Source organism: Streptomyces sp. NPDC045678 (genome assembly GCF_056432085.1).
Genome location: NZ_JBWKJS010000002.1, coordinates 678,880 through 724,263, shown reverse-complemented (window position 1 = coordinate 724,263; position 45,384 = coordinate 678,880). Strand labels below are relative to the sequence as shown.

The 45,384-nt window shown below is 72.5% G+C and carries 43 protein-coding genes and 1 pseudogene (1 of these 44 only partly in view); 26 read left to right on the top strand and 18 right to left on the bottom strand.

Annotated features, from left to right (window positions below; genetic code table 11):
• Positions 1-153: 153 nt before the first annotated feature.
• The 3 genes from AC07DO_RS09710 to AC07DO_RS09700 all read right to left on the bottom strand — a co-directional run bounded on the left by AC07DO_RS09710 (position 154) and on the right by AC07DO_RS09700 (position 2,651).
• Entirely contained in the window at positions 154-753 is a 600-nt protein-coding gene (locus AC07DO_RS09710) for a DUF3105 domain-containing protein (RefSeq protein WP_479058583.1), read from the bottom strand.
• A gap of 266 nt (positions 754-1,019) precedes the next feature.
• Entirely contained in the window at positions 1,020-1,442 is a 423-nt protein-coding gene (locus AC07DO_RS09705) for a hypothetical protein (protein ID WP_479058189.1), read from the bottom strand.
• Between the two features lie 336 nt (positions 1,443-1,778).
• Positions 1,779-2,651, bottom strand: coding sequence for a class I SAM-dependent methyltransferase (locus AC07DO_RS09700; RefSeq protein ID WP_479058187.1), 873 nt, complete (start codon positions 2,649-2,651; stop codon positions 1,779-1,781).
• A 214-nt stretch (positions 2,652-2,865) separates the two neighbouring features.
• On the opposite strand from AC07DO_RS09700, the gene AC07DO_RS09695 reads away from it, so the two are divergent.
• Positions 2,866-3,453 carry a TetR/AcrR family transcriptional regulator gene (locus tag AC07DO_RS09695; RefSeq protein ID WP_479058186.1) on the top strand — a complete coding sequence of 196 codons (588 nt, stop codon included), beginning with the start codon at positions 2,866-2,868 and terminating at the stop codon, positions 3,451-3,453.
• A gap of 36 nt (positions 3,454-3,489) precedes the next feature.
• Here AC07DO_RS09695 and AC07DO_RS09690 read toward each other — a convergent pair whose 3' ends face one another.
• Together AC07DO_RS09690 and AC07DO_RS09685 are read right to left on the bottom strand one after the other, a co-directional pair.
• Positions 3,490-4,683, bottom strand: a complete 1,194-nt coding sequence (locus tag AC07DO_RS09690; RefSeq protein ID WP_479058184.1) for an NAD(P)-binding domain-containing protein — start codon at positions 4,681-4,683, stop codon at positions 3,490-3,492.
• 156 nt (positions 4,684-4,839) lie between these two features.
• Entirely contained in the window at positions 4,840-5,517 is a 678-nt protein-coding gene (locus AC07DO_RS09685; protein WP_479058183.1) for a hypothetical protein, read from the bottom strand.
• Positions 5,518-5,644: 127 nt separating this feature from the next.
• On the opposite strand from AC07DO_RS09685, the pseudogene AC07DO_RS09680 reads away from it, so the two are divergent.
• From AC07DO_RS09680 to AC07DO_RS09665, 4 genes and pseudogenes are all read left to right on the top strand, one after another.
• Positions 5,645-6,019 (top strand): annotated as a pseudogene (locus AC07DO_RS09680) (serine hydrolase); the annotation flags it as partial.
• Between the two features lie 147 nt (positions 6,020-6,166).
• A complete protein-coding gene (locus tag AC07DO_RS09675) occupies positions 6,167-6,856 on the top strand; it encodes an ABC transporter permease (protein ID WP_479058581.1) in 690 nt (229 codons plus the stop codon).
• The gene (locus AC07DO_RS09670) at positions 6,853-7,533 is read left to right on the top strand and encodes an ABC transporter permease (protein WP_479058181.1); all 681 of its coding nucleotides are present in this window, start codon (positions 6,853-6,855) and stop codon (positions 7,531-7,533) included. Before AC07DO_RS09675 ends, AC07DO_RS09670 begins: the two co-directional genes overlap by 4 nt.
• Complete coding sequence (locus AC07DO_RS09665; RefSeq protein WP_479058179.1) at positions 7,530-8,471, top strand: ABC transporter substrate-binding protein; 942 nt, start codon at positions 7,530-7,532, stop codon at positions 8,469-8,471. The genes AC07DO_RS09670 and AC07DO_RS09665 overlap by 4 nt, the downstream gene beginning before the upstream one ends.
• 65 nt (positions 8,472-8,536) lie before the next feature.
• Here AC07DO_RS09665 and AC07DO_RS09660 read toward each other — a convergent pair whose 3' ends face one another.
• Genes AC07DO_RS09660 through AC07DO_RS09645 form a run of 4 tightly spaced genes read right to left on the bottom strand, consistent with a single transcriptional unit; the run spans position 8,537 to position 12,690 of the window.
• Positions 8,537-9,700 (bottom strand): ABC transporter ATP-binding protein, encoded by a 1,164-nt coding sequence (locus tag AC07DO_RS09660; protein ID WP_479058178.1) that lies wholly within the window; start codon positions 9,698-9,700, stop codon positions 8,537-8,539.
• 22 nt (positions 9,701-9,722) lie between these two features.
• On the bottom strand, positions 9,723-10,370 hold the full coding sequence (locus AC07DO_RS09655; RefSeq protein ID WP_479058176.1) for a LutC/YkgG family protein: 648 nt from the start codon (positions 10,368-10,370) through the stop codon (positions 9,723-9,725).
• Between the two features lie 14 nt (positions 10,371-10,384).
• Positions 10,385-11,890 carry a LutB/LldF family L-lactate oxidation iron-sulfur protein gene (locus tag AC07DO_RS09650; RefSeq protein WP_479058174.1) on the bottom strand — a complete coding sequence of 502 codons (1,506 nt, stop codon included), beginning with the start codon at positions 11,888-11,890 and terminating at the stop codon, positions 10,385-10,387.
• Complete coding sequence (locus AC07DO_RS09645) at positions 11,887-12,690, bottom strand: (Fe-S)-binding protein (RefSeq protein ID WP_479058173.1); 804 nt, start codon at positions 12,688-12,690, stop codon at positions 11,887-11,889. Before AC07DO_RS09645 ends, AC07DO_RS09650 begins: the two co-directional genes overlap by 4 nt.
• 120 nt (positions 12,691-12,810) lie before the next feature.
• Here AC07DO_RS09645 and AC07DO_RS09640 point away from each other — a divergent pair, with 120 nt between their 5' ends.
• From AC07DO_RS09640 to AC07DO_RS09630, 3 genes are all read left to right on the top strand, one after another.
• Positions 12,811-14,112 carry an alpha/beta fold hydrolase gene (locus tag AC07DO_RS09640; protein WP_479058171.1) on the top strand — a complete coding sequence of 434 codons (1,302 nt, stop codon included), beginning with the start codon at positions 12,811-12,813 and terminating at the stop codon, positions 14,110-14,112.
• 118 nt (positions 14,113-14,230) lie between these two features.
• Positions 14,231-14,944, top strand: coding sequence for a PIG-L deacetylase family protein (locus AC07DO_RS09635; RefSeq protein WP_479058170.1), 714 nt, complete (start codon positions 14,231-14,233; stop codon positions 14,942-14,944).
• Positions 14,945-14,982: 38 nt separating this feature from the next.
• Entirely contained in the window at positions 14,983-15,816 is an 834-nt protein-coding gene (locus AC07DO_RS09630) for an enoyl-CoA hydratase/isomerase family protein (RefSeq protein WP_479058168.1), read from the top strand.
• On the opposite strand, the gene AC07DO_RS09625 is transcribed toward AC07DO_RS09630, so the two are convergent.
• Positions 15,743-16,783 (bottom strand): SDR family oxidoreductase, encoded by a 1,041-nt coding sequence (locus AC07DO_RS09625; RefSeq protein ID WP_479058166.1) that lies wholly within the window; start codon positions 16,781-16,783, stop codon positions 15,743-15,745. The genes AC07DO_RS09630 and AC07DO_RS09625 overlap by 74 nt on opposite strands.
• 60 nt (positions 16,784-16,843) lie before the next feature.
• On the opposite strand from AC07DO_RS09625, the gene AC07DO_RS09620 reads away from it, so the two are divergent.
• On the top strand, positions 16,844-17,608 hold the full coding sequence (locus AC07DO_RS09620) for an NAD(P)-binding domain-containing protein (protein WP_479058164.1): 765 nt from the start codon (positions 16,844-16,846) through the stop codon (positions 17,606-17,608).
• Between the two features lie 8 nt (positions 17,609-17,616).
• On the opposite strand, the gene AC07DO_RS09615 is transcribed toward AC07DO_RS09620, so the two are convergent.
• The 4 genes from AC07DO_RS09615 to AC07DO_RS09600 form a co-directional block, all read right to left on the bottom strand.
• Positions 17,617-19,092, bottom strand: a complete 1,476-nt coding sequence (locus AC07DO_RS09615; RefSeq protein ID WP_479058163.1) for an APC family permease — start codon at positions 19,090-19,092, stop codon at positions 17,617-17,619.
• On the bottom strand, positions 19,089-20,657 hold the full coding sequence (locus AC07DO_RS09610) for a GMC family oxidoreductase (protein ID WP_479058162.1): 1,569 nt from the start codon (positions 20,655-20,657) through the stop codon (positions 19,089-19,091). Before AC07DO_RS09610 ends, AC07DO_RS09615 begins: the two co-directional genes overlap by 4 nt.
• Before the next feature lie 42 nt (positions 20,658-20,699).
• Entirely contained in the window at positions 20,700-22,166 is a 1,467-nt protein-coding gene (locus AC07DO_RS09605) for an aldehyde dehydrogenase family protein (RefSeq protein ID WP_479058161.1), read from the bottom strand.
• A 271-nt stretch (positions 22,167-22,437) separates the two neighbouring features.
• Positions 22,438-23,031 carry an MBL fold metallo-hydrolase gene (locus AC07DO_RS09600; RefSeq protein WP_479058159.1) on the bottom strand — a complete coding sequence of 198 codons (594 nt, stop codon included), beginning with the start codon at positions 23,029-23,031 and terminating at the stop codon, positions 22,438-22,440.
• Between the two features lie 256 nt (positions 23,032-23,287).
• Between AC07DO_RS09600 and AC07DO_RS09595 the strand changes: the two genes are divergently transcribed.
• Both AC07DO_RS09595 and AC07DO_RS09590 read left to right on the top strand, forming a co-directional pair.
• Entirely contained in the window at positions 23,288-24,196 is a 909-nt protein-coding gene (locus AC07DO_RS09595) for a GlxA family transcriptional regulator (protein ID WP_479058580.1), read from the top strand.
• A gap of 37 nt (positions 24,197-24,233) precedes the next feature.
• On the top strand, positions 24,234-24,821 hold the full coding sequence (locus AC07DO_RS09590) for a GNAT family N-acetyltransferase (protein ID WP_479058157.1): 588 nt from the start codon (positions 24,234-24,236) through the stop codon (positions 24,819-24,821).
• Here AC07DO_RS09590 and AC07DO_RS09585 read toward each other — a convergent pair.
• Positions 24,799-25,830 carry an NAD(P)/FAD-dependent oxidoreductase gene (locus AC07DO_RS09585; protein WP_479058578.1) on the bottom strand — a complete coding sequence of 344 codons (1,032 nt, stop codon included), beginning with the start codon at positions 25,828-25,830 and terminating at the stop codon, positions 24,799-24,801. The genes AC07DO_RS09590 and AC07DO_RS09585 overlap by 23 nt on opposite strands.
• 122 nt (positions 25,831-25,952) lie before the next feature.
• Here AC07DO_RS09585 and AC07DO_RS09580 point away from each other — a divergent pair, with 122 nt between their 5' ends.
• The 12 genes from AC07DO_RS09580 to AC07DO_RS09525 all read left to right on the top strand — a co-directional run bounded on the left by AC07DO_RS09580 (position 25,953) and on the right by AC07DO_RS09525 (position 38,422).
• Positions 25,953-26,591 (top strand): helix-turn-helix domain-containing protein, encoded by a 639-nt coding sequence (locus AC07DO_RS09580; RefSeq protein ID WP_479058156.1) that lies wholly within the window; start codon positions 25,953-25,955, stop codon positions 26,589-26,591.
• Positions 26,592-26,689: 98 nt separating this feature from the next.
• Positions 26,690-27,658, top strand: coding sequence for an NADPH:quinone oxidoreductase family protein (locus tag AC07DO_RS09575; protein WP_479058155.1), 969 nt, complete (start codon positions 26,690-26,692; stop codon positions 27,656-27,658).
• Positions 27,655-28,842, top strand: coding sequence for an acyl-CoA dehydrogenase family protein (locus AC07DO_RS09570; RefSeq protein WP_479058153.1), 1,188 nt, complete (start codon positions 27,655-27,657; stop codon positions 28,840-28,842). The genes AC07DO_RS09575 and AC07DO_RS09570 overlap by 4 nt, the downstream gene beginning before the upstream one ends.
• Positions 28,839-29,939: an acyl-CoA dehydrogenase family protein gene (locus AC07DO_RS09565; RefSeq protein WP_479058151.1), complete on the top strand. Its 1,101-nt coding sequence runs from the start codon at positions 28,839-28,841 to the stop codon at positions 29,937-29,939. Before AC07DO_RS09570 ends, AC07DO_RS09565 begins: the two co-directional genes overlap by 4 nt.
• A gap of 164 nt (positions 29,940-30,103) precedes the next feature.
• Complete coding sequence (locus AC07DO_RS09560; RefSeq protein ID WP_479058150.1) at positions 30,104-31,693, top strand: ABC transporter substrate-binding protein; 1,590 nt, start codon at positions 30,104-30,106, stop codon at positions 31,691-31,693.
• A 59-nt stretch (positions 31,694-31,752) separates the two neighbouring features.
• Positions 31,753-32,718: an ABC transporter permease gene (locus tag AC07DO_RS09555; protein ID WP_479058148.1), complete on the top strand. Its 966-nt coding sequence runs from the start codon at positions 31,753-31,755 to the stop codon at positions 32,716-32,718.
• Entirely contained in the window at positions 32,711-33,631 is a 921-nt protein-coding gene (locus tag AC07DO_RS09550; protein ID WP_479058147.1) for an ABC transporter permease, read from the top strand. Before AC07DO_RS09555 ends, AC07DO_RS09550 begins: the two co-directional genes overlap by 8 nt.
• 44 nt (positions 33,632-33,675) lie before the next feature.
• The gene (locus AC07DO_RS09545) at positions 33,676-34,605 is read left to right on the top strand and encodes an ABC transporter ATP-binding protein (protein ID WP_479058577.1); all 930 of its coding nucleotides are present in this window, start codon (positions 33,676-33,678) and stop codon (positions 34,603-34,605) included.
• Complete coding sequence (locus tag AC07DO_RS09540) at positions 34,598-35,266, top strand: ABC transporter ATP-binding protein (RefSeq protein WP_479058146.1); 669 nt, start codon at positions 34,598-34,600, stop codon at positions 35,264-35,266. Before AC07DO_RS09545 ends, AC07DO_RS09540 begins: the two co-directional genes overlap by 8 nt.
• Before the next feature lie 323 nt (positions 35,267-35,589).
• Positions 35,590-36,450: a phosphatidylinositol-specific phospholipase C/glycerophosphodiester phosphodiesterase family protein gene (locus tag AC07DO_RS09535; protein WP_479058144.1), complete on the top strand. Its 861-nt coding sequence runs from the start codon at positions 35,590-35,592 to the stop codon at positions 36,448-36,450.
• 129 nt (positions 36,451-36,579) lie between these two features.
• Positions 36,580-36,774, top strand: a complete 195-nt coding sequence (locus AC07DO_RS09530; RefSeq protein WP_150164565.1) for a hypothetical protein — start codon at positions 36,580-36,582, stop codon at positions 36,772-36,774.
• A gap of 79 nt (positions 36,775-36,853) precedes the next feature.
• Positions 36,854-38,422, top strand: a complete 1,569-nt coding sequence (locus tag AC07DO_RS09525) for a hypothetical protein (RefSeq protein WP_479058141.1) — start codon at positions 36,854-36,856, stop codon at positions 38,420-38,422.
• 24 nt (positions 38,423-38,446) lie between these two features.
• Here the strand turns inward: AC07DO_RS09525 and AC07DO_RS09520 are convergent, their stop codons facing one another.
• Both AC07DO_RS09520 and AC07DO_RS09515 read right to left on the bottom strand, forming a co-directional pair.
• Positions 38,447-39,718, bottom strand: a complete 1,272-nt coding sequence (locus tag AC07DO_RS09520) for a phosphodiester glycosidase family protein (protein ID WP_479058139.1) — start codon at positions 39,716-39,718, stop codon at positions 38,447-38,449.
• 73 nt (positions 39,719-39,791) lie between these two features.
• Complete coding sequence (locus AC07DO_RS09515) at positions 39,792-40,175, bottom strand: DUF779 domain-containing protein (RefSeq protein WP_479058138.1); 384 nt, start codon at positions 40,173-40,175, stop codon at positions 39,792-39,794.
• Between the two features lie 132 nt (positions 40,176-40,307).
• Between AC07DO_RS09515 and AC07DO_RS09510 the strand changes: the two genes are divergently transcribed.
• Positions 40,308-40,982, top strand: a complete 675-nt coding sequence (locus tag AC07DO_RS09510; RefSeq protein WP_479058137.1) for a L,D-transpeptidase — start codon at positions 40,308-40,310, stop codon at positions 40,980-40,982.
• A 35-nt stretch (positions 40,983-41,017) separates the two neighbouring features.
• Here the strand turns inward: AC07DO_RS09510 and AC07DO_RS09505 are convergent, their stop codons facing one another.
• The gene (locus AC07DO_RS09505; RefSeq protein WP_479058136.1) at positions 41,018-43,123 is read right to left on the bottom strand and encodes a choice-of-anchor A family protein; all 2,106 of its coding nucleotides are present in this window, start codon (positions 43,121-43,123) and stop codon (positions 41,018-41,020) included.
• Positions 43,124-43,339: 216 nt separating this feature from the next.
• On the opposite strand from AC07DO_RS09505, the gene AC07DO_RS09500 reads away from it, so the two are divergent.
• Together AC07DO_RS09500 and AC07DO_RS09495 are read left to right on the top strand one after the other, a co-directional pair.
• Complete coding sequence (locus tag AC07DO_RS09500) at positions 43,340-44,251, top strand: glycoside hydrolase family 16 protein (protein ID WP_479058135.1); 912 nt, start codon at positions 43,340-43,342, stop codon at positions 44,249-44,251.
• Positions 44,252-44,410: 159 nt separating this feature from the next.
• A protein-coding gene (locus AC07DO_RS09495) for an esterase (RefSeq protein ID WP_479058133.1) crosses the window boundary here: on the top strand, positions 44,411-45,384 show its 5' portion. The gene runs 505 nt beyond the window's last position; 974 of the gene's 1,479 nt are visible here — the first part of the coding sequence; it begins with the start codon at positions 44,411-44,413; its stop codon lies off the right edge, out of view.

Genomic DNA, 45,384 nt, shown 5'->3' with positions numbered 1-45,384 from the left:
CAGACGGCGTGCCGCAGCGGGAGCAGGGCCTGTCGAGCGGACTGCTACACACCACCTCACAGTTCGGACCCCCCCCCCCCCCCTCCTCCCCTCCCCCCCCCCCCCCCTCCCTCCCCCCCCCCCCCCCCCCCCCCCCCCCCCCCCCGGACCGGGTCACGCGGAGTCGACCCCTCCGGCGCACGCGGCGCCCGGCTCCGGGGTCTGCGGTCCCTGCACGTACTTGCTGAAGAACTCCCCGACCCGCGGGTCGGCGGCGCTGTCGACGGTCAGCTGGTGACCCCAGGCCGACAGCATGATCGGGCTCCGCTGCTTCTCGACCGGGCTCATGAGGCTGTACGAGGTCTTGGAGACCTTGTCGCCCAGCTTCTTGACGTCGGCGTCGGGGGCGTCGTCGTTGTACGTGACCCAGACGGCGCCGTGTTCCAGGGAGTGCGCGGCGTTCTCGTTCGGTATGGGCTTCTTGTAGACCTTGGCCTCACAGGTCATCCAGGCCTGGCTGTGGTCGCCGCCGACCGGCGGTGTCATCGGGTAGTCGACGGCCTTCTCGACGTGGTTGCGGCCCAGCTTCTTGGCGTCCCACGTCTTCTCGCCCCGCACGGGCTTCTTCGCGGCGGCGGTCTTCTGCTCCTCCTTGTCGTCGGCGCGGTCGACGGCGTACGCGCCGAAGCCGATCAGCGCGGCCACGATCACCGTGCTCACCGAGACGGTGATGATGCGGTTCCGCCGCTCGCGCGCCTGCTCGGCGCGCTGCATCGCCTCGACACGGGCTCTGCGCTCCGCGGCGACCGCCTTCTTGCTCGGCTTGTTGGGATGGTTGGGCCTATCGGGCTTGTTGGAGCTGCCCGGGTTACTGGGCTTGTTCGGTCCGTTCGGTCTGTTCGGCTTGCCGGCCTTGGCCTTGGCCATGGGGGTTCCTTGTCCTCGCCGCAGGGAGCGCGGCGGTGGTGGCGGAGTCTGGGTCGGTGGATGCCGTGTCAGCGGGGCAGGCCGCATGCGCGGGCCGCCCTGCCGGGGTCCGCCTAGGTCCGCTGCACCTGGAGCATGTGGAGGTCGGGAGAGCCGCGGTTCGATGGCTTTTCCGGCGTGAGGCCGGGCGCCGACTGCGCCTGGGGCCAGTGCACTTGCCGGTGGATGTCCGAGAGCGCCGGTCCGGCGGGGGCGGGTGTCGCGCGGACGCCGTGGGCGGAGGGCGCGCAGCAGTGTTCGCCGTCCGGGCAGTCGGAGCCTTCGACGGCTGACACGCGGTGGTCGAAGGGGGCGGAGGACGGTGCATGGGTGACGGCGACGGCGGTGGCGTGCCCCGTACCTTCGTGGCCTCCGTCGGGCGCGACGGGGCCGAGGCACATGAACAACGTGGTGACGAGGGAGAGGAGCGCAGCGGCCGACGCGACGCGGCACCAAGTGTGCCGGGCGGCGCGCCGAATCCACTGCGACTGTCTCATCGCAGCGCATCGTAGCGACCGCCGGTCACGCGGCGAACGCGAGCCCCACGTCGCCCGTTTCGCGTGCACCCCCAACTTGCCGTCCAACTCCGGCTCCCCGCCAAGCTTCCACGGTGCCGTGGGAGGCCTGCCCACCCGGCCGAGTGCGGCACCGCTCCCGACGGCAACCCCGCCCAGGCGAGGTCCACCGCCCCCTCCCGTCGCCTTCAGGGCTCCCTGCCGAGGGGCGAGTGCGCCACCGCCTCCGATATCGGCCTCGGCCCCGACTCTCACCCTGGCCCCGGTGCCGACCCCGGCCTCGACCCCGCTCAGCCCGCGCCTTGGCCTCGTCCCCGCTCAGGCAAGCTCCGTCGTCCCCGTCGGTCCCGTACTCCTCACCGCCGACACCAACAGCGCCACGCTGCGCAGTCGCAGCGCTCCGTCCGTCTCGTGGGGGCGCAGGATGTCCGTCAGGCGAGAGCGGGCCTCGTCGCGGGTCTCGGGGGTGACCTGGCTCGTCAGGTGGCGGCCGGGGCCCGAGTCGAGGAGGAAGGCGGCCGCGTCGGCTGCGTTCCTGCCCCACGTCCCGTACGTTTCGGCCCGCCGTGCCTCGACGCGCTCGAATCCCGCGGCCGACAGCACCTCGGAGGTCCTGTCGGTGTCCGCGAGGGAGAACATGCCGGGGCCTCCGGGTGCGCCGAAGCCGCCGAGGGGGAGCAGGTCGTCCAGTGCGGCGAAGGCCTGGAGCCACTCGTTGTCCTCGGGGTACGCGCCGCAGATGAACGCCGCGCGTCCGCCGGGGCGCAGCGCGCGGGCGATGTTGCCGAAACCGGCCACGGGGTCGGCGAAGAACAGAACGCCGTAGCGGCTGATCGCGACGTCGTACGCGGCCGGGACGAAGGGGTGGACCTGGGCGTCGCCCTGCGTGAAGGAGACGTTGTCCAGGCCCTCTTGGCGGGCTGCCCGGCGCGCTCCCGCCAGCATCGGCGCCGACAGGTCGAGGCCCAGCGCGTGACCGCCGTGCGCGCGGCGGGCGGCCAGCCTGGTCGTCTGCCCGGCGCCGCAGCCGATGTCCAGGACGTGGTCGTCGGCGTCGACCGAAGCGGCGTCCAGGAGAGGGGTGTTGAAGCCCGCGTTCACCCCGTCCCAGCGGTCCTGGTTGCGGGCCCAGTGCTCGCCCTCGTAACCGTTCCATGCCTGTGCCTGCTCGGTGTTGATGATGCTCTGCACTCCGTGCCCCCTGATGCATGGCGATATGGGCACACCGTTAGAATGGGCGCCCGCCCAAACAGTATGGGCGGGCGCCCATTCTGGCAACGGGGCGGCGGGGGCGCCGGGTTGTTCCGGTGTGTTCACGCCGTGGTGTGGCCGTGCCTTGCCGTGGTGTGGCCGTGCTGTGCCGTGGCGTGGTCGTGCCGAGGAGCGTCGTGTCGAGGAGGAAGTCATGTCACCGCGCGGAGTCGCGATCCCCGATCTTCGTGAGCGGCTGTTCTGCGCCGCGGAGCGGATCGTCGCCCGCGAGGGCGCCGCGGCCCTCACCAGCCGCTCCGTCACGAGCGAGGCGGGCTGCGCCAAAGGCATACTGCACACGCATTTCGGGGGCGTGGACGCCTTCGTCGCCGAGCTCGTGCTCGACCGGTTCGCGCGCACCGCGGCCCGCGCCCGGGAACTGCCCGCCCGCGCGGGTCAGGACACCGTCGCGGCGAACCTGACCGGCCTCGCGCTGGGGCTCCTCGACTCCCTCGACCCGAGGGTCGTCGGCCTGGCCCTGACGAGCAACGCCACCTCCCAGCGGATCCGCGAGGCCCTGGCGGAGGGGGCACCGGGCTTCTGCGCCGTCCAGAGCGCGCTCACCGCCTACCTCGACGCCGAACTGCGGCTCGGCCGTGTCGCCGACGGCACCGACACCGCCACGACGGCGCTCGCCCTCGTCGGAACCGTCCACCACCTCCTGATGACGGGTGGCTGGGCCGGCGCGCCCGACCCGCGCGAACAGGCCGAGCGGCTGGTCGCCCTGCTCCTGTCGAGGTGAGCGCGCGGCGGCCCCGGGCCGCGTCGCGGCGCGCGCTCACTCGTCGCAGCACGCCGCCACGGACTTCGTGAGCCGAGGTCCCGCGAACCGTGTGCCGCTGACCAGCCGCATCGCGGGGCCGTACGTCGCCACCGCGGACGGCCCGGTGAAGTACAGGCCCGGCACGCTGGAGGAGAACCCCTTGTCCAGTACGGGGAACCCGCCGACGCGTATCAGGTCCGCGCGCAGCTCGGGGGAGAGGAACTCCAGGGACTCCAACTGGACGCGGTAGCCCGTCGCGGCCAGGACGTGCTCGGACTCGACGGTCTGGGTACGTCCGTCGGGCGTCGTCGTCCGCAGGGTGATCCCCCCGCCGTACGTCTCCGCTCCCGTGATCTCCCGCCCCGCGAGGACGGGCACTCTGCCCTCGAACCGCTCCCTGAGCCACCACGCCCCGCCAGGCCGCAACGCCCGCTCGGCGAGTTGGAGCCGGGCGGCAGCGGGCAGCCGTCGGAACGCGGCGGGCCGGCGCGTGAGGCCGTACATGGTCCAGGAGCGGCCCGCCGGAGTGTCGGGGCGCCACTGCGGCCCCGACGGCGGCGCGTCGAACCGGATCCGTGAACCGCGCGCCACCACCTGCACCTCCGCGCCCGCCTCATGGAGCAGCGCGGCACTCTCCAGTGCGGACTGACCGGCTCCTACGACGGTCACGCTGCGCCCCGCGAAGCTGCTCGGGTCGGTCTGCTGGGAGCTGTGCGAGATCAGGCCGAGGGCGGCGGGCCCGCCGGACGCCGCCGCCGCGAGGGGCGCGGGCAGATGCGCGAACCCGGTGAGTCCGGTGGCCACGACGACGGCTCCGGCCCTGAGCACCTCGCCCGACGACAGCTTCACCCGGAAGCCGTCCGCGCCCCGGTCGACCGCGGCCACCCGCTCGTCCTCGACACGGGGTACCAGCCGCTCCCGGAACCACCTCCCGTACCGCAGGAACAGGCCGACGGGCACCTGGTCGTGGTCACCGAGCCTGCGCTCTCCCGCGTCGCGGCAGTAGTCGTTGAGCGTGAACCCCTCGCGCGGGGTCGCCAGTTCGGTGGCGGCGGGCGGCGTCCGCAGGAGCATGCCCGCGGGCATGCGCCGGGCCCAGCTCGCCACGGGGGCGCCGAAGATCCGTACGGGCATGCCGCGTGCCCTGAGGTGTGCGGCGGCGGACAGGCCGTACGGGCCCGCGCCGATGACGACGACGGTCTTGGACATGGTGGTCCCTCCTGGCGCCGCAGCACACGCGCGCGGTGTCGTCGTACGGACACGCCTCGGGGCGGCGCCGAAAAGCGCAGCGGAATGTGCGGAATCGGCAGGCCGGAGCCGCTCCCGTCCGCGTCGGCCGGCACGGTGGACGTGCCGTGGTCCGGGTCAGACGGTGAGCGGCGGGCGGGCCGGAGGGCCCCGCCGTACCAGCGCGTCCGCGAGGAGGAGGGGGGCGGGGAGCGCACGGGCGGGACGCGCCGGACGGTGCGGTGCCGCCGGGGGCGGTGGCGTGAGGGCCCGGGGTGCGCGGAACGGGCGCAGCAGTCGCGCCAGGAAGGCCCAGAGGAGGCGCAGTGTCCGGGGGAGGGAGCCGCCGCCGAGTGGGTTCGCCGGGCGGGACGCGGGGGTCGGCCCGGGCGTGCCGGTGCTTGAGCCCCACCTCCCGCGGGTGCTTGAGCCCCACCTTTCGTGGATGTCTGAGCTCCACCTCCCGTGGATGCCTGAACCCCACCTCCCGCGGGCTGCGGCCCACCGGCTGCGGCGGACGTCGTCCTGCGGCAGGGCGAGGCGGAGCGACATCGCGGCGTGGAACAGAACCGCGGCGGCGACCGTCCGCGCGTCCCACGCGGGCACGGGCCCGAGCATGGACCCGAACACGAGATGGTGCGCGGCGACGGCGAAGAGGGTGCCCGCGAGGGAGAGGGTGACGGACCGCGACGCCGGACGTCCGGTCGTCGCTCCCTGCCGCACGGCAGAGACCGACCACGCCGACACCCCCGGCGGCGCGGTGGTCCTGCGACCGTCGCGCGGCCGGGAGCGAAGCGTCGGTCCCGAAGTCTCCATGACACACCCATCATGGTGCGTCAGCTCGCGACTGTCACCCGGGGTGGCTCGGCCACAGTCCCGGGGCCGCCATGAACACGACCCGAACGGGCGGGAGTTGGCGGCCCGCCCGACCCCCCGCGTACCGCTACCGCGGCTGCGAGCGCTCGGCCCCGCCCGCAGCAACCGCAGCACCCCGCGCGACATAGTCCGCCTCCTCGCCGCGGTCCGGCGGGACGAGGCCTGCGCCCCCGAGCACGGCCCCGCGCTGCGCCGCCTCCTCGGCCTCCAGGTCTGGCCGCACCGGATGGCGTCGGGCTTCCCCTACGACGACGTCCACGTCGCGGGCAAGACCGGCGGTCTCCCCACGCTCCGCGACGAGGTCGGCGTCGTCGCATACCTCGACGGCGGCCGCTAAGCCGTCGCCGTCTTCACCCGCGCCGCGGGCACCGCGGCGATCCTCCCCGCGGCCGACGCGGTCATCGGCGCCACCGCCCGCATCGCGGTCGACGCGCTGCGGGCGCAGGCGAGGAGGGCGGCACGGGGAGCGACCGACCGAGACCGCGCCTTTCGCCCTGCCCCGAGCACGTGCTCGGGGCAGGGTGCCACCTCGACCCGTACGGGTCACCAGAACGCGCCGTCCCCCGGCACCTGCGCCTTGAATGAACGGGTGACAGCGCCTCCCGACGACTGCCTCGCGCGCAACGAGTGGATCTGCGGTGAGTATCTGAGCACCCGCCGCCAGATCCTGCTCGACGCGGTCGTGCAGCACCTGCAACTGACGTCGCTCTCCGTCCTGATCGCGCTCGTCGTCGCGGTGCCGCTTGCCGTGCTCGCCCGTCGCTGGGCCCTCGCCGCGGGACCGGTCCTCGCGCTCACCACCGTCCTGTACACGATCCCCTCACTCGCGATGTTCTCGCTGCTGCTCCCGGTGTACGGCCTCTCCGCCTCGCTCGTTGTCGCGGGCCTCGTCCTCTACTCGCTCACCCTGCTCGTGCGGAACATCCTCGCCGGGCTGCGCGCCGTACCGGAGGACACCCGGCAGGCCGCCCGCGGCATGGGCTACGGCCCGATCCGCCTCCTGCTCACGGTCGAACTCCCGCTCGCGCTGCCCGCGGCCATGGCCGGACTGCGCATCGCCACGGTCTCCGCCGTCTCCCTCGTCACCATCGGCGCGATCGTCGGCTTCGGCGGGCTCGGCAACCTCATCTACACCGGCATGAACACCTACTTCAAAGCGCAGGTGCTCACCGCGTCCGTGCTCTGCGTCGTCATCGCCGTCGCCGCCGACCTGCTGCTGCTCGGCGTGCAACGCGTCCTCACCCCCTGGGAACGAGCGACGAGAGCGGTACGCCCATGAAGACACTCGGCGACGCCTGGTCGTGGCTCACCGACTCGGCGCACTGGGCCGGCGACGACGGCATCTGGCACCGGCTCACCCAGCATCTCGTCCTCACCGTCGTCTGCCTCCTGCTCAGCTGCCTCATCGCCCTGCCCGTCGCGCTCGTCCTCGGCCACCTCGGCAAGGGCGGCGCGCTCGCCGTGAACATCTCCAACGTCGGCCGCGCCGTCCCCACCTTCGCCGTCCTGGTCCTGCTGCTCCTCACCCCGCTCGGCACGTGGGGCGAGGGGCCGACGGTCGTCGCGCTCGTCCTGTTCGCCGTACCGCCGCTGCTCACCAACGCGTACGTCGGCATGCGCGGCGTCGACCGCAGCGTCGTCCAGGCGGCGCGCGGCATGGGAATGACAGGACGCCAGATGCTGTGGCGCGTCGAACTGCCGCTCGCCCTTCCGCTGGTGCTCAGCGGCGTCCGCATCGCCGCGGTGCAGCTCGTCGCCACCGCCACCATCGCCGCGCTCGCGGGCGGCGGCGGACTCGGCCGGATCATCACGGCGGGCTTCAACCTGGCGAGCACCCCGCAGGTCGTGGCCGGCGCCATCCTCGTCGCCGTGTTCGCGCTGCTCGTCGAGGGCGCCTTCGAGGTGGCCGAACGGTTCGCGCCCGGGTGGGCGCGGGTCCGGGGGAAGGCCGGATGAGGCGGCGTACAGGGCTCGCAGGCGCCACCGTCCTCCTGCTCCTCGGCGGCTGCGCCACCGGCCCCTCCCTGGAGACCAGGGGCGAGGTCACCGCGCCTCCGGGCGACAGCAAGAGCCTCGTCGTCGGCTCCGCGGGCTTCACCGAATCCGACCTGCTCGCCCAGATGTACACGCTGCTCCTGAACAAGGCGGGCTACCGCACGCGCATCCTGTCCGTCGCCAACCGCGAGCTGTACGAACCCGCCCTGGAGTCCGGCCAGATCGACGTCGTCCCCGAGTACGCGGCGACCTTCGCCGACTGGCTCAACGCCAAGGAGAACGGCGCCGACGCACAGCCCGTCGGATCGCCCGACCTCGACGCGACCATGAAGGCCCTGCGCCGCCTCGCCGCCCCGCGCGGCCTCACCGTCCTCGACCCCGGCAGGGCCGTCGACCAGAACGCCTTCGCCGTCGCCGCCTCCTACGCCGAGCAGCACAAGCTCAAGACCCTCAGCGACCTCGGCCGAGCGGGCCTGAAGGTACGGCTCGCCGCGGGCGACGAATGCGTACAGCGCCCCTACTGCGCCCCGGGTCTGAAGAAGGTGTACGGCATCGACATCACCGGGGTCGATCCCAAGGGCGTCGGCACGACCCAGGCCAAGAAGGCCGTCCAGGGCGGCCAGGACCAGATGGTGCTCACCACCTCCACGGACGCGACCCTCGACGACTTCGGTCTGGTGCTCCTCGAGGACGACAAGAACCTGCAGAACGCCGACTACCTCGTGCCCGTCGTCAACCGCGCCCGGGCGGGCAGCGAGGGCGTCGCGGCCGCGCTGGGGCGCCTTGGTTCCGTGCTCACGACGGAGGACCTGGCGTCGATGAACGAACAGGTCGACAGCTGGCGGCGGTTGCCGCAGGACGTGGCGCTGGCCTACCTGCGGGACAAGGGGTTGCTCTGACCGGTCTTCACCTGCCGGTCGGACGTGGCTCGTCGCGCAGTTCCCCGCGCCCCTTAAGGGGCGCTCTAAGCGTCTGACACCGAGTCGAACCACACCTCGGTCCGCTGGATGCCCTGCGCGTCCGCGTCCACCGAGCGGCGCAGCGCCTCGTGCAGCTTCGCCGGAGTCAGCACGCCGAGGAAGCGCGCCCCGTCGAGCACCGCGACCCACCCCGCGTCGTGCTGCAACATCACACCGAAGGCCTGCTTGAGCGGGGCGCCGACCGGTACCCAGGACTTCATGCGGTGCGCCAGGTCGCCGACCGTGCCGCCGGTGCCGGCCAGCGCCAGCTCGTCGAGGCCCACCCAGCCGTGCAGATCGCCGTCCGTGTCCAGCACCACGGCCCACCGCGCCTCCTCCTCGCGCAGCCGGGCCGCGGCCTGCGCGGCGGGCTCGTCGAGCCGGGCGAGCGGCGGCTCCTCCAGGTCGTCGGTCTGGATCTCGGTGACGGAGAGCCGCTTCAGCCCGCGGTCGGCGCCCACGAACTCGGCGACGTACGGCGTCCGGGGCGCCCCGAGCACCGCCCCCGGCGTGTCGAACTGCTCGATGCGCCCCTGCCCGTACACCGCGATCCGGTCGCCGAGCCGGACGGCCTCCTCGATGTCGTGCGTGACCAGGAGCACCGTCTTGCGGACCGCGGCCTGCATCCGCAGGAACTCGTCCTGCAGCTGCTCGCGCACCACCGGGTCGACGGCGCCGAACGGTTCGTCCATGAGCAGCACGGGCGGGTCGGCGGCGAGCGCCCTGGCCACGCCGACGCGCTGGCGCTGGCCGCCGGAGAGCTGTTCGGGGTACCGGGAGCCGTACGTCTTCGGGTCCAGGCCCACCAGCTCGAGGAGCTCAGCCGCCCGCGCCCGCGCCTTCGCCTTCTTCCAGCCCACCAGGGCGGGGACGGTCGCCGTGTTGTCGAGGATCGTGCGGTGCGGGAAGAGGCCGACCTGCTGGATGACGTAGCCGATCCGGCGGCGCAGGCGCACCGGGTCGACGTGGGCGATGTTCTCGCCGTTCACGTAGATGCGGCCCGACGTCGGTTCGATGAGCCGGTTCACCATCATCATCGTGGTGGTCTTGCCGCAGCCCGAGGGGCCGACGAGCGTGACCAGTTCACCCTCGGCGACCTCGAAGGAGAGATCGTCCACGGCCGTCGTGCCGTCCGGATAGCGTTTGGTCACCTGCTCGAACCGGATCATGCCCTCACGCTAGCCGCGCCCGTCACTCACCGCTCATCAGCACCACCTCCAGGGTGCGCGGCCCGTGCACTCCCTCGACCCGGTCCAGCTCGATGTCGCTGGTCGCGGAGGGCCCCGAGATCCAGGTCAGCGGCCGCGCCGGAGCGAGCCGTTCGAGGGCCTGCGGGACCGAGGCGACGACCTGGCCGGGCACCCGGACGACACAGACGTGGTGGTCCGGCACCAGGGTGATGCGGCGCCGTCCCTGGTCCGGGGAGCCGTCGAGCACGATCGTGCCGGTCTCGGCGATCGCGAGGGCGCACCCCGTGATGACGCTGTCGACCCGGTCAAGCTCGTGCGGCGTGCTCACCGCCCGGTCGTGGATCCGCACCGGGTCGGCGGCCGCCAGCCAGTGCGGCGGCAGCTGCGGCGGCACCAGCACGGTCTCGGAGCCGCGCTCCGCGTACAGGCGCATCAGCAGGTCCGACACCTCGTCCTCCGTGCAGCGGTGCACGATCGCGCGGTAGTCGGCGAGGTTCTCCGCGAGCAGGTCCACGGTCTCCTCGACGGTCCGCCCGCCGTGCTCGCGCGCGTAATCGCGCTCCACCGCCTCCTCGTACGCGAGGTCGTCGGCCGGCACGTCGGCGAGCGCCCGCCGCACCCGCCCCAGGACCCGGTCCCTGCCGCTCACGCCACGCACCCCGCTCACCGGCCGTTCCCTTCGGTCGTACGGCCGCTGCCGCCGCTGCCGCCGTGCGTGCGCCGCCACCAGTCGCGGAACGGCTCCACCGGAACCTCCGGCAGATCCCGGGTCGCGCTCCAGGCCCTGCCGGGACCGGGGAGCGTGCGCGGATGGAGCCGGCGGGTGCGCGACGCCAGACGCTGACCCGCCCGGAGCGCACCCGGCCGGGCGAACGCCAGCCCCGCCGCCCGCATCGCCGCCCGCTCCGCCGCATGCCCCTTCGCAGGCCTCAGCGTCACCCTGTTGCCGCCCCGCGTCGCCTCGCCGCCCTGCACGACGCGCTCCCGAAGGTGCACGAGGACCTCGGGGATGTCGATGGCCACCGGGCACACCTCGTAGCAGGCCCCGCAGAGCGAGGAGGCGTACGGCAACGAGGCGTCGATCTCGCTCCCGGTCCCCCGGAGCTGAGGGCTGAGGATCGCGCCGATCGGCCCCGGGTACACCGAGCCGTACGCGTGCCCGCCCGCCCGCTCGTACACCGGGCAGACGTTGAGACACGCCGAGCAGCGGATGCAGCGCAGCGCCTGACGCCCCACCTCGTCGGCGAGGGTGTCGGTGCGGCCGTTGTCCAGCAGGACGAGGTGGAAGGTGCCCGGGCCGTCCTGGTCGGCCGTGCCGGTCCACATCGACGTGTACGGGTTCATGCGCTCGGCGGTCGAGGAGCGGGGGAGCGTCTGCAGGAACACCTCGAGGTCGCGCCAGCCCGGCACGACCTTCTCGATGCCGACGACGGAGATCAGCGTCTCGGGGAGCGTGAGGCACATCCGGCCGTTGCCCTCCGACTCCACGACGACCAGCGTGCCGGTCTCGGCGACCATGAAGTTCGCCCCGGAGATCCCCACCTTGGCGCGCAGGAACTTCTCCCGCAGATGCAGCCGCGCCGCCTCGGCCAGCTCGGCGGGGGTGTCGGTCAGCCCGTCCGGCGCCGGCCGGCCCCAGTCGGCCATCTCCGTGCGGAAGATGTCACGGATCTCGCCGCGGTTGCGGTGGATGGCGGGCACCAGGATGTGCGAGGGGCGGTCGCGGCCGAGCTGCACGATGAGTTCGGCGAGGTCGGTCTCGTAGGCACGGATGCCCTGCGCCTCCAGGGCTTCGTTGAGGCCGATCTCCTGCGTGGCCATCGACTTGACCTTGACGACCTCCGTCTCGCCGGTGGCCCTGACCAGGTCGGCGACGATGCGGTTCGCTTCCTCGGCGTCGGCCGCCCAGTGCACGGTGCCGCCCGCCCGCTCGACGGACTCCTCCAACTGCACGAGGTAGCGGTCGAGATGGCGCAGCGTGTGGTCCTTGATGCGCTTTCCCGCCTCGCGCAGCCGGTCCCAGTCGGACAGCTCGGCGACGGCGCGGGCACGCTTGTCGCGGATCGTGTGGGTGGCATGACGCAGGTTGGCGCGCAGCGTGGTGTTCCCGACCGCCTCCCGCGCGGCCGCGGGGAACGCGGGCATGCCGACGAACGTGCCGCCGCTCATGACAAGGCCTCCTTCTCCGTGCGGGCCGGCCCGTGCTCCGCCCGGGCGGCGTCCTCTTCCGTGCTCGCCAGGATCTCCGCGATGTGCACGGGACGCACGGCCGTGCGCAGCCGGGCCATCGTGCCGCCGATGTGCATCAGGCAGGAGTTGTCCGCCGCGCACAGCACCTCGGCCCCCGTCGACTCGGCGTTCCGCACCTTGTCGGCGCCCATGGCCGCCGAGACGTCGGCGTTCTTCACGGCGAAGGTGCCGCCGAAACCGCAGCACTCCTCGGCGCCGGGCAGCTCGACCAGCTCAAGGCCCTTCACCGCCCCGAGGAGCCGGGTGGGCCGGTCGGCGAGGCCCAGCGCCCGCAGGCCGTGACAGGTCGGGTGGTACGTCACCGTGTGCGGGTAGTACGCGCCCACATCAATAACACCGAGGACGTCCACCAGGAACTCCGTGAGTTCGTACGTCTTCGGGACCACCGGTGCGACGGCCCGCGCCAGGCTGCCGCCCCGGCCCTCCGCACGGGCCCGCTCACCCATGCGCGGGTACAGTTCCCGCACCATCGCCCCGCACGACCCCGACGGCGTCACGACCGCGTCGTACGCGTCCGAACCGAAGACATCGGAGAAATGCCGGGCCAGCGGCTCCGCCTGATGGCGGTAACCGGTGTTGTAGTGCGCCTGCCCGCAACAGGTCTGCGCCATCGGGAAGTCGACGTCAACTCCCAGCCTGGTCAGCAATTTCACCACGGCCCGGCCCGTATCCGGATACAGCGTGTCGTTGACGCAGGTCAGGAACAGAGCGACACGCATCGCGGGCTCCTCCTAGTCGGTCATCGGATGGATGCAGCGTACCCGGCAGCCCTCCGGCCCGACGTGTGTGCTGGACTGGCCCTACGTAGACAGTGATCCGCCGCCTCGCCAGGAGCCCCAGTGACCCTCTCGTACCGTCAGCCTGGAGTCGTACTCACCGACCGCCGCTTCAGCGTGCCGCTCGACCACAACGACCCGGCGGGGGAGCGGATCGAGATCTTCGCGCGCGAAGCGGTCTCGGCGTCGCGCGGCGGCGCGGACCGTCCGTGGCTGGTCTACCTCCAGGGCGGCCCGGGCTTCGGGGCAACCCGCTTCAACGGCGCGGAGTCCTGGCTCGACCGCGCCCTCCAGGACTACCGCGTCCTCCTCGTCGACCAGCGCGGCACCGGCAGCTCCACGCCCGCCAACCGCCAGACGCTCCCGCTGCGCGGCGGCCCCCGCGAACAGGCCGACTACCTCGCCCACTTCCGCGCCGACTCCATCGTCCGCGACTGCGAGACGATCCGCCCCGAGGTGACGGGCGGCGCCCCCTGGACCGTCCTCGGGCAGAGCTTCGGCGGCTTCTGCGCCACCCACTACCTGGCGTCGGCGCCCGAAGGCCTCACCGCCGCACTGATCACCGGCGGCCTGCCCACCCTCGACGGCCACGCCGACGACGTCTACCGCGCGGCCTACCCGCGCATGGAGCGCAAGAGCGCCGCGCACTACGCCCGCTACCCCCAGGACGTCGAGCGCGCCCGCCGCATCGCCGCCCGCCTCGCCGAGCACGAGACCGTTCTGGAAGGCGGTTACCAGCTGACCGTCCCTGCCTTCCAGTCCCTCGGCATGCTGCTGGGGACGGGCGACGGCAGCCACCGTCTGCACTACCTCCTGGAGGACGCCTTCGTGCCGACCCCCGCGGGGCCCGCGCTCTCCGACGCCTTCCTGGAGAACATGCGGACGGCTCTCTCGTACGCGGGCAACCCGCTCTTCGCGGTCCTGCACGAGGCGATCTACGGCCAGGGCGGGCGGCCCACCGCCTGGTCGGCCGAGCGGATGCGTGGCGAATTCCCGCAGTTCGACCCGGAGAAGACCCTGGCGGGCGGCGCCCCGCTGCTGTTCACCGGAGAGGCCGTGCAGCGCTGGATGTTCGACAGCGACCCGGCGCTGCGCCCCCTCCGCGAGACCGCCGACCTCCTCGCCGAGCGCACCGACTGGCCGCGCCTGTACGACACCGAGCGCCTCGCCGCGAACGAGGTGCCGGTGGCCGCGGCGATCTACCACGACGACCTGTACGTCGACACGGAGCACGCCCTGCGCACCGCCCGCACCATCCGGGGCCTGCGCACCTGGGTCACCGACGAGTTCGAGCACGACGGGCTGCGCGTGAGCGGACCGCGCGTACTCGACCGGCTGCTCGCGCTCGTGCACGGCGAGGCGTAACGGAGCCCGCCCCGCCCCGCCCCGGCCCGACGCCCGGCCCGTTGTCTGACCCCGCGGATAGGCTGGTAACCATGACCGAGCCGCAGAGTTCAGCCGCCCCTGCCGACCAGCTCACCCCATGCCCGAGGACTGGCGGCGCGCGCTCGCCGTCGTCGCCCACCCGGACGACCTGGAGTACGGGTGCGCGGCCGCCATCGCCGGCTGGACCGACGGCGGCCGGGAGGTCGCGTACCTCTTGGCCACCCGTGGCGAGGCCGGCATCGACACCATCGACCCGGCCACCTGCGGCCCGCTGCGCGAGCGGGAGCAGCGCGCGAGCGCGGCCGTCGTCGGCGTCGACACCGTGGAGTTCCTCGACCACAAGGACGGAGTCGTCGAGTACGGCACGGCGCTGCGCCGCGACATCGCCGCCGCGATCCGCAGGCACCGCCCCGAGCTGGTCATCACGCTCAACCACCGCGACACCTGGGGCGGCGTCGCCTGGAACACCCCCGACCACGTGGCCGTCGGCCGCGCCACGCTGGACGCGGCGGCGGACGCGGGCAACCGCTGGATCTTCCCGGAGCTGATCGAGGAGCAGGGCCTGGAACCGTGGAACGGTGTGCGGTGGGTCGCCGTCGCCGGTTCCTCGACACCCACGCACGCCGTGGACGCCTCGGCGGGCCTGGAGCGCTCGGTCGCCTCGCTCCTCGAACACCGCACATACATCGAGGCGTTGACGGACGACGACCCCGAGAAGTACTGCCGTACGTTCCTGACGGGCAACGCGCGGTCCCTGGCGCCGCGGTTCGGCGGCAAGCCCGCGGTGGCGTTCGAGGTCTTCGGTCGTTGAGTCTTCAGTCGTCGAGTCGATGCGCGTAACCTGCGCGCGTGATCGACACCATCGGCACGGACATCCCGGCGGGCGAGGAGAGGCTGCGCCTCGACGTCGAGGACGGGCTGGGCATCCTCACCCTCTGCCGACCGCGCAAGCTCAACGCGTGGAGCTGGGAATCCACCCGCCAACTCGGCCTGTTCGCCGACCGGATCCGTTTCGACGGGTCCATCAGGGCGGTGCTGCTGCGCGCCGAGGGCCGGGCGTTCTGCGCGGGCATCGACATCACGGCGCCGGGCGGCGCGATCACCGGCCGCTCCGGCGCCGAGCGCACCCGTGACTACTACGAGGGGCTGCGCTGGGCCCATGAGCGCTTCCGTGCCTTCGCGCGGCTTCCGCAGCCGGTCGTCGCGGCCGTCCAGGGGTACTGCCTGGGCTTCGGCTTCGAACTGGCGCTCATGGCTGATGTGCGGATCGCGGCGGACGACGCGGTCTTCGCGCTGCCCGAGGCGGCCATCGGCGTCGCCGTGGACGCGGGCGGTGACCTGCGGATCGCCCGCGAGGCCGGCGCGGGATGGGCGAAGCTGCTCGCCCTCACCGGGCGCCGGATCGACGCGCCGACGGCAGAACGCCTGCGCCTTCTCCAACAGGTCGTGCCCGTCGAGGAGTTGAGCGATGCGGCGCGGGCCGTGGCGGCCGAGATCGCGGCGAACGCGCCGCTCGCCGTGCAGGGCATCAAGCGGGGCATCGACGCGTACGCCGACGCGGGGATGGCGGAAGCCCTCGACCGCGTCGCGATGAACGCGGCGATCACGCTCACGTCGGAGGACTGCCGGGAGGGGTACGGGGCGAAGGCGGCGGGCCGGCCGGCGGCGTTCGAGGGGAAGTAGCGGCCGCGGTACCGGCCTCGGTGGCGCCCACGTCGGAGGTCTGCCGACCGGGAGCCGCGCCGCCGTCGAACGCCGCCCTCCCCATCTGCTCCCGCACCGTCACCACCCGCGGACTGACCAGCCCCCTGCGCTGCCAGTTCGCGCCGTCGACCACGAGCGTGTGCCCCGTGACGAAGCGCGCGTACGGGGAGGCCAGAAACGTGGCGGCCCAGCCCAGTTCACGGGGCAGGCCGACGCGGAGGGCGGGTTGGCGGCCGGCCGGTGCCCCGGCGGGGTCCAGGTTGCCGCGGATGTCGGCGGTCATGTCGTCGTGCGGCATCAGCCCCGGCACCAGGCCGTTGACCTGGATGCCGTACGGCCCCCACTCCACGGCGAGGGTCTCCACCAGGCTCTTCACGCCCGCCTTGGCCGCCGCGCTGTGCGCGAACCCGGGACCGCCCGTCCACGCGTAGGAAGCCCCGATGTCGATGACCGAGCCAGGGGTGCCCGCGGCCAGGTGACGGCGGCCGAACTCGCGCGTCATCAGGAACGTGCCGGTGAGCGTGGTGTCCACGACCGCGCGCCAGGCGCCCGGCGACATGTCCTCGGCGGGCACGGGGAAGTTGGCGGCGGCGTTGTTCACCAGGACCCCCGGCAGCCCGTACGCCTCCTGCGCCGCGTCGAAGACCTCGGCCACCCGATCGGCGTCCCGGATGTCGCAGACCGCCGAGGTCACGCGCCCGCCCAGCGCGGCCAGTTCGTCCCGAGCCGCCCTGAGCCGGTCCTCCTTGCGGCTCGCGATCACCAGGTCGGCGCCGAGCCGCGCGAACTCGGCGGCGACGGCCTTGCCGAGCCCCGTCCCGCCACCCGTGACGAGGACGACCGTCCCGTCGTACGTGCCCGGTGGCAGTGCGGTCGCGCCGAGCGGGGGAGGCGGAGGCAGTCCGGGCGGCCCGCCGACCCCGCCCTGCGTGTCGTGGTTCGTCATGCGCGCATGGATACTCCGTGCGGGGCAAAACCTCCATCGACACGACAGGGGAGAACAGTGGTGAACCGCATCGGGATCATCGGGGTGGGCGAGATCGGCCGGGCCATGGTCGACGGCTTGTGCGACGGCGCCCAGGAACCGCCGGAGATCCACCTCTCGCCACGAGGGGCCCGCACGGCCGCCGAGCTGTCCCGCCGGTATCCGAACGTACGGGTGTGCGCGGACAACCAGGAGGTCGCCGACCGCGCCGAGTTGGTGATCCTCGCCGTCCGCCCCCAGGACCGCACCGAGGCACTCGAAGGAATCCGGGTCGCGGGTGACAAGGTCGTGCTCAGCGTCCTGGCGGGCGTCGGCGTCGACGAGGTGCGCGACCTGTTCGGCACCGCCGCCCCCGTGGTGCGCGCCATCCCGTTGCCCGCCGTGCGCGAGCGCCGGTCCGTGACCGTGACCTTTCCGTCCCATCCGGTCGTCGACGCCTTCTTCGACGGGCTCGGCGGCGCGCTGCCGGTCGCCGATGAGGCGGCATTCGCCGTGTTCTCCACGCTGACGGGCACGCTGAGCTCCCACTACGCGTACCTGGCGACCCTCACCGAATGGGCCGCTCGGCAGGGCATTCCCGCCCAGGAGGCCGACCGTTACGTCCGCAGTCTCTTCCAGGGCGTGGGACGGGCCCTTGGCGACGAGTCGCGCTCGCCGGAGCAGTTGGCGGGTGACCACGAGACACCCGGCGGAAGCAACGAGCGCATCCGCACCACCTGGTTCGACGCGGGCAACGCCGAGTCCCTCACCAAGGCACTCGACGCGCTCCTCGTCCACCTCCGATAGTCACGCGGTCACGCGGTGTCCGCCTCGTCGGGCACCGCGTTGTCCGCCGGGGCGTCGCTGCGTCCGTAGTGGCGCGTCGTGAACATGTACACCAGGCCCGCGGCCACCACGACGCCGCCGCTCAGCAGCACGATCCAGTTGTCGTACCAGGGCGCCTCGGGCGTGCGGGGCCAGGCGATGTTGACGATGGCGAAGATCCCGTACGCGAGCGCCCCGAAGTTGACCAACAGGCCCCACCGTCCCAGCCGGTACTCACCGCTCGGCTTCCACCCCTTCAGGCGGGCCCGCAGGGCGGCGAGGACGACCATCTGGAAGGACGCGTAGATGCCGAGGATCGCGAAGGACACGATCTTCGTCAGGGCGTCCTCCGAGATGAGCGACCCGACGGCGATCAGCGCGGGCACGACCGCCGCGATGAGCAGCGCGTACGGCGGGACGGCGCGCGCCGCCGAGAACTTCCGCAGCAGCCGGTGGCCGATGATCATCTCGTCGCGGGCGTACGAGTAGATCAGCCGCCCGGCAGCGGCCTGCAAGCTGATCGTGCAGGACAGGAAGGAGATGAGGACGACGGCCATGACCGTACGCGCGCCCGCCTCGCCCAGGGCGTCGAAGAGGACCCTGACCACCGGGTCCGGGTCCTTCCCCGAGATCACGGCGCGGTAGTCGACCACGGCGAGGAGCAGCGTCAGACAGGTGAACGTCGCCGCCGCCCCGCCGACGTAGATGGTGCGGCGCATCGCCTTCGGGATGACCTTGCCGGGGTGCTTGACCTCCTCGGCGACGTCTCCGCAGGCCTCGAAGCCGTAGTACTGGTAGAAGCCGATGATCGCGGCGCCGAGGAAGACGGGCAGGTAGGAGCCGTCACCGGCCGCGCCGTAGTCGTCGAAGAGGACGCCGAGGCCGTGGAAGCGGTGCGTGGTCAGCAGGATGATGCCGACGACGAGCGCGCCGAGCAGCTCCGCACTGAACCCGATGAGTGCCGCCCACGAAAGCGCCTTCGTCCCCGCGTAGTTGATGAGCACGGAGATCACGATCAGCGCGATCGTGCACAGCACCGTGGTGTGCACCGTCGGACGGAAGCCGAGCAGGATCGCGATGTAGGGTCCCGCGCCGTACGCGACGCTCGTGATGGTGACGAGCAGCGCCCACATGTAGACCCAGCCGGTCATCCACGCCCAGCGCACACCCCACAGCCGCCGCGCCCACGGGTAGACGCCGCCCGCGACCGGGTACTGCGCGACGACCTCGCCGAAGACCAGCGCGACGAGGAACTGCCCGCACCCCGCCATGACGAACGCCCAGATCATCGGCGGGCCGCCGTCGGCGAGGGCCGTGCCGAAGAGGGTGTACGTGCTCACCACGGGGGAGAGGTAGGTGAAGCCGAGGGCGAAGTTCGCCCACGGTCCCATCTCCTTGCGGAACTCGGACTTCGCTTCCCCGGGGGCCGCGTCCGCGGTGCCGTCCGGGGTGCCTGGAGCGGTCACTGGCCGGCCCCTTCCGTTCCCGAGGCCCCGGGGGCGGGCCTGGCCATGATGAGGTCCGCGGCGCGTTCGGCGGCGAGGAGCACCGTGACCATCGGGTTGATGGTCGGCATGGTCGGGAAGATGGACGCGTCCACGATGCGCAGCCCGTCGTGTCCGCGCAGCCGCAGCTGCGGGTCGACGACGGCCATCGGGTCGTCCTCGGCGCCCATCCGGCAGGTCCCCGCCGGGTGATAGACGGTGTGCGCGGCCCGCCGACCGTACTCCGACAGGTCCGCGTCCGACTGCACGTCCGGGCCCGGGGCGACCTCGCGCAGCAACCAGTCGCTGAGCGGGGCCGTCGCGGCGACCTCGCGCGCGATGCGCAGACCGTCGACGATCGTGCGCTCGTCGTGCCCCTCCGGATCCGTGAAGTAGCGGAAGTCCAGGGCCGGTTTGACGCTCGGGTCGGCGCTGCGCAGCCACATGCGGCCGATGGAGCGGGCCCGCGGCACGTTCGGCGTCATGCAGACCCCGTGCTCGGGAACGGGATAGCCGAGACGTTCCGTATTGACGGTGAACGGCACTTGGTAGAAGTGGAACATCAGGTCGGGGCGCGGCCCGCCCGCCGCGTCGCGGCGCAGGAAGAGCCCCGCGTCGGAGTCCATGGCCGAGTTGGGCGGCAGCGGCCCGCTCGTCTCCCACACCATCACCGACTCGGGGTGGTCGAGGAGGTTCTCCCCGATCCCCGGCAGATCCGCGCGGACCTCGATGCCGAGGTCGCGCAGCTGGTCGGCGGGGCCGATCCCGGAGAGCATCAGGAGCCGGGGCGTGTCGATGGCGCCGGCGCAGAGCAGGACCTCCGCCTCGGCCTCCAGCGTCGACACCGAGCCGTCGGGGTTGCGGACCTGCACGCGGGTGAAGCGGCCCTCCTCGTCGCGCAGCAGCCGGTACGCCCACGTCTCCAGACGGAGCGTCAGGTTCGGGCGGTCCATGATGGGGTGCAGATACGCGACCGACGCGGACGAGCGGTTGTTGGTCTGCGGGTCGTACGCGAGGGAGAAGAAACCGGCGCCGTCGGTGAACGGGCGGGCGTTGAAGTCCTCGACGACCGGGACGCCGAGCCGGCTGGTCGCCGCCGTCACGAAGTCCTGGGCGATCGGGTTACGGTCGGCGGCGCCGACGGGCACGATCGTGTTCTGCAGCCGCTGCCGGTACGGCAGGATCGTCTCCGGCCCCCAGCCGTCGCAGCCGCTCGCCACCCACTCGTCGAGGTCCTGCGGGAACGGCAGGAAACTGATCAGGGTGTTGTGCGACGAACAGCCGCCCAGCACACGGGCCCGGGAGTGCAGGATGTGGGAGTTGCCGCGCGGCTGCTCCTCGGTGGTGTAGCCGTAGTCGAACTCACCGCCGAGCAGGTTGATCCAGTTGCGGAGCTTCAGGATCCGGTCGTCGCCGACGTCGCTGGGCCCGCCCTCCACCACACAGACCCGGGACGCCGGGTCCTCGCTCAGCCGGGCGGCCAGTACGGAGCCCGCCGTACCGCCGCCGATGATCAGGTAGTCGTAAGTCGTGGTTTCGTCGGCCATGCCGCCGCCTTCCCTGTCGTCCGTGTGGAGCTCTGAGTCCGTTCAGCCCTTGAACCAGCCGGAGGGGCCCGGCCTGAGGTTCTGGTAGATGTGCTTGGCCTCCTGGTACTCGCGCAGGCCCGTCGGCCCGAGCTCCCGGCCGAAACCGGAACGGCCGAAGCCGCCCCACTCCGCCTGCGGGACGTAGGGGTGGAAGTCGTTGATCCAGACCGTGCCGTGCCGCAGCCGGGCCGCGACGCGCTGGGCGCGGCTCGCGTCGTTCGTCCAGATGCCGCCCGCCAGGCCGTAGCGCGTGTCGTTGGCCAGCTCCACGGCCTCGTCCTCGGAGCGGAAGCGCTCCACGGTGACGACCGGGCCGAAGACCTCCTCCTGCACGATGCGCATGGAGCGGTCGCAGTCGGCGTAGATCGTGGGCAGCAGGAAGAAGCCGCGCGACAGCTCGGGGTCGTCGGGCCGACGGCCGCCGCACACCAGCCGGGCTCCCTCCTCGCGGGCGACCTCCAGATAGCCCTCGACCTTCTCCCGGTGCTCCGCGGAGCTCAGCGGACCGCTCTCGGTCTCCGGGTCGAGGCCGTTGCCCAGCCGGATGGCCTGTGCACGGGCGGCGAGGCGCTCAACGAACCGGTCGTGCAGGGAGTCCTCCACGAGCAGCCGGGAGCCCGCCGAGCAGACCTGACCCGAGTGCAGGAACGATGCTTCCAGCGCGTGGTCGACGGCGGTCTCGAAGTTGCAGTCGGCGAAGACCACGTTGGGATTCTTGCCGCCGAGCTCCAGGGCCAGGTTCTTCACACCCGGCGCGCACGCCTCCATGATCCGGCGCCCGGTGGCCAGACCGCCGGTGAAGGAGACCAGGTCCACCTCGGGGTGCGCGGACATGGCCGCGCCGACGGTGCTGCCCGGGCCGAGCACCAGGTTCGCGACTCCGGCGGGAGCGCCCGCCTCGGCGATCAGCCGGATCATGTGGATGGTGGAGAGCGGCGTGGTCTCACTGGGCTTGAGGACGAAGGTGTTGCCCGCGACCAGAGCGGGCGCGACCTTCCAGGAGGCCTGGAGCAGCGGGTAGTTCCACGGCGCGATCAGGGCGCAGACCCCGATGGGGTGGTACGTGACGCGGCTGAGCACGTCCGGGCCGACATCCACGACCCGGCCGCCGTCCTTGTCGGCGATCTCCGCGAAGTAGCGGAACGCGTTCGAGACGTCCTCGACGTCGATCCGGGCCTCGGCGAGCGTCTTGCCCGTGTCGAGCGACTCGACGTGGGCGATCTCCTCCTGGTCCCGCAGCAGGAACCGCGACACCTTCAGGAGCACGTCGGCCCGCTCCCGGGTGGGCGCCGCCGACCAGTCGCCGCGGTCGAAGGCGCGGCGCGCCGCCCGCACGGCGAGGTCGACGTCCGCCTCTGAGGCGTCGTCGACCTGCTGCACGACGGACGCGTCGAACGGATTGATCACGTCCCGCCGCGCCCCTTCGACGGCCCCCGTCCACTCCCCGTCGACGAACAGTTCCGGCATCGTGCGCTCCCTCGCTCTGGTCCCTGTCCGGTGCCGGAGTCACCACCGGCACGCACACCGGCACCCAACATCGTCCGAGCGGCGCGCACCGGCCGTGGGGACGCACCGACGGGGTAAGGGTTGGGCGCAGATGTGACCTGGTTGGGCTAGGGAGCGGAGGGGAGACCCCACCCGTCCGGCGAGGCGAGACGCCGTGCGGCTGGCGAGGTGAGAGGCCGTGTGTCCGGCGAGGTGAGAGGCCGTCCGTCGGGCGAGGCGAGATTCCGCCCGGCTAGCGAGGCGTGGTGCCGTCCGGCCGGAACGGGCCTCCGTGACCGGGAACGATCAGGTCCGCGACGCCGATCACCCGCAGCCGTGAGGCGCGCAGCACCGCGCGGTCGGGGGCCACCGGGTCGTCCGCCGGGCCGTCCGCGTGCCACCACAGGTCACCGGCGAAGGCGACCACGCCCGATGCGGTGCCGGCGAGCAGCGTGATGTCCTCCGTGCTGTGGCCCGGAGTCCTGATCAGCCGTAGCGACGGGGTGAGTTCGTAGCCCTCCGCGTCCCGGTTCCGCCACTGGTCACCGCGGTACTCCACCTTGTGGTCGTGCACGGTGGCCCGCCGGAACAGGCCCACGTTCATGGTGTTGTCCGGGTGGTGGTGGCTGAGGACCACGTCGGTGATGTCGTCGGGGCCGAGCCCCGCCGCCGCGAGCGGGGCGAGGATGCTGTCGGGGCTCGGAACCATGCCCGGGTCGAAGATCACATGGCGGTCGCCGTCGGATATGTAGGAGACGGTGGCGGCCACTCCGGGGCCGGTGGAGCCGACGTAACCGGTGGTCAGGATCGTGTGTGCGGCGCTGCGGCCGAGCGGTGCGTCTGTCATGGCTCTGATCCTTCCGGGCGGGAAGGACGTCCACGAGTGGCACATCTGCCGCTGATCGCAGGATTGCTGCCAGCCGTGTGAGCCGCATGAGCTGCGTGAGCCGCATGAGCCGCATGAGCCGCGTGAGCCGTGTGAGCCGTGTGAGCCGTGCCAGCCGTGGCAGCCGTGCCAGACTGCGCGCGTGCCCACCTCGCCGCCCGCGTCCTCCTCGGTGCCCTTCAGGACCGTCGCCGCCTACACCCCGCCCGGCGTCGGCATGCTCGCCGTCGGCATCGTCACCGAGGTGTTCGGCCCGCACGGCGAGGCCGTGCCCGGCTTCGACCTCGCCCTCTGCACCGACCGGCCGGGCCCGGTCCCCACCGACCTCGGCGTACCGCTGACCATCACGCAGGGCCTGGACCGGCTGGCCGCCGCCGACCTCGTGATCGCCCTGCCCTGGGCCGACTTCCGTACGCCGCCCGCGCCCGCCGTGCTCGACGCGCTGACGGCGGCGCACGAACGCGGGGCACTCGTCGCCGCCCACTGTGTGGGTGCCTTCGCGCTCGCCGCCGCGGGGCTGCTCGCCGGCCGACGGGCCACCACGCACTGGCGGTTCGCCGGACTGCTCGCACAGCGCCACCCGGACATCACCGTCGAACCCGACGCCCTCTACATCGACGAAGGACGCGTCATCACCGGCGCGGGCGCCGCGGCGGGCTTTGACCTCTGTCTGCATCTGCTGCGGCGGGAGCACGGCGCCGCGCTGGCCAACGCCGTCGCCCGCGACGTCGTACTGCCCTCGCACCGCGACGGAGGGCAGGCGCAGTACCTGGCCGCTCCCGTCCCCGAGAACTGCCGCGACGACCGGTTGTCCGACGTGCTCGCCTGGGCCCGGGAGAACCTCCACGAGCCGCTGCCCGTCGCCGAACTGGCCCGGCGCGCCGTCATGAGCAAACGCTCCTTCGCCCGCCGTTTCACCGCCGCGACCGGCACCACGCCGCACGCCTGGCTGCGGAGCCTGCGCCTGAGCAGCGCGGAGGAACTCCTGGAGACCACGGACCTGCCGGTCGAGGAGATCGCCCGCCGCGTGGGCTACGGGAGCGCGGCCGTCCTGCGCGAACAGTTCGTACGCCGCCGGGGCGTGCCGCCGCGCTCGTACCGCCGCTCCTTCACGAACGCGCCCTGACCAAGGGGCCGTCGGACTGCGGTGCGAGAATCCCGCCATGGTCGACACGGAAATGGTCAGCGCAGAAGAGCCGGCTCGAACCGTCCTCGTCCCGGCCGGACCCGAACTCCGCCCCGTGGTCGAGCGGTTGGCCCAGCTCTACCGGCACGACATGTCGGAGTTCCTCGGCCATCTCCCGGCGTCCGACGGGACGTTCTCGTTCGGCAGGCTGCCGCTGTTCTTCGACGAGCCGGGGCGGTCGGCCCTGCTGATCCAGTACGGTTCCGTGCCCGCCGGCTTCGTCCTGACCCGCACGACGGCCGAGGGCGCGACCTCGATCTCCGCGTTCTTCGTCGTACGGGCGCTGCGCAGACGTGGTGTCGGCCGACAGGCGGCCCTCCACCTGCTGCGCTCCCGGCCGGGAGCCTGGGCGATCGCGTTCCAGCCCGCCAACGCGGGGGCCGCCCGGTTCTGGCGCGGGGTCGCGACGGAGGCCGTGGGCTCCGACTGGCGCGAGGAGTCGCGCCCGGTCCCCGCCCCTGCGCCCGCGAACGTGCCGGACGACCAGTGGATCCTGCTGAACACGGAATCGTCGCGCCCGGGCGGGGCTTCCGACACGGGCCCTAGTCCGTGGCGAGTGGGGTGAGTTCGTGGGTGCGGGCACCGGCCGCCACGCGCGCCACCTCCGCCTCCGCGCGAGGCGTGAAGACCCCCGCCCGGCGCCGGGCCACCTCCACGTCGAGGTCCGTCATGACGAGGTCCGCGTTGATCGTCGAGCCGGCGCGGTAGCCCGCGCTCGCCGCGTTGACCACCTGCTCCATGGGGCTCGCGGCGTTGCCCACCGCCCAGATGCCGGGAACGCTGGTGCGGCCGGTCTCGTCGACCTTGGGGTACGGACCGAAGGGGGTGTCCTTGTGCTCGGCGCCGAGGTCGGCCAGGAGACCGCCGCGGGCCACCGGCTTCGCGGCGACGAACAGCACCGGGCGGGGGAAGACGCGGCCGTCGGCGAGCCGCACGCCCGTCAGCCGGTCGTCCTCGACGGCGAGACCCGCGACCTCGCCCTCCACGACCTGCACACCGGCGGCGGCCAGGCGCTCCCACTCCTCGTCCGGCAGCTCCCGCACGGTGTGCAGGAACAGGGTCACGTCCTTGGACCACTGGGTGACGAGCAGGGCCTGGTGGCTGTTGAAGGGTTCGGAAGCGAGGACGCCGAAGGGCTCGTCCCGCACCTCCCAGCCGTGGCAGTACGGGCAGTGCAGCACGTCACGGCCCCAGCGCTCGGCGACGCCCGGCACATCGGGCAGTTCGTCGACGAGGCCCGTCGCCATGACGACCCGGCGCGCGTGCACCTCCCCGGCGTCCGCCAGGGCGACCCCGAACTCCCCGGTGCCGTCCGGCCGGACGGCCGACACGCGGTCGTGCGCGACCTCCACCCCGTACCGCGCCAGCTCCCGCCGCCCCTCGGCGAGGAACTCGGCGGGCGGCATGCCGTCCCGTGACAGGTAGCCCTGCATGTGCGCGGCGGGCGCGTTGCGCTGTTCGCCCGCGTCGACCACGAGGACCCGCCGACGGGAGCGGCCGAGCACGAGCGCGGCGCTCAGCCCCGCCGTCCCTCCTCCGACGACCACCACGTCGTAGACCTGCCCGTTCCCCATCCGGTTCCGCCTGTCCTGTGCGTTCTCGGTCACCGTGACCACCTCCACTCGCACCATGGCCCCGGCGGTGCCATATCGACAAGCGGCCTTGCCGTTATCGCAACAACTGGCATGATGGCGGCATGAGTGAAAAGCGCGCCGGCCACGGCCGGGAAGGTGACGCCGGGGAACCGGAAGCCATGGATCAGGTCCTCACCGAGGTGGGTCCCCGGCTCCGCCGCATCCGCAAGGAGCGCGGCGCCACCCTCGCCGGCCTCTCCGCGGCCACCGGCATCTCCGTCAGTACCCTGTCCCGGCTGGAGTCCGGACACCGCAAGCCCAGCCTCGAACTGCTCCTGCCGATCGCCCGCGCCCACCAGGTCCCCCTGGACGAGCTGGTCGGCGCTCCGCCGGTCGGCGACCCGCGCGTGCGGGCCAAGCCGATCGTCCGGCACGGCCGCACCATGCTGCCGCTCACCCGCCAGCCCGGCGGCCTCCAGGCGTACAAAGTGGTCGAGCCCGCCCGCACCTCGGCCGCCCCGGACCCACAGACGCACGAGGGCTACGAGTGGCTGTACGTGCTCTCCGGCAGGCTGCGCCTGATCCTCGGTGACCACGACGTGGTGCTCGGACCGGGGGAGGCCGCGGAGTTCGACACCCGGGTGCCGCACTGGTTCGGGGCGACGAGCGAGGGCGGCGCGGAGTTCATCAGCCTCTTCGGGCCGCAGGGAGAGCGCATGCACGTACGCGCGCGGCCCACCCGCAAGGGTGAGGCGGACTGACGGAGCTGCGGAGGCTGTCCAGGGCTGTTCCCTTGAGGGCAAGCGACCGCTTAGTATGCGGATGAGCACGGTCTACGACAGCCCCGTGGAGGCCCCGCATGCAGGCATGGCAAGTGCACGAGAACGGCGAGCCGGGCGAGGTGATGCGCCTGGCCGAGGTGGCACGCCCCGCGCTCGAAGAGGGGCAGGTGCTGCTGAAGGTCCGCGCCGCGAACATCAACTTCCCGGACGCGCTGCTCTGCCGGGGGCAGTACCAGGTCAGGCCGCCGCTGCCGTTCACGCCCGGCGTGGAGGTCTGCGGTGAGACGGAGGACGGGCGGCGCGTGATCGCCAACTCCGTGCTGCCGTACGGAGGTCTCGCCGAGTACGCCGTCGCGGACGCCGTCGGGCTGCTGCCCGCCCCCGACGCGCTCGACGACGCGGAGGCCGCCGCGCTCCACATCGGCTACCAGACCGGCTGGTTCGCCCTGCACCGCCGCGCGCACCTCCAGGAGGGCGAGACGCTGCTTGTGCACGCGGCCGCCGGCGGCGTGGGCAGCGCCGCGGTGCAGCTCGGCAAGGCGGCGGGCGCCAAGGTCATCGGCGTCGTCGGCGGCGCGGAGAAGGCGCGGGTCGCGCGCGAGCTGGGCTGTGACCTGGTCCTCGACCGGCGCTCGGACGACGTGATCGGCGCCGTCAAGGAAGCGACCGGCGGGCGCGGCGCCGACGTGATCTACGACCCGGTGGGCGGGGACGCGTACACGAAGTCCGCGAAGTGCGTGGCCTTCGAAGGGCGCATCGTCGTCATCGGCTTCGCCAGCGGCGGCATCCCCACCCCCGCGCTCAACCACGCCCTCGTGAAGAACTACTCGATCGTGGGCCTGCACTGGGGCCTCTACAAGACCAAGGATCCGCGCTCCATCCTGCGCTGCCACGAGGAACTCACCGAGCTCGCCGCCAAGGGCGCCATCAAGCCGCTGGTGAGCGAGCGCGTGCCGATGGCCGACGGCGCTTCCGCCGTGCAGCGCGTCGCCGACGGCGTCACCACCGGCCGCGTGGTCGTCCTGCCGCACGGAGGTGCCGCGTGATCGACGCCGACGAACTGCGCACCCGTACAAGTGCGTTGCTCGAAGCGCACCCGCCCGCCACGACGGACCGCGCCGACTTCCTGAAGGCCCGCTTCGACGCCGGGCTCGCCTGGGTTCACTACCCCGAGGGCCTCGGCGGCCTCGGCGCGCCGCGCTCCCTCCAGGCCGTCGTGGACGCCGAACTGGAGGCCGCGGGCGCGCCCGACAACGACCCGCGCCGCATCGGCATCGGCCTCGGCATGGCGGCGCCGACCGTCCTCGGCTTCGGCACCGAGGAGCAGAAGCAGCGCTTCCTGCGCCCGCTGTGGACCGGCGACGAAGTGTGGTGCCAGCTCTTCAGCGAGCCGGGCGCGGGCTCCGACCTCGCGGCGCTCGGCACGCGCGCCGTCCGCGACGGCGAGAGCGGCGACTGGGTGGTGAACGGCCAGAAGGTGTGGACGTCCAGCGCCCACACCGCGCGCTGGGCCATCCTGATCGCCCGCACCGACCCGGACGTGCCCAAGCACCGGGGCATCACGTACTTCGTGTGCGACATGACCGACCCCGGCGTCGAGGTGCGGCCGCTGCGCCAGATCACCGGTGAGGCCGAGTTCAACGAGGTGTTCCTCACCGACGTGCGCATCCCCGACGCGCACCGGCTCGGCGAGGTCGGCGACGGCTGGAAGGTCGCCCAGACCACCCTCATGAACGAGCGCGTCTCCATCGGCGGCATGCGCATCCCGCGCGAGGGCGGCATGATCGGCCTCGTCGCGAAGGCCTGGCGCGACCGCCCCGACCTGCGCACCCACGACCTCCATCAGCGACTCCTGAAGCTCTGGGTCGACGCGGAGGTCGCCAGGATCACCGGCGAGCGGCTGCGCCAGCAGCTCGTCGCGGGGCAGCCGGGACCCGAGGGCTCCGGCATGAAGCTCGGCTTCGCCCGCCTCAACCAGGAGATCAGCGGCCTGGAAGTGGAACTCCTCGGCGAGGAGGGCCTGCTGTACGACGACTGGACGATGCGCAGGCCCGAACTGGTCGACTTCACGGGCCGCGACGCGGGCTACCGCTACCTGCGGTCCAAGGGCAACAGCATCGAGGGCGGGACCAGCGAGGTCCTGCTGAACATCGTCGCCGAGCGCGTCCTGGGCCTGCCCGCCGAGCCGCGCACCGACAAGGACGTCGCCTGGAAGGACCTCGCGCGATGAGCGACCTGCTGTACTCCGAAGAGGAAGAGGCGCTGCGTCAGGCCGTGCGGGGCCTGCTCGCCGACCGGTGCGACGCCGCCACCGTCCTCGCCCGCGCCGAATCCCCGGCCGCCGACGGACCGCACGACCGCGCCCTGTGGAAGGCGCTCACCGACGGCATGGGCCTCGCCGGGCTCCTCGTCCCCGAAGAGCTGGGCGGCCAGGGCGCCACGCACCGCGAAGCGGCCGTCGTCCTGGAGGAGTTGGGCCGCGCGGTCGCGCCCGTGCCCTACCTCACCAGCGCCGTCGTCGCCACCGAGGCGCTCCTCGCCTGCTCGGGCGGCGAGGCCACCGAACTCCTCGCGGCGCTCGCCGCCGGACGCACGGTGGGCGCGCTCGCGGTGGGTCTCGCGACCGCTCCCGGAGCTCCCTTCCCGGGCGTACGTCATGAAGCGGGTGCCCTGCACGGCGAGTTGACCGGCATCGCGGACGCGGCCGGCGCCGACGTGCTGCTCGTCCCCGCCGACGGCGCGCTCCACGCGGTCCACACGGCGCAGGACGGCGTCACCGTCACCCCGCGGACCTCCCTCGACCTGACCCGGCCGCTCGCCACGGTGACCTTCGAGGCGGCCGCCGCGCGCGAGCTCACCCCGGACGCCGACGCGGCGGTACGGCGCGGCCTGCGGGCCGGTGCCGCGCTGCTGGCCTCGGAACAGCTCGGGCTCGCCGAGTGGTGCCTGACGGAGACGGTCAGGTATACGAAGGAGCGGCACCAGTTCAACCGGCCCGTGGGCTCCTTCCAGGCGCTCAAGCACCGTCTTGCCGAGCTGTGGCTGGAGGTCGTGAACACCCGCGCGGCGGCACGCAACGCCGCGGACGCGCTCGCCACGGACAGCGCCGACGCGGACGTGGCGGCCGCCCTCGCCCAGGCCTACGCCGCCCCCGTGGCGGTGCACGCCGCCGAGGAGGCACTTCAGCTGCACGGCGGCATCGGCATGACCTGGGAGCACCCCGTCCACCTGTACCTGAAGCGCGCCAAGGCGGACTCCACCGCCTACGGCACGGCGGGCAGGCACCGCGAGGCGCTGGCGGGCCTGGTCGACCTCCAGGCGCCCTGACGATCCTCCCCCGAGCGGCCGACAGCGCACCCGACACCCCACCCCCGTATTTTCATGCAGCCCGCACCTACCAGGTGCGGGCTGCGCGTTTTACGCCGCCATTACGTAAGGCATAATTGCGACCCGTTCGCAACAACACTTGATCTTCAGTAGGGGTGTGGAGCATGAGGGCCCGATCGATACGGGGCGCAGGCGCGACGGCGACGGCGGCCGCGATAGCGGTCGCCGCCTCCGCCTGCTCGGCGCCGGGCGACGGCGGCAGCGACGCGAAGGACTCCGCGGTCGTCGGCATCGCCTACGAACCCGAGACCCTCAGCCCGCTCCTCGGCTACGGCAAGGACGGCAACTCGAAGATCTTCGACGGGCTGCTCACGCACGACGCCGACATGAAGCTCAAGCCCGCCCTCGCGGCCGAGCTGCCCAAGGTCGCCGACGACGGCAAGACCTACACGTACAAGCTCCGCAAGGGCGTCAAGTTCAGCGACGGCAAGCCCTTCTCCGCGAAGGACGTCGTCTTCACCTACGAGACGATCCTCGACAAGAAGACGAACAACGCGTCCAAGACCGAGCTGGACGCCGTCAAGAACGTCGAGGCCAAGGGCGACGACACCGTCGTCTTCCACCTCAAGTACCCCTACGCACCGTTCGCCGAGCGCACCGTCCTGCCCATCGCCCCCGAGCACATCGCGGCCAAACAGGACGTGAACACCGGCACCTTCACCACCGAGCCGGTCGGCACCGGACCGTACAAGCTGGTCAAGTGGTCCAAGGGCGAGAAGCTGACCTTCAAGGCCAACCCCGACTACTGGGGCGGGGCACCGAAGGTCAAGAACTTCACCATGGCGATCATCAAGGACGACGACATCCGCGCCACCCGGCTCGACGCCGGTGAGCTCGACGGCGCGATCCTGCCGCCCAACCTCGCCAAGAAGTACAAGAGCGACAGCGGCAAGAACACCTACGCCGCGAAGACCTTCGACTACCGCGTGGTGACCCTGCCCACCGGCAACAAGGTCGCGGGCGACACCGACATCCGCCGCGCCCTCGACACCGGCGTGAACCGCAAGGCCATGGTCGACTCGATCCTGTACGGCGAGGGCAAGGAGGCCTACGGGCCCGTCCCGACCGACAGCCCCTGGTTCACCAAGGGCACCGAGCGCAAGTTCGACGCGGACAAGGCGAAGAAGATCCTCGACGACGCCGGATGGAAGCCCGGCAAGGACGGCATCCGCGAGAAGGACGGCGTCCGGGCGGAGTTCCCGCTCTGGTACCTCTCCGGCGACAAGCTCCGCCAGGACCACGCCCTCGCCTACGCCTCCGACGCCAAGAAGATCGGCATCAAGGTCGAGGTGCAGTCCGGCACGTGGGAGGTCATCGAGCCCCGCATGCCCAAGGACGCGGTCCTCGCCGGCGGCGGCTCCCCGGCCGACCCAGACTTCGACCAGTACACGCTCCTGAAGTCCTCCCTCGCCGGTGACGGCTTCAACAACATGGCGCACTACGACAACCCCGAGGTCGACAAGGCCCTGGAGGAGGCCCGCAAGAGCGGCGACCACGCGAAGCGCCAGGCCGCGTACGACACGATCCAGCGCGAACTCGTGAAGAACCCCGGCTACACGTTCCTCACGCACATCGACCACCTCTACGTCGTCGACAAGAAGTTCGGCGACCTGAGCACCCAGGTCGAGCCGCACGACCACGGCCTCGCCTCCGGGCCCTGGTGGAACGTCGAGGACTGGCAGCCGAAGAAGTGACACCGGCGATATCCAAAGCCGCAGGGGAGGCGACGCGCCGTCGCCTCCCCTGGGGGCCGATGGCGCGCCTCGTGGGCCGGCGGGCCCTGTTCGCCGTGCCCGTGCTGCTGCTCGTCACCTTCGGGGTCTTCGCCATCGCCGCCGCGTCGCCCTTCGACCCCGTCAAGGCGTACGCGGGCACGGCAGGGCTCACCGCCTCGCAGGAGAACCTCGACCAGCTGCGCGCCAACCTCGGCGTCGACCGCCCGCTGACCGCCCGCTGGTGGGACTGGCTGACCTCGGCGCTCACCGGCGACTTCGGGGACTCCAGCACCCTCAGGCAGCCCGTCGCGGACGCCATCGGCGAACGCATCGGCTGGTCCGTGCTGCTCGCCGCGACCGCGTTCGTCGTCGCCATCCTCCTCGGCACCGCACTCGGCGTGCTCGCGGCCCGCAGGCCCGGCGGCTGGCTCGACCGCGCCGTGACGTCCCTCGCGTACACCCTCGAAGCCGCGCCGCCCTTCTGGCTCGGCCTGCTCGCCGTCTGGCTGTTCGCGCTGAAACTGGGCGTCCTGCCCTCCGGCGGACTCACCGACACGGCCAGCTCGACCGTGACGGCGGGACAGGTCGCGAGCCACCTGGTGCTGCCCGCCGCCGTGCTCGCGATCTCGCAGCTGCCGTGGTTCGTCCTGTACGTGCGCCAGGGGGTCGGCGACGCCCTGGGCGACGACCCCGTGCGCGGGGCACGCGCGCGTGGCCTCGCCGAACGGACCGTGCTCCTCGGTCACGCGCTGCGCTCGGGCATGCTGCCCGTCCTCACGCTCATCGGCTCGCGCGTGCCCGAACTGATCACCGGAGCACTCCTGGTGGAGACCGTCTTCAGCTGGCCCGGCATCGCGGCGGCCACCGTGCAGGCCGCGACCTCCGTGGACTTCCCGCTGCTCGCCGCGCTGACCGCGCTCGCCACCGCCGCGGTCCTCCTGGGCAACCTCGTGGCCGACCTCCTGTACGGCCTCGCCGATCCGAGGGTGGGATTCGATGGCTGAGATCACTGAGACGGCTGAGACGGCACGTACGGCCAAGACGGCTGAGAACGCCGACATCGTGTGGCGCGACCGGGGCGGCGTGCGCCGCTCCACGCGCGCGTGGCGGGTGCGCACCTCCGCGGTGCTCGTCGCCGCGGTCGTCCTCGCCGTCCTTCTCGTACCGCCCCTCGTCCACCTCGACGAGCAGGCCGTCGACCTCGCCTCCAAGCTTCAACCACCGTCGCTGTCGCATCCCTTCGGCACCGACGACGTCGGCCGTGACCTCCTGCTGCGCTGCGTGTACGGGCTTCGGGTCTCGCTCCTCGTCGGTGTCGTCGCGGCGGTCGTCGCCACCGTCATCGGCACGGCGGTGGGCGCGCTGGCGGCCGCCTCCGGAGGCTGGGCGGACCGGCTCGTGATGCGGCTCGTCGACGTCTTCGCGTCCGTGCCGCACCTGCTGCTCGGCATCTTCATCGTCGCGATGTTCCGGCCCGGCGTCTGGCCGGTCGTCGTCTCCGTGGCGCTCACCCACTGGCTGTCCACGGCCCGCATCGTGCGCGCCGAGGTCCTGTCGCTGCGCTCGCGGCCCTACGTCGACGCGGCGATCTCCGGCGGCGCCTCGCGGCTGCGCGTCGCCGTGCGGCACCTGCTGCCCGGCGTCCTGCCGCAGGCCGGACTCGCCGCCGTCCTGATGGTGCCGCACGCCATCTGGCACGAGTCCGCGCTGTCCTTCCTCGGCCTCGGCCTCCCCTCGCACCAGGCCAGCCTCGGCACGCTCGTGCAGAGCGCCCGCGGCTCGCTCCTCGCGGGCGACTGGTGGCCGACGCTGTTCCCCGGCCTGTTCATCATCGTGCCCACCCTGGCGATCGCGGGCCTCGCGGGCGCCTGGCGGGAACGGATCAACCCCCGGCGCCGATCGGAGCTCATGCTGTGACGGTCCCCGTCCTGTCCGTGAACGGTCTCTCCGTACGCTTCCGCATGCGCGGCGGCACCTACGTCTCCGCCGTCACCGACGCCACCTTCGACCTCGCGGCGGGGGAGTGCCTGGCCCTGGTCGGCGAGAGCGGCTGCGGCAAGTCCGTGCTCGCCTCCGCGCTCCTCGGCCTGCTCCCGCAGAACGCGGAGACCGCCGGGTCCGCGCTGATCGGAGGGCCCGATGGGGCGGCCCCCGTCGACCTGCTCACCGCCAACGAACGCACGCTGGCCCGCACCGTGCGCGGGCGCCGCGTCGGCCTCGTACCGCAGAGCCCCGCCGCCCACCTGACGCCGGTCCGCACCGTCCGCTCCCAGCTGGAGGAGACCCTCCGCGAACTCGCGGGCGTACGGAAGCCGCAGCTGAGGGCCGCCGCCGAAGCGGCCGCCGAACGCGCCGCGTTCCCCCTGGGCCACCTCGACCGCTACCCGCACGAACTGTCCGGCGGCCTCGCCCAGCGCGCCGCCACCGCGCTCGCCCTCATCGGCGACGCGCCGCTCCTCCTCGCCGACGAGCCCACCACCGGCCTCGACCGCGACCTGGTCGACCGCACCGTCGACGAGCTGCGCCGGCACGTCGGCGACGACCGCGCGCTGCTCCTCATCACCCACGACCTCGCCGCCGCCGAGCGCATCGCCGACCGGGTCGCCGTGATGTACGCGAGTCGCGTCGTCGAACTCACCGACGCGGACGCGTTCTTCGGCACGCCCGGCCCCCGACACCCCTACGCCCGCGGACTCCTGAACGCCCTGCCGGAGCGCGCCTTCACCCCCGTCCCCGGCATGCCGCCCGAACTCTCCGCGCTCCCGGCGGGATGCGCTTTCGCGGCACGCTGCGACCGGGCCGACGACGCGTGCGGCGCGCTGCCCGCGCTCACCATCGGCGCCGCCTGCCACCACCCCCACGCGGACGTGCTGGAGGCCCCCCGTGCTTGAACTGCGCTCCATCACCGCCGGATACGACCGGCGCGCCCCCGTCGTCCGCGACGTGAGCCTCACCCTCGCGCCCGGCGAGTCCGTCGGCCTTCTCGGCCCCAGCGGCTGCGGCAAGTCCACACTGGCGCGGGTCGCCGCGCTCCTGCACCGCCCCGACGCCGGGCAGGTCGTCATCGACGGCGAGACGGCCCGCGGCTGGCGCCACCGCGCACCCCGCGAGCTGCGCACCGCCTTCGGCGTCGTCTTCCAGCAGCCGCGGCTCTCCGCCGACCCCCGCCTGACCCTCACCGCCCTCATCGCGGAGCCCCTGCGCGCCGTGGGCCGCGGTACCGAAGCGGCCGCCACGGTCCCGGAGCTCGCCGCCCGGGTCGGGCTCGGCAGGGACCTCCTGGGCCGCCGCCCGCACGAGGTCAGCGACGGCCAGCTCCAACGGGCCTGCCTGGCCCGCGCCCTGGTGCTCCGCCCCCGCTGGCTGATCTGCGACGAGATGACGGCGATGCTCGACGCGTCGACGACGGCGGCACTCGTCCACGTCGTGGAGGAGTACCGCGCCGAGCACGGCGCGGGACTCCTCGCCGTCGGCCACGACCGCGTACTCCTGGAGCGGTGGTGCGACCGCACGGCGCACTGGGACGAACTGGCGGGCCGGGCGCCCCGCTGAGGGCTCAGCCGCGCGGCACGAGCAGAAGCCGTCGCGGGTGAACTCGATGTGGTCGGCGAGCAGGCCCCGGCGCGTGGCCGCCGCCCCTCACCGAGCGCACCCTCGCCCACTGCCCCGACCTGAGGCTGATGTGCGTCGGCCGGCACGGTCCGGTCAACGCCGACCCGGAGGTGTTCACGGCCCGGCCGTGAACACCCGGAGTCGATGGCGCCAACTCCCGGTCAGGGCAGGTTTCCCGGCGTGGGCGCGGCCTCATACTCACTGAGGTCCCGCCCGCCGACGTGGGCGGCCGCCCGCAATCCACTCGCCCCCGGGAGACAGACATGGCCCTCACCACCCGTCGCAGAGCCCTCACCACCTTCGGAGCCGCCCTCGCCGGCGGCGTCGCGATGCCCGCCTACGCGCACGCGACCGGAGGCGGCCACCACCCACGGCCCCTGATCCGCGCCCACGCCCACAACGACTACGAACACCCCCGGCCCCTCCTCGACGCGCTCGACCACCGCTTCGGCAGCGTCGAGGCCGACATCTACCTCGTCGACGGGCAGCTGCTCGTCGCCCACGACCCGGTGGACCTCGACCCCACCCGCACCCTGGAGTCGCTCTACCTGAAGCCCCTGGCCGCCCGGGTGCGCGCCCAGCACGGGTCCGTGTACCGGGGGCATCACCGCACCCCCTTCCAGCTGCTCATCGACATCAAGACCGAGGGCGCGTCGACGTACGCCGAGCTCCACCGCCATCTGCGGCCCTATCGGCGCCTCTTCACGTCCTACAGCCACGGGAAGGTGCGTCGCGGCGCCGTCACCGCCGTCGTCTCCGGGGACCGGGCGGCGCGCGGGCCGATGGAGGCCCAGCGGGTTCGCCATGCCTTCTACGACGGGCGGCTCGCCGATCTCGGTGGCCCCGCGCCCGCCTCGCTCATCCCGCTGATCAGCGACAACTGGTCCCTCAACTTCAGCTGGCAGGGCGTGGGCCCCATACCCCCGGCCGAACGCGACAAGCTACGCGGCATCGTCTCCGCCGCCCACGCGCGCCGGCAGCGCGTGCGCTTCTGGGCCACGCCCGACCTGCCGGGTCCGCAGCGCGAAGCGGTCTGGAGCGAGCTGCTCGCCGCCGGTGTGGACCACCTCAACACCGATGACCTCGCGGGGCTCGAAGCGTTCCTCGACGCACACCGCGGATGATCTTCGAGGATCAACCCTCGCGCAAGTAACACCCGTTCGGAGCACAGGTCAGACGCCCGGACGCTCCCTCCGCTACGCCAGACTGACGGCCGGAAGCCGCGGTTCCACGTGGCGGAGGAGGTACTTCCCATGGCTGTTTCGATCTCTGTCGTGCTGCTGCTGGTGATCCTTGCGGTGGTCTTTCTGCGCAACGGGGCGCTGAAGGTGTCGCACGCCGTCGTCTGCGGGCTCCTCGGCTTCTACCTGGCGAGTACGAGCATGGCGCCGACCATCCACGACGGACTCACGGCCACCGCCGACATCGTCAGCTCGATCCGGCCATGACGCCGGCCAGTCTTGCGAGTTCATGAACAACTGACGTTGTGTCATGGACAGTTGCGGAGGCGCCCTCTAGCTTCGGCGCATGTCCAGCAGACTGCGCCGCATCGTTCCCGCCGGTGTCGTGGCCCTGACCGTGTCCCTCACGGTTCCCGCGTACGCCGACGAGATACCCAACGCCCCCGGGCACCGGCTCGTCGAGCAGTACGAGGGCGCGCCCGCCGAGGCACGCCCGCTGCCCGGCACCCCACCGCCCCAGCACCCGTACCTCGCCGCCAACGGCCGCAGCGGCATGCACGCCGACGCCGCCGGCAGCGGAACGTACCCCTGGAGCGGACCGCTCGGGAAGCGGCCCGCCGTCGACAGCGAGAAGATGGCGGCGCTCGGCGGCGAGTGCGCGACCGTCACCTTCGACCGCGACGGGCGCATCGTCACCGTGTGCGGCACGTTCACCGGGTTCCTCGTCAAGCTGCTCGACCCGAAGACGCTGGACACGCTCGCCGAGTACAAGCTGCCGCAGCGGCCCTCGACCGTCGAGGCCATCACCCGCCTCGACTTCTCGAAGATCTTCAAGGACACGTCGGGCGGCGCCTATGCGTACCTCGACAACGAGGACCGGCTCGTCCTCGCCGACTCGCGCCAGCACATCGTGCGGCTCGCGCACGAACGCACCCCGGACGGCGGCTGGCGCTTCGTCGTCGACAAGGACTGGGACCTGACGGACCACGTCCCGCACGACTGCGTGAGCTGGACCAACCTCTACCCGAGCGGCGAGTGCGACCCCGTCACGTCGGTCATGCCCGACTGGGAGGGGCGCATCTGGTGGGTGACACGGCAGGGCCGCGTCGGGACCGTCGACCCGACGTCCGGCGCCATCCGCTCCGTACGCCTCGACGGCGAGGAGATCCAGAACTCGTTCTCCGTCGCCGACGACGGCGTCTCCATCGTCTCCGACCACGCCCTCTACAGCTTCCGTGCCACCGCCGACGGCACCCCGAAGGCCCTCTGGCGGCAGACGTACGACCGCGGCACCGGCACCAAGCCGGGCTCGGTCAACCAGGGTTCCGGCACCACGCCCGACCTCTTCGGCGCACACGACGAATACGTGGCGATCACCGACAACGCCGACGGCCGCATGAACGTCCTCGTCTACCGGCGCGGCGCCGACGTGCCGGACGAGGACCGGCTCGTCTGCAAGATCCCCGTCTTCGGCTCCGGCGCCTCCACCACCGACAACTCGCTGATCACCTGGGGCGACAGCCTCGTCGTCGAGAACAACTACGGCTACGAGAACATCACCTCGCTCACCCTCGGCCGCAGCGTCGTCGGCGGCGTCACCAGGATCGACGTGCGCGAGGACGGCACCGGCTGCGACACCGTCTGGGAGAGCGGCGAGCGCTCCCCGTCCACGGTGCCCAAACTGTCCACCGCCAACGGCCTGTTGTACTTCTACACGAAGGAACCCAACCGCCTCGGCATCGACGCGTGGTACCTGACCGCCGTCGACTTCCGCACCGGCGACACCCGCTGGAAGCGGCTCGCCGGCACGGGCATCGCGTACGACAACAACTGGGCACCCGTGACGCTGGGACCCGACGGGACCGCCTACGTGGGCGCCTTCAACGGGCTCGTGGCGGTGCGCGACAGCGAGTGACGGGTGCGGTCCGAAGACAGGCTGTCAGGTACGGGAGAACACGCCGATGCCGTTCGGCACCGGCCGCTCGATCCCCCCGCTGGGGTTGTTGCGGACCGTCACGGCCTCGGCGCCCGGCAGCCGCGCGACCAGCGTGGACGTGGCGGAGACCAGCGTGGAGGAGCCGCCGCCGTCCAGACTGAAGCCGTCCCGCGCCCCCAGCTCCTGAAGGATCCGTGCCGTCTCGGCGATCGTCAGGCCCGCACGGAACTCCGGCGACCCGTCGAGCGACAGGAGGAGCAGGCGCCGGCCGCTGTCGGAGATCCCCGCGGCGGTCCGCACCGCCGACGTGGTCCCGTCGAGGCCGGGCAGCGGCTCGCCGCCACGGAGCACCGGATAGCCGCCGAGCGCGAAGCGGAGAGGGACGCGGGACCCCGCCGCCACCAGGCGGTGCCTGACGTGCACCCAGTCACCCTCCGACAGCTTCCGCAGCTCCTGCGCACCCGCCTCGCGGCCCACCAGGACCGTGGTGCCGCGGGCGATCGGACCGGTGCCCGGCGTGTCGGCCGAGGCCACCACGCGCCCGTCGCGGACCGTCACCTCATGGGTGTCCGTGCTGCACGGCGCGCCGCGGCTCGTGTCGGTGCCGCACGTCGCCCGCACCCGTGACGCGGAGCCCCAGTCGCTGGTGAACGCGCCGACGGAACCCACCGGCAGCGCGTACTGGTTGAGGCCGCCCAGCGGGAGACGGGCGTCCCGGGTGCGGATCCGCCCGTCCAGGGTGAGGCTGTCCAGGCGGGCCCTGCGGTCGTACCCGACGCCGAGCACGGCCTCCGTGGTCACGCCCGGTGGCATCGCGGGCCCGAACCGCTGCCCGTTCGGCACGGCGCCCTTGAGCACGTGGCCGCCCGTGATCGCGGGACCGACGGGCGCGCCGGTCGCCTCGACGCCGGGGTGCTGCGTCTCGGTGATGTTGAAGAAGTCGCCGTTGATGCCGCCGACGGCGCCGGCACCGTCCGCGAGCGCGGAGACGGGCGCACGCGCGGCGACCTTGCCCGGATAGAGCAGTCCGACGCTGGTGCGCGGGTCGCGCAGATCCACGTCGAGCACGTGCACGCGGGCCGCGCCGTGGGATCCCGCCACGTCGAAGTATCGATACTCCACGCCCGGCGCAACGGGACCGGACGCGCGGTTCCCACCCCCGACAGCGGGGGCCGGCGCCGCTCCCGTGAGAGCCGCGCCGACCAGCATGCCGAGCGTCGTGACAAGGGTCAGGGCCGTTCTGAACCGTCCACCGCACAGATTCCGGCGAGTCACAGATCCCCCAGGTGTCGACCGGTCAGCGAACCAACTGCCGCAGTAGCCAGAGGAGTTCACCAGATGCCGGTGGCTACGTTCCGACCAGCCGGGAACGGATCAGGAAACGTACGCCTTCCGGGGCCTCCAGCGAGAAGCCGCTGCCCCGCCCCGGCACGACGTCCACGATCAGCCGGGTGTGGCTCCACAGCTCGTACTGGCTCTTCGACATCCAGAACGCTACGGGCTCGGCCACCCCTTCGACCGTCAGCGACGCGAGGTGGACGTCGGATTGGCCGGTACGGAACTCGCCGTCCGGGTAGCACATGGGGGCGCTGCCGTCGCAGCAGCCGCCGGACTGATGGAACATCAGCGGCCCGTGTGCCTCCCGCAACTTCCGCAGGAGCCGGGCCGCGGCGGGGGTGAGCTCCACCCGGGCGGCGTCGCTCCCGGAGTCCTTCGTCTCATGACGGTCCATGGCGGGACTCTTCCCTCCGGCACGTTGCAACAGGGTTGCGAGGCAGGGCCGCGGGACCGCTGTTCGGAGCAATCGTGGGATGGTCGGGTCGTGTCGCAGGGGGAGCGGCGGCGCACGGGTGAAGCTGGTGCGATGCGTTGGCTCCTTCCGGCGATCGCCGCACTGTCGTTGGCCGTCCCCGCGTCGTACGCGGCGCCTACCGGGCCCGCCCACGGTCCTGCGTGCCGGGCCGGTACCGCCCCCTACCAGCGGGAACTGGAGCGGGAGCTGCGGCTGCCCGTCGACGGACGGCAGTCCGCAGCCGACTGCGCGGCCATCCGGCGGCTCCAGCAGCGGCTCGGTGTCCGCCCCGCGGACGGCAGGGCCACGTTGCGGACGTACCGCTTCCTCGTCGCGGACAGGATCCGGCGCGACCCCGGGCAACGGCGGGCCTGCCCCGTCAAGCCGTACCGGATCACCTGTGTGGACCTGACGCGGCAGATCCTGTGGGCGCAGAGCGGACGCAGGCTGGTCTTCGACCCGGTTCCGGTGCGCAGTGGCCGGGACGGTCTGGAGACCCGCCGCGGCTGGCAGCGGATCTACCTGAGGCATCGCGACCACTACTCGACGATCTACCGCGTCCCCATGCCGTACGCGCAGTTCTTCAACGGCGGGCAGGCCCTGCACGGCACCCGCTCCGACCTCTTCTCTTCCGGCTCGGGCGGCTGCGTCAACCTCGCAGTCGACGACGCCCGGCGCCTCTACGACCTGCTGCAGAAGGGCGACCGGATCTACCTCTGGGGAACGAAGCCGGGCACGGGCGGCTGACGCCACCCGCGCCCGGAGCGCGGACCATCAGGGGGTCACTTCCCCTTCTTGCCGCCGCCGCGCTGGTTGGTGAGCGTCACCGTGACGTCCTTGGCGGGCTTGTGGCCCGTCACCTTGTACGGACCGCTGACCTTCTTCGCGGGCATGACGTAGCCGTCGGGAACGGCGGTCTCCCTGAGGTAGTACGAGCCGGGCGTGAGGCCCTGGAACGCGCACCGCCCGCGGCCGTCCGTGGCGCAGCCCCGGTCGGCGAGGGTGTCCCGGCGCGTGCCCGACGTCTGGAGTCCGGGCCTCCCGTTGGTCTCGCGCCAGAGCTGGAAGACCGCGCCGGGCAGTGGCCTGCCCGTCTTCCTGTCCTTCTTGACGACCGTGAGGGAGCCGTGGACGTCGGGCTGCCGCTGCTTGCGGTTCAGTGCCTCGACGGAGGCTCCGAGCGCGACGTCGGACTCGGTGAGGACGAGCGGCCCGAAGACCGCCGGGTCCGGCAGCTCGTAACCGTCGGGCGCCTTGGTCTCCACCCAGTAGTACGTGCCGGCGGTGACGGTCTCACGGCAGGCGCCGGAGGCTTTGGTCGTGCAGGGCGATCCCTTGGCGGTGTCCGGGTCGTCGCCGCCGCGCTGAAGGCCGGGCGTGCCGTTTGTCTCGCGCCAGAGCTGGAAGACGGCGCCCGGCAGCGGCTTCCCCGTGTCCTGGTCCTTCTTGACGACGGAGACCACGCCCTCCTTGACGGACGGTTCGTCCTTCTTCTTGTTGGTGGCCGGGACCGACACCCCCCCGGAGGCGTTCGCGGCCGTCAGCTCCAGCGGTCCGAAGACGTTCGGGTCGGGACGCTCGTACCCCTTGGGTGCCTTGGTCTCGCGCCAGTAGTACGTGCCGAGCGGTACGGTCCGCGCGCACTCGCCCTGCGCCTCGGTGACGCAGGGGCCGCCGACCTCGGTGTCCGGGTCGTCGCCGCCGGTCTGCAGGCCGTCGACGCCGTTGGACTCGCGCCACAGTTCGAACTCGGCGCCCTTGAGAGGCTTGCCGCCGTCCTCGTCGGTCTTGACGACCTCGACCTCGCCGGTGGTGGGCGCGGTGGCGCAGTCCGGCAGGTCGCCGAGGAAGGGGTAGTTGTGGAACTCCTGGCCGCCGCCGCCCGAAGCGGAGCTGGTGTGGGTGAGCGAGCCCGTGGTGAAGAAGCGGCCGTTCATGCCCGGCACGCTGACGGTCGTCATCGAGCCCTGGTTGCCGACCAGGACGCTGCCCTGGAACTGCCCGGTGCCCTTGACCTCCACGGAGGTGGCGTCGGGGAAGTTCCACAGCAGGCGGCTGCGCAGCTTGTTGAGCTGGCTGCTGTCGTCGATGGTGCCGCTGTAGGTGTTGATGGTGCGCTTGGTGCCGAGGATGTTGACCAGGATCGTGGCGCCGTCCGGGATCCCCTCGAAGCGGATGCCCTCCTGGCCGCCGCTGCCGCCCATCAGGTCGAAGTCGACGTTGAACACCTGCAGCATGGAGGTGTTGTCGCCGCGGAACAGGGTCTCGCCGCCCGCGTGGGTGGCCGTGCCGGTGGGCGTGCGCGTGCCGCCCTCGGGGTGTGCGTAGCACTGGCTGGCGGCGGTCAGCTCGTCGCGCAGCGGGATGTAGGGCTTGGCCGCGTCGGGGTCCTTGCGCTTGGTCGCCAGGATCGTGCCGGTGGCGTCCTTGGCGTAGCGGACCACGCCCTCCTCGGCGAGGAGCCGTTCGCCGCTGCCGACCGTGACGTTGCCGCCGGTGGTGAGCCAGTCGGCTCCCACGGGAGGCGCCACCCGGGAGCCGACACCGGCCTCGCCCACGTTGTAGATGCCGCTGACGCCGTCCGCCTTGTCCTGGTCGAAGTCGCCGAGGACGACGACGCGCCCTTCGGCTTCCGCGGCCTTCTCGCGGACGAGGAAGTCCCCGCCCACGTAGATGTTGATGCCGTTGTCGCGGTACTTGATCCCCCCGTTGCTGATCGGCGGGTAGTCGCCGTCGGGACAGTTGCCCGGCACGCACGGTCCGAGGCCGCCGGGCAGGGGCTTCGCGGCGGCCTCGGCGACGGGCACGGCCGACAGGCTCGTCCCCGCCACGATGCCGAGGAGGCAGAGGTACCTCGTCCCGGTCCGGACGAGGGAAGGAAAGGTCACGTGCACATCAGCTCCCACATGGTCAAAGCGACGTGGGGAGGCTCGCACGACTGGCGCCCGGGACCGTTCAACCTATCCGCGCTTCATAAGAAGAGCACTGCAAAGGACGAGCGTCGCGCCGTCCGTGTGGCGTGAACTCCGTGCCTCCACGAGGATGGCCCCCCTCGGAGGGCGTGGCCCCTCTCGCGGGGGCGTCCGTGGAGCGGAGGCGGCGCGATGGGATCACATGGTGCGGCAGGACGACGGCGTCGGCGGCCGGTCGTGTTCGGTGCGCTCGGCGTGACGCTGCTGGGAACCCTGCTGTGCGTTCCGAGCGCGGGCGGAGCACCGGTGTCGGCGGATGCCTGCCGCACGGCGGGCAGCACGCTGCCGGTCGGCGACTGCGGGCCGTTCTGGCAGGTGCTCGCCGAGGACTTCAACGGCGACCGGGTGCCGCTGGGCGCGTTCCGCGACTGCGACCACCACGCCGACACCTCCGCCGCGTACTGCGCGGGGCTCGACGGTTCGTACCGGGACGACTGGTGGGCGTACCCGACCGGCTGGCGCGACACGGCCAACGACCGGGGCCGCGATGTCGTGGGCGTCTACCACCCGGAGGACACGGTGAGCGTCGGTCCCGCGCCGGGCGGCGACGGAAGGATGCGCATCCGCATGTGGCGGCCCGCCGACGGAGGGCCCGTCCACGCGTCGGCGGTGGTACCACGCGCGGTCATGCAGATGAAGTACGGCAAGTACAGCGCTCGCATCAAGGTGACCGAACCGGCTCCCGGATACAAGTCGGCCTGGCTGCACTACGGCGGCGGCTGCGAGATGGACCACCCGGAAGGCGAGTGGACCGGCCCCCTCACCGCCTTCCACCACCCCTGCGGCGGGGGCGAGCAGGGTTCGTACCCCGGCGCCGAAACCTGGACCGACTGGCACACCGTCTCCACCGAGTGGACGCCCGGCCATGTCCGGTTCTTCGTCGACGGACGCGAGACCGGACACGACACGCGGGGCGTCCCCGACCGCCCGCTCTCCTGGATCCTGCAGAACGAGAGCGCCCTGGAAGGACCGGGGGCCGAACCCGGCAGCAGCGCGCAGCTGGAGGTCACCTGGGTGGCGGCGTACGCCTACGGATGGAAGTGATGCTTCCGCGAACCGCGACCACACGCTCCGGAAGCAGATCGTGAACTCCGTACAACCATGGCGGCCCATCCCGTGTCGAACAGGGCGCCGGACAAGGAACGGGCCCTTTCCGGACACCCCCCGCGCCTGCCCGGCCACCTTCCTTCACAGGAGCCGCTCGTGCGCAAGAACCGTTCGGCCGCCCTCGCCGCGGCATCGTTCCTTCTGCTGACCGGGGCCGGTATCGCCGCCGCCCCCTCCGCCTTCGCCGGCACCCCTGGGGGTACCCGAGCCGACGACCGCAACAGTGACTTCAACGGCGACGGATACGAGGACGTCCTGATCGGTGCTCCCGGTGCCACGGTGAGCGGGGCCAAGGGCGCAGGTCTCGTCACGGTCCAGTACGGCTCCACCTCAGGCATCAACACCAGCAACGTCGCCAGATTCAGCCAGTCGACGGCCGGTGTCTCCGGCGCCGCGGAGGCGGGCGACAACTTCGGCAAGGCCGTCGCCTCCGGTGACCTCGACGGCGACGGATACGACGACGCGGTCATCGGCATTCCCGGCGAGGACCTCGACGCCGGGGCCGACGCCGGTGGCGTCGCCGTCCTCTGGGGCTCGAAGTCGGGGCTCACCGGGGCCGCGAGCAGCTGGCTGCAGAGCCAGGATGCCGCCGCGGGCCAGCAGTTCGGCCTCGGTCTCGCCGCGGCGCACTTCACCGCGGACACCCCCGGCGACCTCCTCGCCGTCCTCGACCGGGACAACGTGGACCTCTACGTGTACGACCCCGCGCCGCAGGCCCGGGGCGAGGTGCCGCTGCGCCGTCAGGCCACCGAGCGGCTCGGCAGGTCGGCCGCCGCCAGCGCCATCGTGGCCAAGTCGCTGACCACCGGCGACTACGACAAGAACGGCTACGCCGACCTCATCGCCTCCGGTACGACCGACGGGGACGAGCCCGGTCACGGCTGGTCCGTGCAGTTCGCGGGCGGCGCCGACGGCCTGACGTACAAGAACGACCTGCGCGGCGGCCCGGTCGCGGCCTCCGGCGACATCAACAACGACGGCTATGACGACCTCGTGACCGGCGAGCCCGCGTCCCCCGACGACGGCGGCGAGACGACGACCGGCGGTCTGGTCGGCGTGCGCTACGGAAC

What these genes read in the sequence shown, in the direction of transcription:
- AC07DO_RS09550 (WP_479058147.1), top strand. Translation starts at nt 32,711, where the DNA reads ATGGCTGAGATCACTGAGACGGCTGAGACGGCACGTACGGCCAAGACG.
- AC07DO_RS09650 (WP_479058174.1), bottom strand. Translation starts at nt 11,890, where the DNA reads ATGAGCGGCGGCACGTTCGTCGGCATGCCCGCGTTCCCCGCGGCCGCG.
- AC07DO_RS09585 (WP_479058578.1), bottom strand. Translation starts at nt 25,830, where the DNA reads ATGGGGAACGGGCAGGTCTACGACGTGGTGGTCGTCGGAGGAGGGACG.
- AC07DO_RS09595 (WP_479058580.1), top strand. Translation starts at nt 23,288, where the DNA reads ATGCTCGCCGTCGGCATCGTCACCGAGGTGTTCGGCCCGCACGGCGAG.
- AC07DO_RS09600 (WP_479058159.1), bottom strand. Translation starts at nt 23,031, where the DNA reads ATGACAGACGCACCGCTCGGCCGCAGCGCCGCACACACGATCCTGACC.
- AC07DO_RS09685 (WP_479058183.1), bottom strand. Translation starts at nt 5,517, where the DNA reads ATGGAGACTTCGGGACCGACGCTTCGCTCCCGGCCGCGCGACGGTCGC.
- AC07DO_RS09660 (WP_479058178.1), bottom strand. Translation starts at nt 9,700, where the DNA reads ATGATCCGGTTCGAGCAGGTGACCAAACGCTATCCGGACGGCACGACG.
- AC07DO_RS09575 (WP_479058155.1), top strand. Translation starts at nt 26,690, where the DNA reads ATGCAGGCATGGCAAGTGCACGAGAACGGCGAGCCGGGCGAGGTGATG.
- AC07DO_RS09610 (WP_479058162.1), bottom strand. Translation starts at nt 20,657, where the DNA reads ATGGCCGACGAAACCACGACTTACGACTACCTGATCATCGGCGGCGGT.
- AC07DO_RS09665 (WP_479058179.1), top strand. Translation starts at nt 7,530, where the DNA reads ATGAGGCGGCGTACAGGGCTCGCAGGCGCCACCGTCCTCCTGCTCCTC.
- AC07DO_RS09670 (WP_479058181.1), top strand. Translation starts at nt 6,853, where the DNA reads ATGAAGACACTCGGCGACGCCTGGTCGTGGCTCACCGACTCGGCGCAC.
- AC07DO_RS09555 (WP_479058148.1), top strand. Translation starts at nt 31,753, where the DNA reads ATGGCGCGCCTCGTGGGCCGGCGGGCCCTGTTCGCCGTGCCCGTGCTG.
- AC07DO_RS09590 (WP_479058157.1), top strand. Translation starts at nt 24,234, where the DNA reads ATGGTCGACACGGAAATGGTCAGCGCAGAAGAGCCGGCTCGAACCGTC.
- AC07DO_RS09690 (WP_479058184.1), bottom strand. Translation starts at nt 4,683, where the DNA reads ATGTCCAAGACCGTCGTCGTCATCGGCGCGGGCCCGTACGGCCTGTCC.
- AC07DO_RS09515 (WP_479058138.1), bottom strand. Translation starts at nt 40,175, where the DNA reads ATGGACCGTCATGAGACGAAGGACTCCGGGAGCGACGCCGCCCGGGTG.
- AC07DO_RS09500 (WP_479058135.1), top strand. Translation starts at nt 43,340, where the DNA reads ATGGGATCACATGGTGCGGCAGGACGACGGCGTCGGCGGCCGGTCGTG.
- AC07DO_RS09625 (WP_479058166.1), bottom strand. Translation starts at nt 16,783, where the DNA reads ATGACGAACCACGACACGCAGGGCGGGGTCGGCGGGCCGCCCGGACTG.
- AC07DO_RS09580 (WP_479058156.1), top strand. Translation starts at nt 25,953, where the DNA reads ATGAGTGAAAAGCGCGCCGGCCACGGCCGGGAAGGTGACGCCGGGGAA.
- AC07DO_RS09530 (WP_150164565.1), top strand. Translation starts at nt 36,580, where the DNA reads ATGGCTGTTTCGATCTCTGTCGTGCTGCTGCTGGTGATCCTTGCGGTG.
- AC07DO_RS09710 (WP_479058583.1), bottom strand. Translation starts at nt 753, where the DNA reads ATGCAGCGCGCCGAGCAGGCGCGCGAGCGGCGGAACCGCATCATCACC.
- AC07DO_RS09695 (WP_479058186.1), top strand. Translation starts at nt 2,866, where the DNA reads ATGTCACCGCGCGGAGTCGCGATCCCCGATCTTCGTGAGCGGCTGTTC.
- AC07DO_RS09510 (WP_479058137.1), top strand. Translation starts at nt 40,308, where the DNA reads ATGCGTTGGCTCCTTCCGGCGATCGCCGCACTGTCGTTGGCCGTCCCC.
- AC07DO_RS09535 (WP_479058144.1), top strand. Translation starts at nt 35,590, where the DNA reads ATGGCCCTCACCACCCGTCGCAGAGCCCTCACCACCTTCGGAGCCGCC.
- AC07DO_RS09705 (WP_479058189.1), bottom strand. Translation starts at nt 1,442, where the DNA reads ATGAGACAGTCGCAGTGGATTCGGCGCGCCGCCCGGCACACTTGGTGC.
- AC07DO_RS09560 (WP_479058150.1), top strand. Translation starts at nt 30,104, where the DNA reads ATGAGGGCCCGATCGATACGGGGCGCAGGCGCGACGGCGACGGCGGCC.
- AC07DO_RS09545 (WP_479058577.1), top strand. Translation starts at nt 33,676, where the DNA reads ATGCGCGGCGGCACCTACGTCTCCGCCGTCACCGACGCCACCTTCGAC.
- AC07DO_RS09525 (WP_479058141.1), top strand. Translation starts at nt 36,854, where the DNA reads ATGTCCAGCAGACTGCGCCGCATCGTTCCCGCCGGTGTCGTGGCCCTG.
- AC07DO_RS09565 (WP_479058151.1), top strand. Translation starts at nt 28,839, where the DNA reads ATGAGCGACCTGCTGTACTCCGAAGAGGAAGAGGCGCTGCGTCAGGCC.
- AC07DO_RS09645 (WP_479058173.1), bottom strand. Translation starts at nt 12,690, where the DNA reads ATGCGTGTCGCTCTGTTCCTGACCTGCGTCAACGACACGCTGTATCCG.
- AC07DO_RS09635 (WP_479058170.1), top strand. Translation starts at nt 14,231, where the DNA reads ATGCCCGAGGACTGGCGGCGCGCGCTCGCCGTCGTCGCCCACCCGGAC.
- AC07DO_RS09605 (WP_479058161.1), bottom strand. Translation starts at nt 22,166, where the DNA reads ATGCCGGAACTGTTCGTCGACGGGGAGTGGACGGGGGCCGTCGAAGGG.